The sequence below is a fragment of the Streptomyces sp. NPDC085481 genome (assembly GCF_044541845.1).
In the GTDB taxonomy this organism is placed as follows: domain Bacteria; phylum Actinomycetota; class Actinomycetes; order Streptomycetales; family Streptomycetaceae; genus Streptomyces.
This window is the reverse complement of the sequence record NZ_JBITTJ010000001.1, coordinates 337,998-393,241: the sequence shown is the minus strand read 5'-3', so window position 1 is coordinate 393,241 and position 55,244 is coordinate 337,998. Positions and strand designations below refer to the sequence as shown.

The 55,244-nt window shown below is 73.0% G+C and carries 55 protein-coding genes and 1 riboswitch (2 of these 56 cut by a window edge); of the genes, 30 read left to right on the top strand and 25 right to left on the bottom strand.

Going from position 1 to position 55,244, the window contains the following annotated elements; genetic code table 11:
- Together ACIGEZ_RS01860 and ACIGEZ_RS01855 are read left to right on the top strand one after the other, a co-directional pair.
- Nucleotides 1-82, top strand: the final stretch of a protein-coding gene (locus ACIGEZ_RS01860; protein WP_399824651.1) for an NlpC/P60 family protein. It extends 932 nt beyond the left edge of the window; only the last 82 of its 1,014 coding nucleotides appear in the window; its start codon lies beyond the left edge, outside the window; it ends in the stop codon at nt 80-82.
- A 25-nt stretch (nt 83-107) separates the two neighbouring features.
- Nucleotides 108-1,322 (top strand): hypothetical protein, encoded by a 1,215-nt coding sequence (locus tag ACIGEZ_RS01855; protein ID WP_399824649.1) that lies wholly within the window; start codon nt 108-110, stop codon nt 1,320-1,322.
- Here ACIGEZ_RS01855 and ACIGEZ_RS01850 read toward each other — a convergent pair.
- Complete coding sequence (locus ACIGEZ_RS01850; RefSeq protein WP_399824648.1) at nt 1,319-1,855, bottom strand: PadR family transcriptional regulator; 537 nt, start codon at nt 1,853-1,855, stop codon at nt 1,319-1,321. The genes ACIGEZ_RS01855 and ACIGEZ_RS01850 overlap by 4 nt on opposite strands.
- Before the next feature lie 92 nt (nt 1,856-1,947).
- Here ACIGEZ_RS01850 and ACIGEZ_RS01845 point away from each other — a divergent pair, with 92 nt between their 5' ends.
- Complete coding sequence (locus tag ACIGEZ_RS01845; RefSeq protein WP_399824647.1) at nt 1,948-3,297, top strand: MATE family efflux transporter; 1,350 nt, start codon at nt 1,948-1,950, stop codon at nt 3,295-3,297.
- On the opposite strand, the gene ACIGEZ_RS01840 is transcribed toward ACIGEZ_RS01845, so the two are convergent.
- On the bottom strand, nt 3,255-4,529 hold the full coding sequence (locus ACIGEZ_RS01840; protein ID WP_399824646.1) for a glycosyltransferase 87 family protein: 1,275 nt from the start codon (nt 4,527-4,529) through the stop codon (nt 3,255-3,257). The genes ACIGEZ_RS01845 and ACIGEZ_RS01840 overlap by 43 nt on opposite strands.
- An 88-nt stretch (nt 4,530-4,617) precedes the next feature.
- Between ACIGEZ_RS01840 and ACIGEZ_RS01835 the strand changes: the two genes are divergently transcribed.
- A complete protein-coding gene (locus ACIGEZ_RS01835; protein ID WP_399824645.1) occupies nt 4,618-5,760 on the top strand; it encodes a glycosyltransferase family 4 protein in 1,143 nt (380 codons plus the stop codon).
- 58 nt (nt 5,761-5,818) lie between these two features.
- Here the strand turns inward: ACIGEZ_RS01835 and ACIGEZ_RS01830 are convergent, their stop codons facing one another.
- Both ACIGEZ_RS01830 and ACIGEZ_RS01825 read right to left on the bottom strand, forming a co-directional pair.
- Nucleotides 5,819-6,340, bottom strand: coding sequence for a hypothetical protein (locus ACIGEZ_RS01830; protein ID WP_399824644.1), 522 nt, complete (start codon nt 6,338-6,340; stop codon nt 5,819-5,821).
- Nucleotides 6,341-6,467: 127 nt separating this feature from the next.
- Nucleotides 6,468-8,264: an AMP-dependent synthetase/ligase gene (locus ACIGEZ_RS01825; RefSeq protein WP_399824642.1), complete on the bottom strand. Its 1,797-nt coding sequence runs from the start codon at nt 8,262-8,264 to the stop codon at nt 6,468-6,470.
- Between the two features lie 267 nt (nt 8,265-8,531).
- Here ACIGEZ_RS01825 and ACIGEZ_RS01820 point away from each other — a divergent pair, with 267 nt between their 5' ends.
- The 6 genes from ACIGEZ_RS01820 to ACIGEZ_RS01795 all read left to right on the top strand — a co-directional run bounded on the left by ACIGEZ_RS01820 (nt 8,532) and on the right by ACIGEZ_RS01795 (nt 13,317).
- Entirely contained in the window at nt 8,532-9,287 is a 756-nt protein-coding gene (locus tag ACIGEZ_RS01820) for a metallophosphoesterase (protein WP_399826170.1), read from the top strand.
- A gap of 69 nt (nt 9,288-9,356) precedes the next feature.
- A complete protein-coding gene (locus ACIGEZ_RS01815; protein ID WP_399824641.1) occupies nt 9,357-9,800 on the top strand; it encodes an SRPBCC family protein in 444 nt (147 codons plus the stop codon).
- A 42-nt stretch (nt 9,801-9,842) separates the two neighbouring features.
- Nucleotides 9,843-10,985 carry an ArsA family ATPase gene (locus tag ACIGEZ_RS01810; protein WP_399824639.1) on the top strand — a complete coding sequence of 381 codons (1,143 nt, stop codon included), beginning with the start codon at nt 9,843-9,845 and terminating at the stop codon, nt 10,983-10,985.
- A gap of 42 nt (nt 10,986-11,027) precedes the next feature.
- Entirely contained in the window at nt 11,028-11,459 is a 432-nt protein-coding gene (locus ACIGEZ_RS01805) for a DUF5304 domain-containing protein (protein ID WP_399824637.1), read from the top strand.
- Between the two features lie 66 nt (nt 11,460-11,525).
- Entirely contained in the window at nt 11,526-12,467 is a 942-nt protein-coding gene (locus ACIGEZ_RS01800) for an ROK family glucokinase (RefSeq protein WP_399824635.1), read from the top strand.
- Between the two features lie 70 nt (nt 12,468-12,537).
- The gene (locus ACIGEZ_RS01795; protein ID WP_399824633.1) at nt 12,538-13,317 is read left to right on the top strand and encodes an endonuclease/exonuclease/phosphatase family protein; all 780 of its coding nucleotides are present in this window, start codon (nt 12,538-12,540) and stop codon (nt 13,315-13,317) included.
- Here ACIGEZ_RS01795 and ACIGEZ_RS01790 read toward each other — a convergent pair.
- Both ACIGEZ_RS01790 and ACIGEZ_RS01785 read right to left on the bottom strand, forming a co-directional pair.
- Nucleotides 13,314-14,060 (bottom strand): hypothetical protein, encoded by a 747-nt coding sequence (locus ACIGEZ_RS01790; RefSeq protein WP_399824632.1) that lies wholly within the window; start codon nt 14,058-14,060, stop codon nt 13,314-13,316. The genes ACIGEZ_RS01795 and ACIGEZ_RS01790 overlap by 4 nt on opposite strands.
- Nucleotides 14,053-14,835, bottom strand: coding sequence for an alpha/beta hydrolase (locus tag ACIGEZ_RS01785; RefSeq protein WP_399824630.1), 783 nt, complete (start codon nt 14,833-14,835; stop codon nt 14,053-14,055). The genes ACIGEZ_RS01790 and ACIGEZ_RS01785 overlap by 8 nt, the downstream gene beginning before the upstream one ends.
- A 211-nt stretch (nt 14,836-15,046) precedes the next feature.
- Here ACIGEZ_RS01785 and ACIGEZ_RS01780 point away from each other — a divergent pair, with 211 nt between their 5' ends.
- The 5 genes from ACIGEZ_RS01780 to ACIGEZ_RS01760 all read left to right on the top strand — a co-directional run bounded on the left by ACIGEZ_RS01780 (nt 15,047) and on the right by ACIGEZ_RS01760 (nt 19,865).
- Entirely contained in the window at nt 15,047-15,778 is a 732-nt protein-coding gene (locus ACIGEZ_RS01780) for a lysophospholipid acyltransferase family protein (protein ID WP_399824629.1), read from the top strand.
- A 30-nt stretch (nt 15,779-15,808) separates the two neighbouring features.
- Nucleotides 15,809-17,041: a MacS family sensor histidine kinase gene (gene macS / locus ACIGEZ_RS01775; protein ID WP_399824628.1), complete on the top strand. Its 1,233-nt coding sequence runs from the start codon at nt 15,809-15,811 to the stop codon at nt 17,039-17,041.
- Nucleotides 17,042-17,076: 35 nt separating this feature from the next.
- Entirely contained in the window at nt 17,077-17,724 is a 648-nt protein-coding gene (locus ACIGEZ_RS01770) for a response regulator (protein ID WP_399826167.1), read from the top strand.
- Nucleotides 17,725-17,826: 102 nt separating this feature from the next.
- Nucleotides 17,827-18,816, top strand: coding sequence for an ATP-dependent 6-phosphofructokinase (locus tag ACIGEZ_RS01765; RefSeq protein WP_399824627.1), 990 nt, complete (start codon nt 17,827-17,829; stop codon nt 18,814-18,816).
- 50 nt (nt 18,817-18,866) lie between these two features.
- Nucleotides 18,867-19,865: a 2-hydroxyacid dehydrogenase gene (locus ACIGEZ_RS01760; protein ID WP_399824625.1), complete on the top strand. Its 999-nt coding sequence runs from the start codon at nt 18,867-18,869 to the stop codon at nt 19,863-19,865.
- A 6-nt stretch (nt 19,866-19,871) separates the two neighbouring features.
- Here ACIGEZ_RS01760 and ACIGEZ_RS01755 read toward each other — a convergent pair whose 3' ends face one another.
- Both ACIGEZ_RS01755 and ACIGEZ_RS01750 read right to left on the bottom strand, forming a co-directional pair.
- On the bottom strand, nt 19,872-21,740 hold the full coding sequence (locus tag ACIGEZ_RS01755; protein ID WP_399824623.1) for an anthranilate synthase family protein: 1,869 nt from the start codon (nt 21,738-21,740) through the stop codon (nt 19,872-19,874).
- 98 nt (nt 21,741-21,838) lie between these two features.
- Entirely contained in the window at nt 21,839-21,895 is a 57-nt protein-coding gene (locus ACIGEZ_RS01750) for a trp operon leader peptide (protein WP_399826164.1), read from the bottom strand.
- 97 nt (nt 21,896-21,992) lie between these two features.
- On the opposite strand from ACIGEZ_RS01750, the gene ACIGEZ_RS01745 reads away from it, so the two are divergent.
- Nucleotides 21,993-23,339 (top strand): class II 3-deoxy-7-phosphoheptulonate synthase, encoded by a 1,347-nt coding sequence (locus ACIGEZ_RS01745; protein WP_399826161.1) that lies wholly within the window; start codon nt 21,993-21,995, stop codon nt 23,337-23,339.
- A 136-nt stretch (nt 23,340-23,475) separates the two neighbouring features.
- The gene (locus ACIGEZ_RS01740) at nt 23,476-23,730 is read left to right on the top strand and encodes a bacterioferritin-associated ferredoxin (protein WP_399824622.1); all 255 of its coding nucleotides are present in this window, start codon (nt 23,476-23,478) and stop codon (nt 23,728-23,730) included.
- A gap of 45 nt (nt 23,731-23,775) precedes the next feature.
- Here ACIGEZ_RS01740 and bfr read toward each other — a convergent pair whose 3' ends face one another.
- Complete coding sequence (gene bfr / locus ACIGEZ_RS01735) at nt 23,776-24,252, bottom strand: bacterioferritin (RefSeq protein ID WP_399824620.1); 477 nt, start codon at nt 24,250-24,252, stop codon at nt 23,776-23,778.
- Nucleotides 24,253-24,439: 187 nt separating this feature from the next.
- On the opposite strand from bfr, the gene ACIGEZ_RS01730 reads away from it, so the two are divergent.
- Complete coding sequence (locus ACIGEZ_RS01730; protein ID WP_399824619.1) at nt 24,440-25,072, top strand: sulfite oxidase-like oxidoreductase; 633 nt, start codon at nt 24,440-24,442, stop codon at nt 25,070-25,072.
- A gap of 16 nt (nt 25,073-25,088) precedes the next feature.
- On the opposite strand, the gene ACIGEZ_RS01725 is transcribed toward ACIGEZ_RS01730, so the two are convergent.
- From ACIGEZ_RS01725 to thiO, 6 genes are all read right to left on the bottom strand, one after another.
- Entirely contained in the window at nt 25,089-25,634 is a 546-nt protein-coding gene (locus ACIGEZ_RS01725) for a DUF4396 domain-containing protein (protein ID WP_399824618.1), read from the bottom strand.
- Nucleotides 25,635-25,701: 67 nt separating this feature from the next.
- A complete protein-coding gene (locus ACIGEZ_RS01720) occupies nt 25,702-26,550 on the bottom strand; it encodes a deoxyribonuclease IV (protein ID WP_399824616.1) in 849 nt (282 codons plus the stop codon).
- Between the two features lie 6 nt (nt 26,551-26,556).
- Nucleotides 26,557-28,458 carry a Stk1 family PASTA domain-containing Ser/Thr kinase gene (pknB, locus tag ACIGEZ_RS01715; protein ID WP_399824615.1) on the bottom strand — a complete coding sequence of 634 codons (1,902 nt, stop codon included), beginning with the start codon at nt 28,456-28,458 and terminating at the stop codon, nt 26,557-26,559.
- A gap of 211 nt (nt 28,459-28,669) precedes the next feature.
- Nucleotides 28,670-29,464, bottom strand: coding sequence for a thiazole synthase (locus ACIGEZ_RS01710; protein ID WP_399824613.1), 795 nt, complete (start codon nt 29,462-29,464; stop codon nt 28,670-28,672).
- Nucleotides 29,465-29,469: 5 nt separating this feature from the next.
- Nucleotides 29,470-29,682 carry a sulfur carrier protein ThiS gene (thiS, locus tag ACIGEZ_RS01705; protein WP_399824611.1) on the bottom strand — a complete coding sequence of 71 codons (213 nt, stop codon included), beginning with the start codon at nt 29,680-29,682 and terminating at the stop codon, nt 29,470-29,472.
- Nucleotides 29,679-30,851 (bottom strand): glycine oxidase ThiO, encoded by a 1,173-nt coding sequence (gene thiO / locus ACIGEZ_RS01700; RefSeq protein WP_399824610.1) that lies wholly within the window; start codon nt 30,849-30,851, stop codon nt 29,679-29,681. The genes thiS and thiO overlap by 4 nt, the downstream gene beginning before the upstream one ends.
- Nucleotides 30,849-30,961, bottom strand: a riboswitch (TPP riboswitch). (Overlaps the previous gene by 3 nt.)
- 213 nt (nt 30,962-31,174) lie before the next feature.
- On the opposite strand from thiO, the gene ACIGEZ_RS01695 reads away from it, so the two are divergent.
- From ACIGEZ_RS01695 to ACIGEZ_RS01675, 5 genes are all read left to right on the top strand, one after another.
- The gene (locus tag ACIGEZ_RS01695) at nt 31,175-32,410 is read left to right on the top strand and encodes an NAD(P)/FAD-dependent oxidoreductase (RefSeq protein WP_399824609.1); all 1,236 of its coding nucleotides are present in this window, start codon (nt 31,175-31,177) and stop codon (nt 32,408-32,410) included.
- A 43-nt stretch (nt 32,411-32,453) separates the two neighbouring features.
- Nucleotides 32,454-32,819 carry an Rv2175c family DNA-binding protein gene (locus tag ACIGEZ_RS01690; protein ID WP_399824608.1) on the top strand — a complete coding sequence of 122 codons (366 nt, stop codon included), beginning with the start codon at nt 32,454-32,456 and terminating at the stop codon, nt 32,817-32,819.
- A gap of 100 nt (nt 32,820-32,919) precedes the next feature.
- Complete coding sequence (gene thiE / locus ACIGEZ_RS01685) at nt 32,920-33,570, top strand: thiamine phosphate synthase (protein WP_399824607.1); 651 nt, start codon at nt 32,920-32,922, stop codon at nt 33,568-33,570.
- Nucleotides 33,571-33,722: 152 nt separating this feature from the next.
- Nucleotides 33,723-34,640, top strand: a complete 918-nt coding sequence (metF, locus tag ACIGEZ_RS01680; RefSeq protein ID WP_399824606.1) for a methylenetetrahydrofolate reductase [NAD(P)H] — start codon at nt 33,723-33,725, stop codon at nt 34,638-34,640.
- A 51-nt stretch (nt 34,641-34,691) separates the two neighbouring features.
- Complete coding sequence (locus tag ACIGEZ_RS01675) at nt 34,692-35,447, top strand: hypothetical protein (protein ID WP_399824604.1); 756 nt, start codon at nt 34,692-34,694, stop codon at nt 35,445-35,447.
- Between the two features lie 26 nt (nt 35,448-35,473).
- On the opposite strand, the gene ACIGEZ_RS01670 is transcribed toward ACIGEZ_RS01675, so the two are convergent.
- The gene (locus ACIGEZ_RS01670) at nt 35,474-36,091 is read right to left on the bottom strand and encodes a TetR/AcrR family transcriptional regulator (protein WP_399824603.1); all 618 of its coding nucleotides are present in this window, start codon (nt 36,089-36,091) and stop codon (nt 35,474-35,476) included.
- A gap of 59 nt (nt 36,092-36,150) precedes the next feature.
- Here ACIGEZ_RS01670 and ACIGEZ_RS01665 point away from each other — a divergent pair, with 59 nt between their 5' ends.
- Complete coding sequence (locus ACIGEZ_RS01665) at nt 36,151-37,731, top strand: FAD-binding oxidoreductase (protein ID WP_399824601.1); 1,581 nt, start codon at nt 36,151-36,153, stop codon at nt 37,729-37,731.
- A 39-nt stretch (nt 37,732-37,770) separates the two neighbouring features.
- Here the strand turns inward: ACIGEZ_RS01665 and ACIGEZ_RS01660 are convergent, their stop codons facing one another.
- The 5 genes from ACIGEZ_RS01660 to ACIGEZ_RS01640 form a co-directional block, all read right to left on the bottom strand.
- The gene (locus tag ACIGEZ_RS01660) at nt 37,771-39,201 is read right to left on the bottom strand and encodes a phytoene desaturase family protein (RefSeq protein ID WP_399824600.1); all 1,431 of its coding nucleotides are present in this window, start codon (nt 39,199-39,201) and stop codon (nt 37,771-37,773) included.
- Between the two features lie 31 nt (nt 39,202-39,232).
- Complete coding sequence (locus ACIGEZ_RS01655) at nt 39,233-39,862, bottom strand: DUF4126 domain-containing protein (protein WP_399824598.1); 630 nt, start codon at nt 39,860-39,862, stop codon at nt 39,233-39,235.
- A 319-nt stretch (nt 39,863-40,181) separates the two neighbouring features.
- Nucleotides 40,182-40,790 (bottom strand): TetR/AcrR family transcriptional regulator, encoded by a 609-nt coding sequence (locus ACIGEZ_RS01650; protein WP_399824596.1) that lies wholly within the window; start codon nt 40,788-40,790, stop codon nt 40,182-40,184.
- A gap of 19 nt (nt 40,791-40,809) precedes the next feature.
- Nucleotides 40,810-42,897, bottom strand: coding sequence for a YhgE/Pip family protein (locus ACIGEZ_RS01645; protein ID WP_399824595.1), 2,088 nt, complete (start codon nt 42,895-42,897; stop codon nt 40,810-40,812).
- A complete protein-coding gene (locus ACIGEZ_RS01640) occupies nt 42,869-43,795 on the bottom strand; it encodes an ATP-binding cassette domain-containing protein (protein ID WP_399824594.1) in 927 nt (308 codons plus the stop codon). The genes ACIGEZ_RS01645 and ACIGEZ_RS01640 overlap by 29 nt, the downstream gene beginning before the upstream one ends.
- Before the next feature lie 154 nt (nt 43,796-43,949).
- Between ACIGEZ_RS01640 and ACIGEZ_RS01635 the strand changes: the two genes are divergently transcribed.
- The 3 genes from ACIGEZ_RS01635 (at nt 43,950) to ACIGEZ_RS01625 (ending at nt 46,067) form a co-directional block, all read left to right on the top strand.
- Nucleotides 43,950-44,480, top strand: coding sequence for an SAV_6107 family HEPN domain-containing protein (locus tag ACIGEZ_RS01635; protein ID WP_399824592.1), 531 nt, complete (start codon nt 43,950-43,952; stop codon nt 44,478-44,480).
- A 67-nt stretch (nt 44,481-44,547) separates the two neighbouring features.
- Entirely contained in the window at nt 44,548-45,336 is a 789-nt protein-coding gene (locus ACIGEZ_RS01630) for a methyltransferase (protein ID WP_399824591.1), read from the top strand.
- A gap of 326 nt (nt 45,337-45,662) precedes the next feature.
- Nucleotides 45,663-46,067 carry a DUF3040 domain-containing protein gene (locus ACIGEZ_RS01625; protein WP_399824589.1) on the top strand — a complete coding sequence of 135 codons (405 nt, stop codon included), beginning with the start codon at nt 45,663-45,665 and terminating at the stop codon, nt 46,065-46,067.
- A gap of 240 nt (nt 46,068-46,307) precedes the next feature.
- Here the strand turns inward: ACIGEZ_RS01625 and ACIGEZ_RS01620 are convergent, their stop codons facing one another.
- The 4 genes from ACIGEZ_RS01620 to ACIGEZ_RS01605 all read right to left on the bottom strand — a co-directional run bounded on the left by ACIGEZ_RS01620 (nt 46,308) and on the right by ACIGEZ_RS01605 (nt 51,857).
- A complete protein-coding gene (locus tag ACIGEZ_RS01620; protein ID WP_399824588.1) occupies nt 46,308-48,707 on the bottom strand; it encodes a DUF3488 and DUF4129 domain-containing transglutaminase family protein in 2,400 nt (799 codons plus the stop codon).
- Nucleotides 48,704-50,074: a DUF58 domain-containing protein gene (locus ACIGEZ_RS01615; protein ID WP_399824587.1), complete on the bottom strand. Its 1,371-nt coding sequence runs from the start codon at nt 50,072-50,074 to the stop codon at nt 48,704-48,706. Before ACIGEZ_RS01615 ends, ACIGEZ_RS01620 begins: the two co-directional genes overlap by 4 nt.
- On the bottom strand, nt 50,074-51,099 hold the full coding sequence (locus ACIGEZ_RS01610; RefSeq protein WP_399824585.1) for an AAA family ATPase: 1,026 nt from the start codon (nt 51,097-51,099) through the stop codon (nt 50,074-50,076). The genes ACIGEZ_RS01615 and ACIGEZ_RS01610 overlap by 1 nt, the downstream gene beginning before the upstream one ends.
- A gap of 155 nt (nt 51,100-51,254) precedes the next feature.
- A complete protein-coding gene (locus ACIGEZ_RS01605; RefSeq protein WP_399824583.1) occupies nt 51,255-51,857 on the bottom strand; it encodes a beta-class carbonic anhydrase in 603 nt (200 codons plus the stop codon).
- Between the two features lie 329 nt (nt 51,858-52,186).
- On the opposite strand from ACIGEZ_RS01605, the gene rsmH reads away from it, so the two are divergent.
- The 3 genes in view from rsmH to ACIGEZ_RS01590 are tightly spaced (at most 4 nt apart) and all read left to right on the top strand, a layout consistent with a single transcriptional unit that may run on beyond the window.
- Nucleotides 52,187-53,146 carry a 16S rRNA (cytosine(1402)-N(4))-methyltransferase RsmH gene (rsmH, locus tag ACIGEZ_RS01600; protein ID WP_399824582.1) on the top strand — a complete coding sequence of 320 codons (960 nt, stop codon included), beginning with the start codon at nt 52,187-52,189 and terminating at the stop codon, nt 53,144-53,146.
- Complete coding sequence (locus ACIGEZ_RS01595) at nt 53,143-53,712, top strand: septum formation initiator family protein (protein ID WP_399824581.1); 570 nt, start codon at nt 53,143-53,145, stop codon at nt 53,710-53,712. The genes rsmH and ACIGEZ_RS01595 overlap by 4 nt, the downstream gene beginning before the upstream one ends.
- Nucleotides 53,713-53,716: 4 nt before the next feature.
- Nucleotides 53,717-55,244 carry the 5' portion of a peptidoglycan D,D-transpeptidase FtsI family protein gene (locus tag ACIGEZ_RS01590; protein ID WP_399824580.1) on the top strand. Its footprint extends 443 nt past the window's final position, so 1,528 of the gene's 1,971 nt are visible here — the first part of the coding sequence; the start codon lies at nt 53,717-53,719; the stop codon falls past the right edge of the window.

The following is a 55,244-nucleotide window of genomic DNA, read 5'->3' as shown; positions in this document are numbered from 1 at the left end:
CATCCACGCCCCCTACCCGGGCGCCCGGGTGCGCTACGACCCGGTGAACATGATGTCCCACGTGACCGTGACCCGGGTCTGAGGGCTTCCCCCGTACGATCGGGGGCGTGGCAGGTCAGGGCGGTCGAGCGGCGCGCGGCGCGGTCGTGTGCCTGCTGGCCGCCGTACTCGCCCTCGCCGGGTGCGCGGCCCGGGAGCCGGCCGGTCCGGATTCCGGGGAGATCCAGCGCCTGCTCGACCGGCACTCGCGGGCGCTCCTCGAACGGGACGAGGCCGGCTATCTCGCCGGACTCGACCCCGCCCTCGCACCGGCCGCGCGCACCGAGTTCGGCAGGCTCGCGAAGATCCCGCTCGGGGGCTGGGGCTACCGGGTCACCGACGTCGACCCGGCCGGTGAGGGGCGGGCCACCGCCAGGGCCGAGCTCGGCTACCGGATCAAGGGCTACGACTCGGGACCCGCCACCACCGAACGGATCCTGGACCTCGCCGAGCGGGACGGCCGCTGGTACGTCACGGGCGACCGCCCCGCCGAGGGCGCCCCGCAGCAGCTGTGGCAGCAGGGCGAGGTGCAGAGCGTCACGGGCCTGCGCAGCCTGGTCCTCGGGGTCGGCCAGAGCCCGGAGCGGCTGCGGGAGATCGCCGACGCGGCGGACCGGGCGGTGCCCGCGGTCGGGGAGGCCTGGCGCGGGAGGTGGGCCGGCCGGGTCGTGGTCCTGGTTCCCGCGTCGGTGGAGGCCATGGGCGGCCTCCTCGGCGCACCGGCCTCCTCCTACCGGGGCATAGCGGCCGTCACCACCGGAGAGATCGGCGGCGGGCCCACGGCGCCGGCGGACCGGGTGATCGTCAACCCGGAGGCGTACGCGGTGCTCGGCGACTTCGGCCGGCGGCTCGTCCTCACCCACGAGACCACCCACGTCGCCACCCGGACCCAGACCACCCGCGCCACCCCGGTCTGGCTCTCCGAGGGCTTCGCCGACTGGGTCGCCTACCGCGGTACCGGCCGCACCGCCGCCCAGGCCGCCCCCGAACTGGCCCGCGCCGTCCGGGCGGGCGACCTGCCCGCCGCGCTGCCGGCCGACGAGGCCTTCACCTTCGGCGGCGAGGCGGACGCGATGGCCCGCGCCTACGAGGGCGGCTGGCTGGCCTGCGCCCTGATCGCCGACCGCTGGGGCGAGAGGAGGCTGACCGAGTTCTACGCGGCCGTCGGCGCCCACCCGCAGCGCGAGGGCGCCGTCGAGAAGGCCCTGAAGGACGTCCTGGGCACGACGCCCGAGGACTTCACCGCCCGCTGGCGGACGTACCTGGGCGAACGGCTCGGCTAGCCGCCGGCCTTGCGGTCGAGTTCCGCCAGGGTCTCCGCGAGCCAGGCCTTCTCCTCGGTGCCCGTCGCCCGGGCGATCCGGAGCATGCCGCGGCGGAACGGATCGGGCTCCTGCTCCGCGCGGACCGGCGCGCCCTCCGCGTAGAAGAAGCTGGCCGGGGCGGTGAGGAAGTCCTGGCGGCGGCGCAGGACGGCGGCCTGTTCCGCCGGGTCGGTGAGGTGACCCAGGAAGGCGAGCAGGGTGAAGAAGCGCTGGCCGTCGGTGATCTCGACGTCCTTGGGGGAGCGCAGGCGGGCGAACAGCTCCGCCCTGCCCTCCTCGGTGAGCGAGAGGGTGCGACGCGGGGCGGCGCTCGCGCCCGGCTCCGTACGGCTGTCGACCAGGCCGTTCTTCACCAGGCGGGTGATCGCCGGGTACAGCGCGCCGTCGCTGACCGGGCGGACGTGGCCGCTCAGGCCCTGGATGCGCTCCTTGAGCTCGTAGCCGTGCAGCGGCCGCTCGTGGAGGAAGCCGAGGATCGTCAGCTCCAGCACCGGTCTGCTCCTTCGCGCTTGTCGGGGACGCGCCGTCCATGCTACCTCTTTTCGAGGTGCCTCGAATCGAGGTATCTCGCAAAGGGGGATCCATGAACGCCACCGCACACCGCCGCACGCTCGTCCGGCTCGCCGGACCCGTCTACCTCGAACTGCTCGCCTCGGTGGCCGCCGGCATCATCAACATGGTCTGGGTCGCCCGGCTCGGCGGGGAGGCCGTCGCCGCCGTCGCGGTCGCCACCAACGTCGAGAACCTGCTCCTCGGCGTCGTCCTCATGGCCGCCTCCGGCACCACCGTCCTCGTCGCCCGGGCCAGAGGCGCCGGCGACCCCGGCGCCCTGCGCTCCGCCGTCCGCGGCGGCGTCGCCCTCGGCGCCCTGCTCGTGCCGCCCGTCGCGATCGGCGGCTACCTGCTGCGCGACCCGCTCGCCGCGCTCCTGCTCGGCGGCTCGGGGCACCCCGCCCACACCCTCGCGACCGCCTACTTCGCGATCTCACTCCCCGGCACGGCGGTCTTCTTCGCCACCACCGTCCTCGACGGCGTCCTCAAGGGCGCCGGCGACACCCGCACGCCCATGCGGCTCGCCTTCCTCGCCAACGGACTGATCCTCGCCCTCGACCCCCTGCTCGTGCACGCCCACGGAGTGGAGGGCGCCGCCGTGTCCACCGTCGCCGGACGCACCGCCGCCCTCGCCCTCGGCCTGCTCGCCCTGCGCCGCAGCACCCTCCTGAAGACCGCCCGCGCGGCCCGCCCGGCCCTCGGCACGGCGGCCGCCCTGCGCCGCACCGCCGCGACCGGTCTGCCGATGTCCGTCGACTTCGTCGCCCGGATGGCAGGCGCGCTCGCCCTCGTCTCCGTCGTCGCCCGGCTCGGCGTCACCGAGATCGCCGCCTACGGCATCGCCACCAAGGCCATGTACGTCGCCACCATGGCCTTCTACGCCCTACGGCAGGCCGCGGCCATCCACACCGCCCATCTCCTCGGCGCCGGGAGCGACCGGCGCAGGGCCGTCGGCCGGGAGGCGCTCGTGCTCGGCGGGCTGCTCGGCGCCGGCGCGGGCGTGCTGCTGCTCCTCGCCGCGGGGCCCGTGATGCGCGGCTTCGGCGCGGACCCCGCCGTCGCCGGCGCCGGGGCGCTGTTCCTGCGCTGCCTGGGGCCGTATCTGCTGCTGATGGCCGGGTTCATCGCCCTGGCCGGGGTCTTCGAGGGCAGCGGCGGCTCCTCACGGCTCGCCCGGATCACCGTCGCCGGCGTCCTGGTCCAGCTGCCCCTCGCGTACGTCCTCTCAGCGGCCCTCGGTCTCGCCGGCGTCCCAGTGGCCATGGCGCTGGCGATGGCGGCCCAGTGCGCCGCGCTGGGCCTGCTGCACCGCCGTACACCGCCCGGCGCGGGCCCCGCTCAGGAGGAGAGCGACACCGGGGTCCGCTCGCGGTCGGCCTGAGCGGGAATCCGCACCCGCGTCGTCGCCGTCAGGCGCGGCTCCGTCACCGTCTGGTGCCACAGGATCCGGCAGGCGCAGACCGTGGCCGCGACGAGCATGCCGTTCCGTACGAGGAGCAGCGCGATGCCCAGGGGGTCGCTGTCGCCGACGTGCGAGAACCAGACCGGGAACTCGAACTGCGTCACCGCCGTCGCCCACAGCACCAGATACGCGGGCCGCTGCATCCGGCTCGCCCGGTACACCAGGCACACCGCGGCCAGGCCCACCAGCCAGATCATGTACTGCGGGCTGATCACCCGGCTCGTCGTGGTGAACAGCAGCACCGCCACGAACGCGGCGTCCGCCGTCGTGGTCGTCGAGAAGGAGCGGGCCCGCAGCCGCCACACGAGCAGCCAGCCGAAGGCGGCGATGGTCAGCAGCATCGCCGCGTTGGACACCAGCGAGACCCCGGGGCCGAGGAACTCGATGGAGCCGTAGTTCATCCGCGCCTCACCCTCCCAGCCGAAGTGGACGGCCACGTGGAAGACGAGCGCACCCAGCGACTCGACCTCGGTGCCCCGGTCCCGCTGGAAGGAGAGGAAGGCGAGCGCACCGGGCGCCGCGAGCACGCACAGGGCGAGCACACCGGCCGCCGTGCCCACCGCCGCCGGCCACGAGCGCAGGGTGGCCCGGCCCCTCGCGGTGCCCGCCAGCAGCAGCACCGGCCAGACCTTCAGCATCGCCCCGAACCCGGCGAGCGCCCCGAGCACCGCGGGCCGCCGCACCGCCGCGAGGAGGCCCGCCACCGCCACGGCCGTCACCATCAGGTCGTAACGGGCGTACGCCGTCGGCCCGAGCAGCGCCACACCCGCTATCCACAGCCACGCCCCCCGCAGCGAGCGGCCCTTGCGCCGGCCCGCGTACACCAGGAGACCGAAGACGACCGCGTCGCACAGCAGGGCGAGCACGAAGAACGCGGCGGAGTAGCCGAGGAAGGGCAGCAGGCCGGGGGAGAGGATCGCGAGTGCCGCCGCCGGCGGGTACTGCCAGGTGACGTCGTCCAGCGGGTACGTGCCGGTCTTCAGGACCTCGTACCAGCCCTGGTAGATCTCCTCGATGTCGCTGGTCACATCGGGACCGGGTATGACCACGATCTTGAAGACGCACAGCAGCAGCAGGATGCGCGTGAGCGCCCATATGCCCATCGGAAGCCGCAGACCGTCGCGCGGGAACCTGCCCTCTGCGCCCGTCATACCTGTCCTCGTCCTGTCATCTCGGTCCGCCGGGGGCGGAGGGTGGTGGTGCCGGGCTGAAGGCGCGACCACGGTACTGTCGGCCACGATGCACAAGACCCTGATCGTAACGAACGACTTCCCGCCTCGCCCCGGCGGAATCCAGGCCTTCCTGCACAACATGGCGCTGCGCCTGGATCCCGAGCGGATCGTGGTCTACGCCTCCACGTGGAAGCGCAGCCGTGAGGGGATCGAGGCGACCGCCGCGTTCGACGCCGAACAGCCTTTCACGGTCGTCCGCGACCGCACCACCATGCTGCTGCCCACACCCCGGGTCACCGCCCGGGCCACCGCGCTGCTGCGCGAGCACGGCTGCGAGTCGGTGTGGTTCGGGGCGGCCGCCCCGCTCGGCCTGATGGCCCCGGCGCTGCGGCGCGCGGGGGCCCGGCGTCTGGTCGCCACCACGCACGGCCACGAGGCCGGCTGGGCGCAGCTGCCCGCCTCCCGGCAGCTGCTGCGGCGGATCGGCGAGGGCACGGACACGATCACCTACCTCGGCGAGTACACCCGCTCCCGGATCGCCGCGGCCCTCACGCCGGCCGCCGCCGGGCGGATGGTGCAGCTCCCGCCGGGCGTCGACGAGAAGACCTTCCACCCCGACTCGGGCGGCGCCGAGGTGCGCGAGCGGCTCGGGCTCAGCGACCGTCCGGTGGTCGTGTGCGTCTCGCGGCTCGTGCCGCGCAAGGGCCAGGACACCCTGATCCTCGCCATGCCGGAGATCCTGCGGCGGGTGCCCGACGCGGTCCTGCTGATCGTGGGCGGCGGCCCGTACGAGCAGGACCTGCGCAGGCTCGCGGCCCGTACCGGCGTGGCCGCGTCCGTACGCTTCACCGGCGCCGTGCCGTGGTCGGAGCTGCCCGCGCACTACGGGGCGGGCGACGTCTTCGCGATGCCGTGCCGCACCCGGCGCGGCGGCCTCGACGTCGAGGGCCTGGGCATCGTCTACCTGGAGGCCTCCGCCACCGGGCTTCCGGTCGTCGCCGGCGACTCGGGCGGCGCCCCGGACGCCGTCCTCGACGGCGAGACCGGCTGGGTGGTCCGCGGCGGCGTCCCCGAGGAGTCCGCCGACCGCATCGCGACGCTCCTGCTCGACCCCGAGCTGCGCGCCCGCATGGGCGAGCGCGGCCGGAGCTGGGTCGAGGAGCGCTGGCGCTGGGACCTGCTGGCGCAGAGGCTCAGGGAGCTGCTCTGATCAGGGCTCGGGGCGTGCCCGGAGGGGCCGGCGGACCGTCGGCCCCCGGCCCCCTCACTCAGCCCGGCAGGTAGTCCGTCAGCGCGCAGCCGTCGACGAGGAGCTTCTCGTTGCGGTAGCCGTCGGGCACCTTGAAGTCCTTCTCGCAGGTGAACAGCAGCATCTCGGACTTGAGCAGCGCCTTCGCGGTCTGCTCGTCGCCCGGGACGAGCGCGAAGTTCTGTCCGAGGAGCACCCGGACGCCCTTGCCCCTGGCCGCGGCGTCCTTGTTCGCCTCCTGGAACTTCTCCATGTCGGAGACGGACAGCAGCGTGACGGTGTCCTTGCTGTCGTCGCCGCACACCCCCCGCTGGGAGATCGCCCAGGCCGGGTCCTTCGCCTCCGCGCTCATGGCGCCGCCGCCGGAGCCCGTGCGCAGGTCGCTGCACATCGTGTGCTCGCCCACGAGCTTCTCTATCGCCGCCATGTCGCCGGCCGCGGGCAGACCGGCGTCCTCTCCCCAGGCGCTGCTGCACCCGGTGAGGGTGACCAGCGCGGTGAGGGCCGTGCCCAGGACGGCGGCGGTGCGCTTGAGCCGCATGACTCCCTGCTTCCCTTTCGTAGCGGTGTGGTGGTTCGTGCCGGAATGATCCGGTCCGGTCCTGACGCGCGCGAACGCCCCCGGCCGGCCCGCGACACGGGCCCACCAGGGGCGTTCCGAGCGGCCGTCAGCCCCGGTAGATCGCCTCGATCTCGTCGGCGAACTCCTTCGCCACCACGTTCCGCTTCAGCTTCAGCGACGGGGTGATGTGCCCCGCCTCCTCGGTGAACTGCGCGGACAGGATACGGAACTTCCGCACCGACTCCGCCTTCGAGACCGCCGCGTTACCATCGTCGACCGCGCGCTGGACCTCGGCGATCAGCTCCGGGTCGTCCCGCAGCGCCGCCGCCGTGGAGCCGGCCGGCTTGCCGTGCTCGGCCGCCCAACGGCCCAGGAACTCCTCGTCGATGGTGACGAGCGCGCCCACGAACGGCCGCCCGTCGCCGACCACCATGCACTCGGCGACCAGCGCGTGCGCCCGGATCCGGTCCTCGATGACCGCCGGGGCGACGTTCTTGCCGCCCGCCGTCACGAGGATCTCCTTCTTGCGGCCGGTGATCGCGAGGTAGCCGTCCTCGTCGAGGGTGCCGATGTCACCGGTGTGGAACCAGCCGTCCGCCAGCGCCTCGGCCGTCGCGGCCTCGTTGTTCCAGTAGCCGGAGAAGATGTGCTCGCCGTGCAGCAGCACCTCGCCGTCGTCGGCGATCCGCACCACCGAACCCGGCAGCGGCTGCCCGACCGTGCCGATCTTCTGCCGGTCCCACGGGTTGAACGCGGTCGCCGCGCAGGACTCCGTCAGGCCGTAGCCCTCCAGGACCGTGAAGCCGATGCCGCGGAAGAAGTGGCCGAGCCGTTCGCCCAGCGGGGCGCCGCCGGAGATCGCGTACTCGCCGCGCCCGCCGAGCACCGCGCGCAGCTTGGAGAAGACCAGCTTGTCGAAGACCTTGTGCTTCAGCTTCAGGCCGAACGACGGGCCCTGCGGGGTGCTGAGCGCCCGGCTGTAGGCGATGGCGGTGTGCGCGGCCTTGTCGAAGATCTTGCCCTTGCCGTCGGCCTGCGCCTTGGCCCGGGCCGAGTTGTAGACCTTCTCGAAGACCCGCGGCACACCGAGGATCAGCGTCGGCCGGAAGGAGGCCAGCTCGTCGGTGAGGTTCTTGATGTCGGGCAGACAGCCCAGCTTGATCGGCGCCATCACGGAGGCCACCTCGACCAGGCGGCCGAAGACGTGCGCGGCCGGCAGGAAGAGCAGCACCGAGCACTCGCCCGTACGGAACAGCGGCTTCAGCCGCTCGACCACGTTGCCGCACTCGGCGAAGAACGCGCGGTGGGTCAGCACACAGCCCTTGGGGCGGCCCGTGGTGCCGGAGGTGTAGACGATCGTCGCCGGGTCGTCCGCGTGCGCGATCGACATCCGGCGGTCGAGCTCCTCGTCGGAGACGTCCTCGCCGGTCGCCGTCAGCCGCCGGATCGCGTCGTCGTCGATCTGCCAGACGCCCTTGAGGGCCGGCAGGCCGCCCTGCACCGACGTGACGGCGTCCTGGTGCGCCTGGGTCTCGACGAGGGCGAGCGAGGCGCCCGAGTCGCCGAGGATCCACTGGATCTGCTCCGGCGAGCTGGTCTCGTACACCGGCACGGTGACCGCGCCGGCGCTCCAGATCGCGAAGTCCAGCAGGACCCACTCGTAGCGGGTGCGGGACAGCAGGGCGACCCGGTCGCCCGGCTCGACGCCGGCGGCGATCAGGCCCTTGGCCGCGCCGCGCACCTCGGCCAGGAACTGCTTGGCGGTGACGTCCGCCCAGCCGCCGGCGACCTTTCGTCCCATGACGGCGACATCTGGGTGCTGTGCGGCGTTGCGGCGGATGAGATCCGTCAGGTTGCCGTCCGTGGGGACCTCGTACAGGGCCGGAAGGCTGAACTCGCGCAAGACTGCTGCTCCTCATCGGGCGCCGGCGCCACGGCTCTGTGTGATGCACCGGTGAAGTCCAAGATCGGGCAGGTGCTCAGTGGGGGTGAGCACGACTGGACTGCCCGGACGTTACCCATCAGTACGCGGTTCCCGATAGGGGGTCCTGGTCAGATGTTCCGTGCGTCACACATCTATGGCGTTGCTTGCCGCACAGTAGTCCACCGCTTTCCCGACTCCCAAGTAACCGCAGGTCGAACCACCTAGGCTGACCTCATGAGGATCAACGTGGTCAGCGACGTGCACGGAAACGCGGGCGCCCTCGCCGAGGCGGGAGAGGGCGCCGACGCCCTGATATGCCTCGGCGACCTGGTGCTCTTCCTCGACTACGCCGACCACAGCCGCGGCATCTTCCCCGACCTCTTCGGCGTCGAGAACGCCGACCTCATCGTCGAGCTGCGCACCGCCCGCCGCTTCGACGAGGCACGCGACCTCGGCCGCCGGCTCTGGGCCGAGCTCGGCGTCGACCGCGCCGGCGCCATCGAGTCCGCCGTCCGCCGCCAGTACGCCGAGATGTTCGCCGCCCTGCCCACCCCCACGTACGCCACCTACGGCAATGTCGACATCCCCACACTCTGGCCCGAGTACGCCGGCCCCGGCACCACCGTCCTCGACGGCGAGCGGATCGAGCTAGACGGCCTGGTCTTCGGCTTCGTCGGCGGCGGCCTGCACAGCCCCATGCGCACTCCGTACGAGATCTCCGAGGAGGAGTACGCGGCCAAGGTCGAGGCCCTCGGCGAGGTCGACGTCCTGTGCTCCCACATCCCGCCGGACGTCCCCGAGCTCACCTACGACACCGTCGCCCGCCGCTTCGAACGCGGCAGCCGCGCCCTGCTCGACGCCATCCGCCGGGTCCGCCCCCGCTACGCCCTCTTTGGCCACGTCCACCAGCCGCTCGCCCGCCGGATGCGCGTCGGCCGCACCGAATGCGTCAACGTCGGCCACTTCGCCGCGACAGGGCGGCCGTGGACGCTGGAGTGGTGACGGGCATCCGATGACGGCGCGATAGCCTGCACGCAGACACGACTCGCGTCCATACGAGGAGCCACCGCGATGGCGGAACACACCAGCTCGAGCATCACCATCGAGGCGGCCCCGGCCGAGGTCATGGGCGTCATCGCCGACTTCACGCGCTACCCCGAGTGGACGGGCGAGGTGAAGGAGGCCGAGGTCCTGGAGACGGACGCGGCCGGCCGCGCGGAGAAGGTCCGCCTGCTTCTCGACGCGGGCGCGATCAAGGACGACCACACCCTCGCCTACACCTGGACCGGCGACAACGAGGTCAGCTGGACCCTCGTCAAGTCCCAGATGCTCCGCGCCCTCGACGGCTCCTACCGCCTCACCCCGGCGGCCGGCGGCGCGCGCACCGAGGTCACCTACCAGCTGACCGTCGACGTCAAGATCCCCATGCTCGGCATGATCAAGCGCAAGGCCGAGAAGGTCATCATCGACCGCGCCCTCGCCGGCCTCAAGAAGCGCGTCGAGACCGAGAAGTAGGCGGTACGGGGGCCGGCCCCGGCGCGCCGGTACCGTCGGCGCATGCGGATCATTCTTGTCACCGGGACCGGCGGTGCCGGACGGACCTCCGTGGCCGCGGGCAGCGCGCTCGCCGAGGCACGGGCCGGACGCCGGGTTCTGCTGGTGTCGGGGGAGGCCGGGGCCGACATCGCCGCGGCCGGCACCGGGACCGGCAGCCTGCACCTGACCAGGCCCGACCCGGCCGCCGACTTCCGGCGCGAGTTCCTGGCGCTCCAGGGCCGCCTCGGCACCGCACTCGACCTGCTCGGGGCCGCGCCCTTCGAGGACGCCGAACTCACCGAGCTGCCCGGCAGCGGGCACTTCGCCCTCCTCAGGGCCGTACGCGACGCCGCCGCCACGGACCGCGACCTCGTCGTCGTCGACCTGCCCCCGCTGCGCGAGGCCCTCGCCCTGCTCGCCCTGCCCGAGCAGCTGCGCCGCTACCTGCGCCGCCTCCTGCCGTCCGAGCGGCAGGCCGCCCGCGCCCTGCGCCCGATGCTCGCCCAGCTCGCCGGGGTACCGCTGCCCGCGCAGTGGCTGTACGAGGCCACCGCCCGCTGGGAGGACGAGCTCGCCGCCGTACAGGAGCTCGTCGACTCCCCGCACACCAGCGTCCGGCTCGTCGTCGAACCCGGCCCCGCCGCCACCGACGCCCTGCGCACCGCCCGCCTCGGCCTCGCCCTCCAGGGCCTCGCCCTCGACACCGTCGTCGCCAACCGGGTGCTGCCCCCCGACTCGGCCGACCCCTGGTTCGCCGGCCTCGCCGCCGAACAGCACCACCACCTCGCCGCCCTGCGCGAGGCCCACGCGACCGTGCACGAGCTGGCGCACCTCGGCCGCGCGCCCCGCGGCCCCGAGGACCTCGCCCTGCTCGCCGTGGAGGACCGGGCCGCCCCCGCCGCCGGGCCCGCCTGGACCGTCGAGGACCGCCGCGACGGGGACGGCATCCTCGTCTGGCACATCCCGCTGCCCGGCGCCGTCAAGGACGGGCTCTCCCTCGTCCGCCGCGGCGACGAACTCCTCCTCGCCGTCGGCCCGTTCCGTCGCAACATCGCCCTGCCGCCGGTACTGCGCCGCTGCACCGTCACCGGCGCAGGACTCGTCGACGGACACCTCAGGGTCCGCTTCACGCCGGACCCCGGTCTGTGGCCCAGGACCCCCTGACGGGCGTGTACCGTCGACCGTAGGAGACCCGAGGAGTACGCCATGAGCGATCCGGACGCATGGGCCAAGGCCTGCGCCGAGGACCTGGAGGCCGAGAAGGCCCGCCGTCGCGCCGAACGCGGGGACGAGACCGGCTCCCCCGCGGAGGAGTTCCGCAAGCTCTTCGAGGCCGTCGCCGACAAGCTGTCCGGCACCCTCGGCGGCCCCCTCCTCGGCGGGCAGGCCGCCGGCACCGTCCAGCAGGTCGTCAACCAGGCGAAGGCCTTCGTCGAGCCCGTCATCGAACGCAACCCGCAGGTCTTCGACCACCTCGCCGCCGCGGGCAACGAGCTGCTCGCCGCCTACCGCTCCGCCGTCCAGGCCCAGGAGACCCGCTGGACCCGCGGCGACACCAGCCGCACCGAGCCGGGCGACCCCCGCGACGAGGGGCCCGAGGAGGGCCCCGGGACCGGTCAGCACATCGACCTTGACTGATCAGTAGGGCCGTCCCCCTCGGGTACGGTTGGCCTTAGCGGGGCTCGACCGAAAACTGAGGGACACATGGGACTCACCATCGGCGTCGACATCGGCGGCACGAAGATCGCGGCCGGCGTGGTCGACGAGGAGGGCAACATCCTCGACACGCACACCGTGCCCACCCCGCCGACCCCCGAAGGCATCGTCGACGCCATCTGCGCCGCGGTCTCCGAGGCCGGCAAGGGGCACCAGATCGAGGCCGTCGGCATCGGAGCCGCGGGCTACGTCGACGACAAGCGCGCCACCGTCCTCTTCGCGCCGAACATCGACTGGCGGCACGAGCCGCTGAAGGACAAGGTCGAGCAGCGGGTCGGCCTGCCCGTCGTGGTCGAGAACGACGCCAACGCGGCCGCCTGGGGCGAGTACCGCTTCGGCGCGGGCCAGGGCCACGAGGACGTCATCTGCATCACGCTCGGCACGGGCCTGGGCGGCGGCATCATCATCGGCAACAAGCTGCGCCGCGGCCGCTTCGGCGTCGCCGCCGAGTTCGGTCACATCCGGGTCGTCCCCGATGGCCTGCTGTGCGGCTGCGGCAGCCAGGGCTGCTGGGAGCAGTACGCCTCCGGCCGCGCCCTCGTGCGGTACGCCAAGCAGCGCGCCCTCGCCACCCCCGAGCAGGCCGAGGTCCTGCTCGGCCTCGGCGACGGCACCCCCGCCGGCATCCAGGGCAAGCACATCAGCGAGGCCGCCCGGGCCGGCGACAAGGTCGCCGTCGACTCCTTCCGCGAGCTCGCCCGCTGGGCGGGCGCCGGCCTCGCGGACCTGGCCTCGCTCTTCGACCCCTCCGCCTTCATCGTCGGCGGCGGCGTCTCCGACGAGGGCGAGCTGGTCCTCGACCCGATCCGCAAGTCCTTCCGGCGCTGGCTGATCGGCGGGCAATGGCGCCCGCACGCCCAGGTCCTCGCCGCGCAGCTCGGCAACAAGGCCGGTCTGGTCGGTGCCGCCGACCTCGCCCGCCAGGGCTGAGCCCCCCGTTCGCGTCCGTGCCCGTCGTGCCCTCTGGGGCGCGGCGGGCACGGCGCCTATGTTGGGGTCCATGGCGATCAGCGCGATCAGTGAGCTTCCCAACTCCCGTACCGAGCCGGATGGTTCGGCCGTCGTCCGGGTCCTGTCCTACAACGTCCGCTCCCTGCGCGACGACGAGGACGCCCTCGCCCGGGTGATCCGGGCCTGTGACCCCGACCTGGTCTTCGTCCAGGAAGCGCCCCGCTTCTTCCGCTGGCGCAAGCACGCGGCCCGGCTCGCCGCCAAGAGCGAGCTGGTCGTCCTGAGCGGCGGCGCCACCGCCGCCGGGCCGCTGCTCCTGTGCTCGCTGCGGGCCACCGTGGAACGCACCGAGGACGTGCTCCTCCCGCTCACCCCCGGCCTGCACCGGCGCGGCCTCGCCACCGCCGTGGTCCGCTTCGGCGGCGCCCGGGTCGGGCTGATCAGCTGCCACCTGAGCCTGCGCGACGACGAGCGCTACGCCCAGGCCGGGCTGCTCCTCGACCGCGTCGCCGCACTCGGCACCCCGCACACGATCGTGGCCGGCGACCTCAACGAGCGCCCCGGCGGCCGCAGTTTCACCCGCCTGACGAAGGAACTCCAGGACGGCTGGGAGACCGCCCCCTGGGGCACCGCCGCCACCTGGTCCGCCACCGCCCCGGACCGCCGCATCGACGCGATCCTGGCCACGGCGGGCATCGAGTTCCTGGCCTGCGGCGTCCCGACCGACCTCGACCGGAGGGACCTGCAGACGGCGACGGACCACCTGCCTGTACTGGCGGTGGTCCGTATCCCGGCTCCGGACGGGCCCCAGGGGCAGTCTCCTGCCTAGACGACCGCGCCGCGGCCCGGGTCGTCGAAGCCGTCGTCGTCCTCGTCGTCGTGCTTCATCCGGGCCACCAGGGTCGCGAAGCCGCCCAGGAAGCCGCCCACGCACAGGGTGGTCAGCCACCAGGTCATGTCCCACTGGAGCAGGACCGCGAGCAGCATCAGGACCGGGCCGCCGACGACCGCGAGCCACGCGAACCTCGTCGTCGTGTCGGCCTCCGGCAGCGGCGGCGGCTCCGGCGGCACGAAGTGGCCCTCGTCGTGGGCCGCCGAGCCCTCGGGGGCCTCGTCCGGCTCGGCCAGGGAGTAGTCGCGCGGTCCGCCGACGGCCGGACCCACGCCGGGGGCGAAGACGATCGAGGAGCCCAGCGCAGGCTTCTCCGGCTCCGGGCTCTCCGAGGGCTCGGAGGCCTCCGGAGTGCCCGCGGTCTCCGAGGGCCCGGAAGCCTCCCCGGGCTCGGCGGATTCCGCCGGCTCCGCGGGCCTCGCGAACTTGTCCGGCTTCTCCGGAGCCTCCGGTCTCGCCGCCTCCTCTGGCTTCCTCCGCACCTCCGGCATCACCGGCCCGGCGCCCTCGCCCTCGTCCTCCTCGGGCATCTCCGGCAGCGCCAGATTCTCCACCGACCGGAAGGGGCGCGCCCCCGGAGGGTCGGCCGGCTCCTCCCCGTAGCCCGCGACGATCGCGGCCCAGGCCGCCTCTTCGTCGATGGGCTGGGGATCGCGCTCCCCGTCCTGCTGCTCAGCCACCGCTCGCGATTCCCTTCTCGCCGACGAGTTCCGGAGCCAGCCGGGTCACGAACGCCCAGCTCTCCGCGAAGATCCGCTCCGCGTCGTGGTCCAACGTCGCCACGTGGTAGCTCTGTTCCAGCAGGATCTCCTTCACGTCCGTCGACGAGACCCGGCTCAGGATGCGCGCCGAGTCGGCCGGCGGCACCACATGGTCCTGGGGGCTGTGCAGCAGCACCATCGGCTGCGTGACCTGCGGCAGCTCCGCGTCCACCACCTGGAAGAAGCGCCGCAGCGTGTGCGCCGCGTGCAGCGGCACCCGGTCGTAGCCGATCTCCGCCGCGCCCTCCTTGGCGATGTCGCTGGCGATGCCCTTCGTGGACGGCACGAAGTGACGCACGACCGGCAGCGCCTTCGCGGCCAGACCGTGCACCTTGTTGCCCGGGTTGACCAGCACGATGCCGCTGACCGCCTCGCCGTGCCTGGCCGCGAGCCGCAGGGTCAGCGCCCCGCCCATCGACAGGCCCATGACGAAGACCCGCTCGCAGCGCGCGGTCAGCTCCCGCAGGGCCAGGTCGACCTCCGCGTACCAGTCCTGCCAGGTGGTGACCTGCATGTCCTGCCAGCGGGTGCCGTGCCCGGGCAGCAGCGGCAGCGACACCGTGAGCCCGCGCTCGGCGAGGTACTCGGCCCAGGGGCGCAGCGACTGCGGGGAACCGGTGAATCCGTGACAGAGAAGGACGCCGACCTCGCCGCCTTCGTGGCGGTACGGCTCGGCTCCAGGGAGGACCGGCACGGGGTCTCCTGTTCGGGTTCGACTTCGGACCTCGCCGAAGCGGCGACGGAAGGGGAAGGCTTTCACCGTACGCGACCGGACCGACACCGACCAGGGCCGTTCGCACGAAGGGGAACGAAGCCGCGACGCCTGCGGCGGCCGTGCCGGTCCCGTACGGGATAAGGTCATGCCGACGGCACACGGAAGGCTTGGCGAGTTGATCTACGGCGCAATGAAGTTCTCCCTCGGAGGGTCCCTGAAGCTCGCCTTCAGGCCCTGGGTGGAGGGCCTCGAGAACATCCCCGCGGAGGGGCCGGCGATCCTCGCGAGCAACCACCTCTCCTTCTCGGACTCCTTCTTCCTGCCCGCGGTCCTCGACCGCAAGGTCACCTTCATCGCCAAGGCCGAGTACTTCACCAGCCCCGGCGTCAAGGGCAAGCTGACGGCCGCCTTCTTCAAGGGCGTCGGCCAGCTCCCCGTGGACCGCTCCGGCGCCCGCGGCGCGGGCGAGGCGGCGATCAAGGCCGGCATCGAGGTCATCGAGAAGGGCGGCCTGTTCGGGATCTACCCCGAGGGCACCCGCTCACCCGACGGCCGGCTCTACCGCGGCAAGCCCGGCGGCCTCGCCCGCGTGGCGCTCGCCACCGGCGCGCCCGTGATCCCGGTCGCCATGATCGACACGGAGAAGATCCAGCCGCCCGGCAAGGTCGTCCCCAAGCTGATGCGCCCGGGCATCCGGATCGGCAAGCCGCTCGACTTCAGCCGCTACCAGGGCATGGACGGCGACCGCTTCATCCTCCGCTCGGTCACCGACGAGGTCATGTACGAGATCATGAAGCTGTCCGGCCAGGAGTACGTCGACATCTACGCGACCGCCGCCAAGCGGCAGATCGCCGATGCCGAGAAGGCCGCCAAGGAGGCCGTCAAGGCCGAGATCGCGGCGCGGGAAGAGTCCGGCGCCTGACCCTTCGTGGGGCGCCCGGGGGTGGGGGAGATGGCCAGGCGCGAACGGGTCGTGCGGATGTCGGTCGAGCAGCCGCTGTGGCGTGCGCTCACCGCGTACCGCGTTCTGACCATGGGCTACGCGGTGCTGCTCGGCTTCTTCGGCCGTGACCGCTACGAACGGCCCTGGGTCGCCGTCGCGTTCCTCGCCGTCCTGTGCGTGTGGACCCTGGCGACCCTCCCCAAGGTGGCGAACGCGGCCAGCTGCACCAGGCGCTTCCTCCTCACCGACCTCACCCTCGCCCTCGCCGGCATCCTGCTCACCCCGCTCGCCGACCACCAGGCCCAGTCGATCGACGGCCCCACCCTGCCCACGATATGGACCGCGGGCGCCGTCCTCGCGTACGCGATCAAGGGCGGCTGGCGCTGGGCCGGTTTCGCCTCCTCGCTCGTCGCCGTCGCCAACATCATCGAGCGCGGTCACCCCAGCCGGGACACCGTGCACAACGTGCTGCTCGTCTGGGTCGCCTCCATCGCCATCGGTTACGTGGTCGAGGTCGCCCGTGCATCCGAGCGCACCCTCGCCCGGGCCCTGGAGATCGAGGCCGCGACCCGCGAACGGGAGCGGCTCGCCCGCGACATCCACGACAGCGTCCTGCAGGTCCTCGCCATGGTGCAGCGGCGTGGCACCGCGCTCGGCGGCGAGGCGGCGGAGCTCGGCCGGATGGCCGGCGAACAGGAGGTCGCCCTGCGCACCCTGGTCGCGGGCGGCCTGACCCGTACCTCCTACGTCTCCGAGGACGAGTCCGAGGGCGCCGTCGTCCGGGTCGTCGAGGAACCGGACGACTCCGCCGCCGCCGGCGCCGACGTCGACCTGCGCACCCTGCTCGCCCCGCGCGCCGGGTCCAGGGTCACCGTCTCCGACCCGGGCACCCCGGTCCCGCTGCCGCCCGCCGCCGCCCGGGAGCTGGCCGCCGCCGTCGGCGCCGCCCTGGACAATGTGCGGGTGCACGCCGGCGACGGCGCACGGGCCTGGATCCTGGTCGAGGACTGGGGCGACGAGGTGATCGTGACGGTACGGGACGACGGCCCCGGCATCCCCGAGGGCCGGCTCGCCCAGGCCGAGGGCGAGGGCCGGATGGGCGTCGCCCTGTCCATCCGGGGCAGACTGCGCGACCTGGGCGGCAGTGCCGAGCTGATCTCGGTCCCCGGCCAGGGCACCGAAGTGGAATTGAAGGTCCCGCGCACGCCGCGGGAGCGGCGGGGGAAGGCAGGAGCGAAGTGAGCGAGCAGCAGGTCGACCAGCAGCGGATCAAGGTGATGGTCGTCGACGACCACCCGATGTGGCGGGACGCGGTCGCCCGCGACCTCGCCGAGGCGGGCCTCGACGTGGTCGCCTCGGCCGGCGACGGCGAACAGGCCGTGCGCCGCGCCGCCGCGGCCGACCCGGACGTCCTCGTCCTCGACCTGAACCTGCCGCTCAAGCCGGGCGTCCAGGTCTGCAAGGAGCTCGTCGGCGCCAACCCCCGGCTGCGGGTGCTGGTGCTGTCCGCGAGCGGCGAGCACGCCGACGTCCTGGAGGCGGTGAAGTCCGGTGCCACCGGCTACCTGCTGAAGTCGGCCAGTACCGAGGAGCTGATCGACGCGGTGCGCCGCACGGCCGTCGGCGACCCCGTCTTCACCCCGGGCCTCGCCGGCCTGGTCCTCGGCGAGTACCGGCGGCTCGCCTCCGAGCCCGCCCCGGCGGCCGGCGCCGACGAGCCGAAGGCGCCGCAGCTGACCGAGCGCGAGACCGAGGTGCTGCGCCTGGTCGCCAAGGGCCTGAGCTACAAGCAGATCGCCGAGCGCCTGGTCATCTCGCACCGCACGGTGCAGAACCACGTCCAGAACACCCTGGGCAAGCTCCAGCTGCACAACCGGGTCGAGCTCGTCCGCTACGCCATCGAGCGCGGTCTCGACGACGCCTGATCCCTCGTACGGGGTGGTCGATTCACTCTCTTCGCCGTGTCGGGGTGACCCACGTCACTACTAGCGTGGGTGCCATCCCCCACGTACGGCGAAGGAGTGCTCATGCACGTCGGTGTGCTGACCGGCGGCGGCGACTGCCCCGGCCTCAACGCGGTGATCCGCGCGGTCGTCCGCAAGGGCGTCCAGGAGTACGGCTGGAGCTTCACCGGATTCCGGGACGGCTGGCGCGGTGTCGTCGAAGGCGACACGGCCCCGCTCGACATCCGGGCCGTCCGCGGCATCCTGCCGCGCGGCGGCACCGTGCTCGGCTCGTCGCGCACCGACCCGTTCGCCCTCCCGGACGGAGTCCGCCGGGTCCGCGAGAACCTGGCCAAGCACCGCACCGACGCCCTGATCGCCATCGGCGGCCGCGGCACCCTCGGCATCGCCGCCCGGCTGCACGCCGAACACGGCGTGCCCTGCGTCGGCGTCCCCAAGACCATCGACAACGACCTGTCGGCCACCGACTGGACCTTCGGCTTCGACACCGCCGTCGGCATCGCCACCGAGGCCATCGACCGGCTGCACACCACCGCCGACTCGCACCGGCGGGTCCTGGTGGTGGAGGTCATGGGCCGGCACACCGGCTGGATCGCGCTGCACGCCGGGCTCGCCGGCGGCGCCAACGTCATCCTCGTCCCCGAGCAGCGCTTCGACCTCGACCAGGTCTGCGGCTGGGTCACCTCCCGCTTCGAGGCCACCTACGCCCCGATCCTCGTCGTCGCCGAGGGCGCGCTGCCCCGCGGTGGCGGACCGCTGCCGGCCTCGGTGGGGGAGTGGCTGGCCGCCGAGATCGAGCGGCGCACCGGCAAGGAGGCCCGCACCACCGTCCTCGGCCACGTCCAGCGCGGCGGCAGCCCGAGCGCCTTCGACCGCTGGCTGGCCACCCGCTTCGGGCTCCACGCCGTGGACGCGGTACGGGACCGGGCGCACGGCACGATGGTCGCGCTGCGCGGCACGGACGTGGTCCGCGTCCCGCTGGCGGCCGCCACGGCCCGGCTCAAGACGGTCGACCCCGCGCTGTACGCGGAGGCGGGGGTGTTCTTCGGCTGAGCGTTATATTCACCCCGTAACCAGCTGAATCAGGCATTCCGGAGGGGTTCGTGGAGATCCTGGCGTTCGGTGTGCAGGCCGACGAGAAGCCGCTGATCGAGAAGGCCTTCGAGGGTCACCACGAGGTCCGCTGCCTGGAGGTCTTCCTCACCGGGGACACCGCCCCCATCGCCGCCGGCTACGAGATCGTCTCGACCAGCGTCAACGCCGACCTCGACAACCGGGTGCTGCAGACCCTCGCGGCCGGCGGGACCCAGATGATCGCCCAGCGCTCCACCGGCTTCAACAACATCGACCTGGGCGTGGCCGAGCGCCTCGGCCTCACCGTCGCCCGTGTCTCGTCCTACTCGCCGTACTCCGTCGCCGAGTTCGCCTGGACCCTCGCCATGGCCGTCAACCGGCGGATCGTCCGCGCCTCCAACCGCACCCGGGACTTCGACTTCCGCCTCGACGGGCTGATGGGCCGCGACCTGCGCGGCCGCACCGCCGGCGTCCTCGGCACCGGCAAGATCGGCGAGGCGTTCACCCGCATCGCGCACGGCTTCGGCATGAACCTGCTCGGCTGGGACGTCGCCGAGAACCCCGCCTGCGTCGGACTCGGCATGAAGTACGTCGAGAAGGACCGCCTCCTCGCCGAGGCCGACCTCATCAGCCTGCACGTCCCGCTGCTCCCGGCCACCCACCACCTCATCGACGCCGCCGCCCTGCGCACCATGAAGGACGACGCGATCCTGGTGAACTCCAGCCGTGGCGGCCTCGTCGACACCGAGGCCCTGGTCGGCGAACTGCGCGCGGGCCGCTTCACCGGGGTAGGGCTCGACGTGTACGAGGCGGAGGCCGGGCTCTTCTTCCTCGACAAGTCCCTGGAGGCCGTCGAGGACGACACCCTGGCCCGCCTGGTGACCTTCCCCAACGTGGTGGTCACCTCCCACCAGGCGTACTACACGGTCGACGCGGTCGGCCAGATCATCGACACCACGGTCCGGAACGTCCTCGACTACACCGCGGGGCGGCGAAGCGAGAACGTCCTGGTACCGCGCGCCTCCTAGGCTCCTTCAGACCAGCACGCCGGCGAGCAGCGAGGCGGTCAGCGCGGCCCCCTGCATCGTCAGCACCGACTCCGGGTGGAACTGGACCCCCGCGAAGCCCGGCCCGCGCAGCGCGTGCACCTCGTGCGCCTCCTCGTCCCGGCTCACCTCGATCCGGTGCAGCGCCAGCTCGGTCGCCGCCCGGTCGTCGCAGCGGGCGGTGAAGCTGTTGTAGAAGCCGACCGTCTGCGCCTGCCCGAACAGGTCGATCCGCAGCTGCGCCCCCTGGAACGGGGTCCGCTTGCGGACGATCTCCAGGCCCAGCTCGGCCGCGATCAGCTCATGGCCCAGGCACACGCCGAGCAGACCGTGGCGGTGGCCGCGCAGCAGCTCCGCGGTCAGCCCGCGCAGGAAGCGCATCTTCGGATCGGCCGCGTCCGACGGGTCGCCCGGCCCGGGACCGAGCACCACCGGCCCCTCGTGGGCGAGCGCCAGCTCACGCAGCCCCGGCTCGTCGTAACGCAGCACCGAGACCTCCAGGCCCGAGGAACGCAGCAGGTGCGCCAGCATCGCGGTGAAGGTGTCCTCCGCGTCGATCACCAGGGCGTGCCCCGACAGCTCCGCCGTCGTCTCCTGCATCCGCAGCCAGAACGGCGCCAGGTCCGCCCGCCGCGCGTCGAGCGCCGCCCGCACCCGCGGGTCCTCGGCCAGCCGCGGCGGTACCGCGCCCTCGTCGCGCGGCCGCCCCTCCCGTACCCCCAGGGCGCTCAGGACCCCCGCCGCCTTGGCGTGGGTCTCGGCCACCTCGCCCGCCGGATCGGAGTGCCGGACCAGCGTCGCTCCGACCGGGACGCGCAGCCCGCCCTCGGCCGAGATGTCGGCGGTACGGATCAGGATGGGGGAGTCGAGGGTCTGCGCCCCGTTCTCGTCGGTGCCGAGCAGCGCGAGCGCGCCCGCGTAGTAGCCGCGACCGCCCACCTCGTGGCGCTCGATCACCCGGCACGCGTTCTGCAGCGGTGACCCGGTGACCGTCGCCGCGAACATCGTCTCGCGCAGCACCTCGCGCACGTCGAGCGAGGAACGGCCGCGCAGCTCGTACTCCGTATGGGCGAGATGTGCCATCTCCTTCAGCCGGGGGCCGATCACCACCCCGCCCCGGTCGCCGACCGTGCACATCATCTTCAGCTCCTCGTCGACCACCATCGACAGCTCCTCGGTCTCCTTGCGGTCGGCGAGGAAGCAGAGCAGGTCCTCGGGGGTCGGCGCGGTGCCCGACGGGTAGCGGTAGGTGCCGCTGATCGGGTTCATCACGACCGTCCCGCCGGACATCCGCACGTGCACCTCCGGACTCGCGCCCACCAGCGTGCGGTCCCCGGTGTGCACCACGAAGGTCCAGTACGCGCCCCGCTCGCCCGCCAGCAGCCGCCGGAACAGCGCGAGCGCGTCGGCCCGCCCGAAGCCCGGGATCGCGCCGGTGTACGTGCGCCGGATGACGAAGTTCGCGCCCTCGCCGCGCCCGATCTCCTCGTCGACGACCCGCCGCACGATCCGCCCGTACTCCTCGTCGGACACGTCGAACCCGCCGTCCTCGACGCGCACGTCATGGGCCGGGAGCTGTGCGAGGGCGTCGGCGAGCGGCAGTTCGTACGACTCGTCGGCGACCAGGACGGCCAGCGGGGTGCCGTCGTCGCGGACGTCGAAGCCGCGCTCGCGGATCTGCCGGAACGGCACCAGCGCGAGCGCCGGCCGCTCGCCCACCGGCAGCTCGGCGAGCCGTCCGGCCTCGTGCACGGCGCCGATCAGCACCTCGACGGTGTCGTGGGAACGGCCCGGCGTGCGTCTGCGCAGCAGCGCGAAGGGCGGGCAGGAGTCGTCGAGGAGGCGGGAGAGGTCCATGGTGGTCGTTCCTTCCGGTGATGCGGAGAGGAACGGCCCCCGGGTACGAGAAAGGCCGCCCCTCGGGCGGCCTTCGCGTGCGTTTCGTGTACGCGCAGTCAGTGGGCCGCCGGATGAGCGGTCCACCACCAGTTCTTCGTCGTCTGCGCGAACATGGCGCCGATCGTAACGCATGACGCGGATCACGTCCGTCTCATCCATCGGTCATTGGCGTGGGCGTGGCCCTTCGCCACGTACTGTTGTTGCGTGACCGTGAACGCTGATACCCACGCCGTCGCCAAGGCGACCTGGCGAGACCTGCCCGCGGCGCAGCAGCCCGAGTACCCCGATGCCGAGGCTCTGCGCGATGTGATCGCGGACCTCGAGTCGTATCCTCCGCTGGTTTTCGCCGGCGAGTGCGACCAGCTGCGCGCCCGGATGGGAGCCGTCGCCCGTGGCGAGGCGTTCCTCCTCCAGGGCGGCGACTGCGCCGAGGCCTTCGACGCCGTGTCCGCCGACCACATCCGGGCCAAGCTGAAGACGCTCCTCCAGATGAGCGCCGTCCTGACGTACGCGGCCTCCGTGCCCGTCGTCAAGGTCGGCCGCATCGCCGGGCAGTACTCCAAGCCCCGCTCGAAGGGGACCGAGACCCGCGACGGCGTGACCCTGCCGACGTACCGCGGCGACTCGGTCAACGGCTTCGACTTCAACGAGAAGGCCCGCGTCCCGGACCCCGAGCGCCTGAAGCGGATGTACAACGCCTCCGCCTCGACGCTCAATCTGGTCCGCGCCTTCACCACCGGTGGCTACGCCGACCTGCGCCAGGTGCACGCCTGGAACCAGGACTTCGTGAAGTCCTCCCCGTCGGGCCAGCGCTACGAGCAGCTGGCGCGCGAGATCGACAACGCGCTGAACTTCATGAAGGCCTGCGGCACCGACCCGGCCGAGTTCCGCGCGGTGGAGTTCTACGCCTCGCACGAGGCGCTGCTCCTCGACTACGAGGGCGCGCTGACGCGTACCGACTCGCGCACCGGCAAGCTGTACGACACCTCCGGCCACATGGTCTGGATCGGTGAGCGCACCCGCCAGCTCGACCACGCCCACATCGAGTTCGCCTCGCAGATCGCGAACCCGATCGGCATCAAGCTGGGTCCGACGACCACGGCCGAGGACGCGCTGACGTACATCGACCGTCTGGACCCGGACCGCGAGCCGGGCCGGCTGACCTTCATCGTCCGCATGGGCGCCGACAAGGTCCGCGACAAGCTCCCCGAGCTGGTCGAGAAGGTCACCGCCTCCGGTGCCACCGTCGCCTGGGTCACCGACCCGATGCACGGCAACACCTTCGAGGCGGCCTCGGGCCACAAGACCCGCCGCTTCGACGACGTGCTCGACGAGGTCAAGGGCTTCTTCGAGGTCCACAAGGAGCTGGGCACCCACCCGGGCGGCATCCACGTCGAGCTCACCGGTGACGACGTCACGGAGTGCGTGGGCGGCGGCGACGAGATCTTCGTCGACGACCTGCACCAGCGCTACGAGACGGCCTGCGACCCGCGGCTCAACCGCAGCCAGTCGCTGGACCTGGCGTTCCTGGTGGCGGAAATGTACCGCGACCAGTGAGCCGTGATCAGTAGGTAGCTTCGTACGAGGATGGGGCGCGGATCCATGTGATCCGCGCCCCATCCTCGTATCAAGCACTTTTGCGACCCGCGACCGCCGGGTAAGGTTAGGTTAGCCTAATCGATCTCGACGGGAGGTGAACCGCGTGTACGTCTGCTCATGTTTCGCAGTCACGGAGAAGCAGGTCAAGCAGCACGCGGAAGCCGGTGCCTGCACGCCCCGCCAGATCGCCTCGGCTTGCAAGGCGGGCACGGACTGCGGCTCGTGCGTACGGCGTATTCAGGCCATTCTCGGGCGCGGCAACTGCCCCCGGCGTGAGCTGCTCGACCAGGGCATGCCGGCCCTCGCGGCGGACATGGACCCCGCCGAGGAACTCTCCGAGGCCGCGTAGGCCGCGCGGGTCGCGCGGTGTCGACCGAGTCGCCCCGGCTGGCTGCTAGCTGGGCTGCTCGATGAGCGTCGAGCAGTAGAGCGCCTCGCCGAGGGACTCGATCAGCTCCAGCTGCGTGTCGAGGTAGTCGATGTGGTGCTCCTCGTCGGCCAGGATCTCCTCGAAGAGGTTGGCCGAGGTGATGTCACCCTTGGCCCGCATGACCTCGATCCCGCGCTTCAGGCGGTCGATCGCCTCGACCTCGACCTGACGGTCGGCCTCGAACATCTCCTTGACCGTCTGGCCCACCCGGACGTGGAAGAGCCGCTGGTAGTTGGGCAGACCGTCGAGCATGAGGATGCGCTCGGTCAGCTTGTCCGCGTGCTTCATCTCGTCGATGGATTCTTCGCGGGTGTACTTGGCGAGCTTCGTCCAGCCCTTGTTGTCCTGGATGCGGTAGTGCAGCCAGTACTGGTTGATCGCGGTCAGCTCGCCGGTCAGCTGCTCGTTGAGGAACTCGAGGACCTCGGGGTCGCCCTGCATCGCTTGGAATCCTTCCACGCATGTCGGTGCCGCCCACTGGGCAGGATGGCCGCATCCTCGCAGCACGAATGGGTGGCGTCCAGTAAGTGGAGGCTTACTCGGAGTTGTCCCAAAGGTCAGGATATCCCGGGGATGGCGGGGCATGACTGGTCATGACCACCCCTTGCCGTCTGTCACCATGGATGACATGGGTCAGCCGGAGGGCGGAGTTCGCCAGGAAGCAGGAGTGCCGGATCTTCCGCCGGGACAGCGCCTTCAGCGCGGCTGGCCGGTCACCCATTACGGCCCCGTCCCCCGTTTCAAGCCGGAGCGCTGGGAGTTCCGGGTGTTCGGGGCGACCGCGGACGGTGACAAGCGCTGCTGGAACCACGAGGAGTTCTCGGCGCTGCCCTTCGCCACGGTCGAGGCCGATCTGCACTGCGTCACGAAATTCAGCATGCTCGGGGCCGAATGGGGTGGAGTGCCCGCCCGGACGATCCTGGAGCTCGCCCCTCCCGCGCCCGGCGTCACGCATGTGATGGTCTGGGCCGAGTACGGCTACAGCGCGAACATGCGGCTCGCCGACTTCGCCTCGGAGCGCTCGATCTTCGCCACCCACAAGGACGGTGAGCTGCTCACCGCCGAGCACGGCTTCCCGCTGCGTCTCGTGGTGCCGCACCTCTACGCCTGGAAGGGCCCGAAGTGGGTGCGGGGCGTGGAGTACATGGCCGCCGACCGGCGTGGCTTCTGGGAGGAGCGCGGTTACCACAACATCGGTGACCCGTGGACGGAGCAGCGCTACTCGTACCAGGAGGAGCCGGGCGACGGCCCCGAGCTCTGACCTCTGGTCCCTGCCGTCAGTGGTGGTACTGGTGGACGACGGCGTGGCCCTTGCCGCGGCCGATCATCCACTTGTTGACCGGCGTGGTCAGGACGAAGGCGATCGCGAGCGAGAGCGCCAGGACGATCCAGAACAGCGCGTCGGACAGATGCGCGTCCATGGCGCCGGGCCAGAGGGCGATGACGCCGTTGTCGATCAGCTCCATGACCGCGATGGACAGGGTGTCGGCGGCGAGCGCCACCTTGAAGGCGGTTCGGAAGTCGACGCCGGCCTTGAGGATGCCGCGCAGGGTGAGCGCGTAGCCGAAGAAGAACGCCAGGACGATCGCGAGCACCATGGTCGGCAGGTTGCCCCAGCCGAGCGCGGTGCCGATGATCATGCCGAGCACTTCGCCGATGGCGCACCCGGTGAGGCAGTGCAGGGTGGCCTGGGCGGCCATGGCCCAGGAGACCTTCCCGTGGCCGTGGCCGTCGGCCTGGTGGTGCTGATGGGCCTCGTGGTGCTCGGGTCCGTGCTGCTCGTGGTGCTCGTGCTCGTGATGGACGTGCGCTTCGTGCTGCATGGGTGCCCCCAAGCTCGGGTAGCGGTTCCTGCCTCTCCCTGAAACGTATACCCCCCCAGGGTATTCCTCAACGCAGTTTCTTCAGCAGCTCCACGTCCGCCTTGTGCCCCTGGGGCCCGCCCGGCGTCTCGATGATCAGCGGTACGCCGTCGGTGGCGGGGTGCCGCAGCAGCGCACCGAACGCGTCCTGGCCGATATGACCGGCGCCGATGTTGGCGTGCCGGTCCTTGTGCGCGCCCACGACGTCCTTCGAGTCGTTGGCGTGGATCAGCTTCAGCCGGCCCTCGCCGACCTCCGCGACCAGCGCGTCCAGGGTCTGGGCCGCGCCGTACGGGCCGGTCAGATCGTGCCCGGCGGCGAAGATGTGACAGGTGTCGAGGCAGATGCCCAGCTTCGGGTGGCGGTCGAGCGCGTCGAAGTACGGCCCGAAGTCCTCGGCCCGCGAGCAGAGCGAGAAGCCCTGCCCTGCCGTCGACTCCAGCAGCAGGAAGGGGTCGTCGTCGTGCGTCAGCTCGTCGAGCAGCGGCAGCATCCGCTCCCGTACCTGCGCGAGCGCCTCAGCGCGCCGCCGCCCGCCGGTCGCCGAGCCGGTGTGCACCACCACGCCCTTGGCGCCGATCTCGCGGCCGCGGCGCAGTGAGTGGCGCATCGACTCCACCGACCTGTCCACCGTCGCCTCGGTGTGCGAGCCGAAGTTGATCAGATACGGGGCGTGCACCCAGGCCGACAGGCCCTCGGCCTCGCAGCCGGCCCGGAACAGCTCGTCCTGGGCCGGGTTGCCGGCCGGGGTGGCCCAGCCGCGGGGGTTGGCGACGAAGACCTGCACGGTCTCGGCGCCGAGCTCGCGTGCGTAGCCGAGGCCGGTGGTGGCGAGGCCCCCGGCCACGGGGACATGGCCGCCGACGGGGTTGCGCATGAGTCCCTACAGTCCCTTGATCGTGATGGTGATGGTGGAGCCCTCGGCCGCGGTCGAGTCGCCCTCGGCGGACTGGCCCGTGACCGTGTCGCCGAGGAACGGGAAGGTCTTCTCGACCTTCACCTCGAAGCCCGCCGCCTCCAGCTCGCTCCGGGCCTCGTCGGTCTTCATGCCGACGACGTCCGGCACCTCGACCATCCGCGGCCCCTTGGAGACGGTGAGGGTGATCGTGTCGCCCTTGGCGGCGCGGCTGCCCTCGGCGAGGGACTGCGCGGCGACCGAGCCGGCCTCCTCGGGGGAGTTGATCCGCTCCGGCGCCACCGCCACCTTCAGGCCGGCCTCCTGGAGCGCGGCCGTCGCGTCGGCCACGCTCTCGCCCGTGACGCCGGGGACGTCGATCGGCACGCCCTTGCTGACGACCAGGGCGACGGCCGAGTCCGGGTTCCGTTCGGTGCCGGGCTCGGGGTCGGTGCTGATGACCGCGCCCTGCGCGACGGACCGGCTGAACGCGTACGAGACGATGCCCGGCGCCAGGCCCTCGTCGGCCAGCCGCCGCCTGGCCTCGGCGAGCGGGGTGCCCTTCAGGTTCGGGACCTTCACGATCTGCGGGCCGCGGGAGAGGGTGAGCGTCACCCTGCCGTTGCCGCGGATGCGTTCGCCGGGGGCGGGGTCGGTGGCCATGACCGTGCCCCGCTCGTACACGTCGCTGAACGCGCGCTTGGTCGTGCCCACGTCGAGGCCGGCCTCGCCCAGGCGCTCGGTGGCCTGGGCCTCGGTCTTGCCGAGGACGGCGGGGACCCGGGTGAACTGGCCGGAGTTGATGTACCAGACGCCGCTCCCGATGCCGAGGGCGAGCAGCACGACGGCGACGATCAGGAGGGGTCCGCGGGGCAGCCCGCGGCGGGACGCGGCGGGAGCGGGCACGGGCGCGGGAGCCGGCGGGGGAAGCAGGCTGGTGTGCTCCACCGGCAGGGGCTGGATCCGGGGAATGACGCTGGTCCGGTCGTCGACTCCGCCGGGCTCCTCCGCCCGGGCCCGCGGGGGCACGGCGTCCAGCTGGTCGTCACGGAGCGCGGCGCGGGACTCGCGCACCAGGGCGAGCAGCGCGACCGCGTCGTACGGGCGGACCTCGGGGTTCCGGGCGGTGGCGCTCGCCACCAGCTCGTCCAGCTCCTGGGCGAGGCCCGGGACGGCGGCGGAGGGGGCGGGGACGTCGGTGTTCAGGTGCTGGTAGAGGACCTGGGCGGGGGTGTCGCCCGAGTGCGGCTTGGCGCCGGTCAGCATCTCGTACAGGACGACGCCGCACGCGTAGACGTCGGCGCGCGTGTCGGCCGTACCGTGCTCGATCTGCTCGGGCGCGAGATAGGACACGGTGCCGAGGACGGCGCCGGTGGTGTCGGTGGCCGAACCCACGCTCCGTACGAGCCCGAAGTCGGCGACCTTCACCCGCCCGTCGTCCCCTATGAGGACGTTCTCCGGCTTCATGTCCCGGTGCACGAACCCGGCCCGGTGCGCGGCGCCGAGCGCGGCGAGCACCGGCTCCAGGATGTCGAGCGCCGCGCGCGGCTGGAGCGCGCCGCGCTCGCGCAGGACGTCGCGCAGGGTGCACCCGGCGACGTACTCCATGGCGAGATAGACGTACGCGCCGTCCGCTCCCTGGTCGAAGACGCCGACGACGTTGGGGTGCGCCAGGCGGGCGACGGACTTGGCCTCCCGCATGAACCGCTCCACGAACGCGGCGTCCGTCGCCAGGTCGGGGTGCATCACCTTGAGCGCGAGCACCCGGTCGAGCCTGGTGTCGACGGCCCGGTAGACCGTGGCCATCCCGCCGACGGCGATACGCGCGTCGACGCGGTAGCGGCCGTCGAGCAGCCGCCCGACGAGGGGGTCCTGAAGGGTCGTGTCCACGGCGACGAGTCTACGAGCCGCACCGGGACGCCCGGTCCATGCCGGCCTCACTGCAGCGCACCTGTAACGCGGGCCCGTGCGGCACGGGCCCGCAGGGGCAGCCCCCGCCCCCGCCCCCCACCGGCCCCCGGCAGGGATTCGGGAAGGGGCGGGGTGGGGCAGGGGCTGGACCGGCTGTCAGAAAGCGGGGCGGCAGGGGCTGGATCGCCTGTCAGAAGGCGGGGCGTTCCGGGTCCAGGTGGGCCCGGCCCTCGCGCGGGGAGGACGCGTCAGCGAAGTGGCGCCGGGGGATGCGGCCCGCCCGGTGGGCGAGCCGCCCCGCTTCCACCGCGTGCCGCATCGCCGCCGCCATCAGGGCCGGCTCCTGCGCCCGCGTCACCGCCGACGCCAGCATCACCGCCGCGCAGCCCAGCTCCATCGCCAGCGCCGCGTCCGAGGCCGTCCCCGCCCCCGCGTCCAGGATCACCGGCACCCCCGCCCGCTCCACGATCAGCTCGAAGTTGTGCGGGTTGCGGATGCCGAGACCGGACCCGATCGGCGAGCCCAGCGGCATGATCGCCGCGCAGCCGGCGTCCTCCAGCTTCTGCGCGAGGACGGGGTCGTCGTTCGTGTAGGGAAGGACGACGAAGCCCTCGTCCACCAGCGTCTCCGCCGCGTCCAGGAGCTCCACCCCGTCCGGCAGCAGGGTCCGCTCGTCGGCGATGACCTCCAGCTTGATCCAGTTCGTGCCGAGCGCCTCCCGGGCCAGCCGGGCGGTCAGCACCGCCTCTCCGGCCGTGTAGCAGCCTGCCGTGTTCGGCAGGACGCGGATGCCGAGCCGGTCCAGGACCGACAGGACCGAGCCGCGCACCGTCGGGTCCAGGCGGCGCATGGCGACCGTGGTCAGCTCCGTACCGCTGGCGACGAGGGAGCGTTCGAGGATGTCGAGGCTCGGCGCGCCGCCCGTGCCCATGATCAGGCGGGAGGAGAACTCCGCGTCGCCGAGGAGGAAGGTGTCGTCGGACATCGCGCTCAGCCTCCCTGCACCGCGGTGAGGACCTCGACCCGGTCGCCGTCGCAGAGGACCGTCGCGGACCACTGGCCGCGCGGCACGACAGTCTCGTTGACGGCGGCGGCCACCCCGGAGGGCGCGGTGGTGAGGGTCGCGACGAGGGCGTCGAGGGAGAGCGGGCCCGACAGGACCCGGCCTTCCCCGTTCACGGACAGGTTCACGGACGCGTTCATGCGTGCTCCAGGTGTACGGGCGAGAAGCGGCGGGCGGCGAACGGCCGTGCCTCGTCGGGCAGCGCGCCGGTGGTCAGGGCCTCCGCCATGACGTCGCCGGTGACGGGGGTCAGCAGGACCCCGTTGCGGTAGTGGCCGGTCGCGAGCTGCAGGCCGGGCAGGGCGCTGGGGCCGAGCAGCGGCGCGTTGTCGGGGGAGCCGGGGCGCAGCCCGGCGCGGGTCTCGGTGAGCGGCAGCTCGGTGATCCCCGGAACCAGTTCGTGCGCGTCGCGCAGCAGCTCGTACACCCCGCCCGCCGTGACGGTGGTGTCCCAGCCGAGCTCCTCGCTGGTCGCGCCGACGACGAGTTCGCCGTTCTCGCGCGGGACGAGGTAGACGTGGCTGCCGCGCACGACCGCGCGGACGGTGCGGGAGAGGAAGGGCGCGTACGCGGGCGGCACCTGTAGCCGCAGCACCTGCCCCTTCACGGGCCGTACGGGCGGCAGCACCTCGTCCGGTACGCCGGACAGCCGGCCGCTCAGGCTGCCCGCGGCAAGGACGACCTGGTCCGCCGCCAGCTCGACACCGCCCGCGAGGACCGCGCCGCGGGCCCGGTCCCGTACCACCGTGAGCCGCTCCACCAGCGAACGGTGGAAGACCACCCCGGCCCGCTCGCACGCGGCCACCAGCGCGTCGGCGAGCCGCCGCGGGTCGACCTGGTGGTCGCCGTCCACCCGCAGCCCGCCGCGTACGCCCGGCGCCAGCATGGGTTCGAGGCGCCGGCACTCGCGGCCGTTGAGCCACTCCGAGGTCAGCCCGCAGCGGGTCTGCAGGGCGTGCAGCTCGCGCAGGTGGGCCCGGTCGTCGGCGTCGAGCGCGACGGCGAGGGTGCCGCAGGCGCGGTAGCCGACGTCGTGGCCGGTGGTCTCGGCCAGCTCGGCGACGAATTCGGGGTAGCGGCGGGCGGAGTCGAGGTTGAGGCCGAGGAGGGTCTCCTCGCCGTAGTGGAGTTCGGTGACGGCGGCGAGCATGCCGGCCGCCACGCGAGCGGCCCCGCCGCCCGGTTCGGGGTCGGCCACGGCGGTGCGCAGGCCGCGCTGCGCGGCCCGCCAGGCCGTGACCAGGCCGATGATCCCGCCCCCGATGACGAGGACGTCGAAAGTGCTGCATGTGTTGCATGTACGCGACATGGGCGTCCAGCCCCTCCCTTCGCCGGCATGACCCGGATCAGGTTCGTACGGTCGGAGGCCGGCCAGCCTCCCTCTCAGCCCGGTGCGTCCGGGCTCCCGCGAGTGCTTTACGGCCGTCAGACTAGCCCGTGGCCCGGCCGGGCCGCAGGGCCCTCCCCGGAGCCGTCGCCTGACCCCGTCCCGGATGCGTCCCGCGTGACCCCGTCCCGGATGCGTCCCCGGACCGTCTCCGGACCCGTCCCTTGGCTCGTCCCTGATCCGTCCCGTGACCCCGTCCCGGACCCGAACTTCCTGACAGTCCGTCAGATGCGTAAGGTGGTCGGGTGAGCGAGCAGAAGCAGGTTCCCCACCGGGTCGTGATCGTCGGCGCCGGAATGGCGGGCGTCCAGACCGCCGTCGCCCTGCGCGAACAGGGCTTCACCGGCGCCGTCACCCTCATCGGCGCCGAGCCCCACCAGCCCTACGACCGGCCGCCGCTCTCCAAGGCGGTCCTCCTCGGCAAGGCCGAGGACTCCGCCTTCGACATCGACTTCGAAGACCTCGGCCTCGAGCTCCGCCTCGGCCTCGACGTCACCGGCCTGCGCCCCGCCGACCACGCGGTCGACACCGAGGCCGGCCCCGTCCCGTACGACACGCTCGTCATCGCCACCGGCGCCCACCCGCTCACCCTGCCCGGCACCGAAGGCGTCCCCGGCGTCCACCTCCTGCGCACCCTCGACGACGCGGCCCGGCTCAAGCCCGTCCTGGAACGCCGCCACGACATCGTCGTCGTCGGCGCCGGCTGGATCGGCGCGGAGTTCGCCACCGCCGCCCGCGAGGCCGGCTGCGCCGTCACCGTCGTCGAGGCCGCCGACCGCCCTCTCGCCGGCGCCCTGCCCGCCGAGGTCACCGCCCCCATGGCCGCCTGGTACGCCGAGAGCGGCGCCGCACTCCGGCTGAACGCGCGCGTGGACCGGGTCGAGGAGGGGCGGGTCGTCCTCGCCGAGGGCGCCGCGCGCTCCGGCGAGCGGCGCGAGCTGCCCGCCGACGCCGTCGTCGTCGGCATCGGCGCCCGCCCGGCCACCGGGTGGCTGGACGGCTCCGGCATCGCCCTCGACCCGAGCGGCGCCCTCACCGCCGACGACCGGCTGCGCACCTCCCTGCCCGACGTGTACGCCGTCGGCGACTGCGCCTCCTTCCCCTCCGCCCGCTACGGCGAGCGGCTCCTGGTCCACCACTGGGACAACGCCCTCCAGGGCCCGCGCACCGTCGCCGCCGACATCGTGGGCGCCGCGCCGGAGCCGTACGACCCGGTGCCCTACTTCTGGTCCGAGCAGTTCGGCCGCTTCGTCCAGTACGCCGGGCACCACGGCGCCGCCGACACGCTCCTGTGGCGCGGCGACCCGGCGGGGGAGAGCTGGACCGTCCTGTGGCTGCAGGGCGACACGCCCGTAGCCCTCCTGGCGGTCGGCCGCCCGCGGGACCTCGCCCAGGGCCGCAGGCTCATCGAGCAGCGCACACCCGTCGATCCGGCGAGGGCCGCCGACCCCTCCGTACCTCTGAAGGCGGCAGTCCGGTAGGGCCCGACTACCGACTGTCAGTCCGGGATGGCACGCTTGTCCCGTGACCGAGATTGACGCAAAGATCGATGCTCTCGTCCCTGCCTGGCTCTACCTCCCCGACATCGCCGAAATGATGGACGTCGAGGTGACGCGCGTGCGCCAGCTGGTCAAGGAGGGCCAGCTCATCGCCGTGCGCCGCGGGGCGAACAACGCGCTCCAGGTGCCCGCCGCCTTCATCCAGGGCGACAAGGTCGTCAAGGGCCTCGCCGGCACCTTGACGCTCCTGAAGGACGACGGCTTCACCGACGAAGAGATGCTGGAGTGGCTCTTCACTCCGGACCCGACCCTGCCGGGCACCCCCGCGCAGGCGCTCGGCGAGAATCGCGGCACGGAGGTGAAGCGCCGCGCCCAGGCGCTCGCCGTCTGACGCACGCCCGCTGAGCACGCAGACAGACACCACCAGCGGTGCCGGGCCGGAAGAACTCCGGCCGGCCCGGCACCGGCACCACCCGACGGGGGGACCCACCATGCCCACGCCTCGCGCACAGCTCGCCGACGCCCGCCTCTACCTGTGCACGGATGCCCGGAAGCGCCAGGGAGACCTGCCCGCCTTCCTCGACGCCGTGCTCTCCTCCGGCGTGGACATCGTGCAGCTCCGTGACAAGGGCATGGAGGCCGGCGAGGAGCTGGAGCACCTCGCCGTCTTCGCCGAGGCCTGCCGCCGCCACGGCAAGCTCCTCGCCGTCAACGACCGGGCCGACGTCGCCCACGCCATCGGCTCCGGCGTGCTCCACCTCGGCCAGGGCGACCTGCCCGTGCCCGCCGCGCGCGCGATCCTCGGCGACGAGGTGCTGATCGGCCGCTCCTGCCACGCCGAGTCCGAGGCGGCCGCGGCCGCCGCCGAGCCGGGCGTGGACTATTTCTGCACCGGTCCCTGCTGGCCCACCCCCACCAAGCCGGGGCGGTACGCACCCGGCCTCGACCTCGTGCGGTACGCGGCGGGGCTCGCCCAGGACCGGCCCTGGTTCGCCATCGGCGGCATCGACGAGACCAACCTGGACGAGGTCCTGGACGCCGGAGCCCGCCGGATCGTCGTCGTCCGCGCGATCACCGAGGCCGACGACCCGGCCGCCGCGACCGCCGCCCTCGCCAAGCGGGTCCGCGAGCGGGTCGGGTAGCCGGGCGGGTCGGGTGGCCGGGCGGGTCGGGTGGCCGGGCGGCCGGTTCGTCCCAGGAAGATCGTTTCGCCCGCGCAGCCAAGCTGACCTAAAACGTGTCCAGAACGCGGACGTGGCTTCACCCTGCTCTGGACCCCGTCTAACCTGCCCGTATGGCCCTTGGAACTGCTTCCACCCGCTCGGACCGTGCCCGCACGGTCCGGGACATCCTCGCCGACGGCGGCACCTCGTACTCCTTCGAGTTCTTCGCGCCCCGGACCGAGAAGAGCGAGCAGAGCCTCTGGAACGCCATGCGGCGCATCGAGGCGGTCGGGCCGAGCTTCGTCTCCGTGACCTACGGCGCCGGCGGCTCCACGCGCGGCGGGACGGTCAAGGCCACCCAGAAGATCGCCTCCGACACCACCCTCACCCCGGTGGCCCACCTCACCGCCGTCGACCACTCGATCGCCGAACTCCGCAACATCCTGGGCCAGTACGCCGACGCCGGCATCAGGAACATGCTCGCCGTCCGCGGCGACCCGCCGGGCGACCCCCTCGGCGACTGGGTCGCCCACCCCGAGGGCGTCCACTACGCGGCCGACCTGGTCCGGCTGATCAAGGAGTCCGGCGACTTCTGCGTGGGCGTCGCCGCCTTCCCCGAGATGCACCCGCGCTCCCTCGACTGGGACACCGACGTCCGCCACTTCGTGGACAAGTGCCGCGCCGGCGCCGACTACGCCATCACCCAGATGTTCTTCGACCCGGAGGCCTATCTGCGGCTGCGTGACAGCGCCCAGAAGGCCGGCTGCGAGACCCCGATCATCCCCGAGGTCATGCCCGTGGTGAGCGCCCGGACCCTGGAGCGACTGCCCCAGCTGAGCAACGCCGCCTTCCCCGAGGACGTGAAAGAGCGCATCCTCGCCGTCAAGGACGATCCGGCCGCTGTACGCTCCATTGGCATCGAGTTCGCAACGGAGTTCTGCGCGCGTCTGCTCTCCGAGGGTGTCCCCGGACTGCACTTCATCACGCTGAACAACTCCAGGGCGACGCTCGAGATCTACGAGAATCTCGGACTGCACCAGCAGTCGTGACCGGTCGTACCCGCCTCCTCCCGCGGCGGTGGCCGTAGGAGAGGGGCGGGCATGGGGTGGACGGTCCTCTACATCGCGTTCGGTGTCGTGGCGTTGTGGCTGCTGGGTGAGGTGCTTCTGCAGTACAAGGCGCGGCTGCGCTGGCGGCTGCTCGCCTTCAGCGGCTTCCTGGGCGTGGTCCTCGGGGTGCTGCTGCCCTCGGTGATCGTGATCATCGCCGGCGCGATCGCCTTCGCGGTCGGCCAGACCTATGTGACCCTCTCCTTCCGGCGCGGCTTCTCCACCGGCTGGGCGCTGGGCGGCAGGCCGGGCGCGAGCCGCCGCCGCAGGTCGGGCCCGCCGCCCAAGGAGGGGCCGACCCTGGAGGTCAGCGACCTCGCCTACGAGCCGGTCGACCACGCCGCGGACCCGCACGAGGTCCCGGCCGCCGAGACCACGGACGTGTACGAGCCGCAGCCGATGCCCGAGGACACCGGCCAGTACGCGGTGTACGGCACCGCCTACGACCAGCAGCAGTACGCCGACCCCTACCCGGCCGGATACGGGCAGCAGCCCGCCTACGACTACGGCAGCGCCGGCCAGCAGAGTTACGCGGCCTACTCCGACCCGTACATCGGCCAGCAGTACAACGACGGCGGGGTTCAGTACGGCGACTACCAGCAGCCGTACGCCGATCCGTACGCGCCCTCGTACACCTACGACACCCCGCCCGGCGGCGTCTGGGTCCCGCAGCAGCGGGACAACGAGCAGCCCGACCACGAGCAGTACGGCTACGGCACCGGCAACGACCAGCAGTACCGCTACTAGTCGACCTGCTCAGGCCCTGGTCGTGCTCAGGCGCCGCCGCGAACGGCCGCGATGAGCCGGTGGCAGCGGGCGCTCATGGTGTCGGCGGAGAGTTCGGGGTGGCTGATCCACCAGCCGACGAGCGCGCTGACCGTACCCGTCCACACGTGCTTGAGGGCGTCCGCGTCGAGGGCGTCGTCGTTGCCGTGGGCGTGCAGCAGGGCGGCGGTGCCCGATGCCGCGAGGCCGTCGATGGCCTCGCGGTGGCGGTGAGCCGCCTGCCACGGCTCCGAGCCGTGCTTCAGCGTGCGGTCGTAGAGCACGAACCAGGCGTGCCGCTGCCCCTCCAAGGCGCGGAAGACCGCGGTGAGCACCGCCTGGGGGAGCCGGTCACCGGCCGGCTCCGACGCCATGGCGCCGTCGACCGCGGCGAGCAGGCGGGGGCCGATGCGGTCGACGCAGGCCGTGTAGAGGCCGTCCTTGGAGCCGAAGTACGTGTAGAGCATCGGCTTCGTGACGCCCACGCGCCGGGCGATCTCGGTCATCGACGCCGTGGCGTGGCCGTTCCTGCCGAACTCCTCCAGTGCCGCGGCGATGATCTGTTCCTCCCGGCGTGCCCGCGGGACGCCCTTCGTTCCGGCCGCCGATCCCCTTGCCGTCGTCATGAGGAGACTATACGTTGCAGTAATTTACCAAGCGGTAAATTACCTGGAGGTCACATCTCATGGCCGACCACACCACGCGGCGCCGGTCCTGGTGGGGCTGGGGCACCGAGGCCGACGCGCTGTCCGCAGCCGAGTGCACCGCACTCGGGTCCCTCGTCCCGGGTGCGGCGGCGACCCCCCTGCCCGTGCCCGACGTCTCCGGCCACCTGCTGCCGAAGGTCCGCGTCGAGCCGCCCACCGCACTCGCCCCCTTCATGTCGGCCGCGCCGCTGGACCGGGCCTCGCACACCTACGGCAAGGCGTACCGCGACGTGGTCCGCGCCCTGGAGGGAGACCTCACCGCCGCCCCCGACCAGGTCGCCCGCCCCCGTACCGAACAGGAGGTGGCCGACGCCCTGGACTGGGCGGCCGACGCCGACGTGGCGGTCGTGCCGTACGGCGGGGGCAGTTCCGTCGTCGGAGGGGTCGAGTACCGCGCGGACCGCCACCGCGCCGTCGTGTCGCTCGACCTGTCCCGCCTCGACCGGGTGCTGGAGATCGACCGGGTCAGCCGGGCCGCCCGGATCCAGGCCGGCGCCCTCGGCCCCGGCCTCGAGGACCAGCTGCGGCCGCACGGTCTCACCCTCCGGCACTTCCCGCAGAGCTTCGAGTTCTCCACCCTGGGCGGCTGGCTCGCCACCCGGGCCGGGGGTCACTACGCCACGCTGTACACCCACATCGACGACCTCGTCGAGTCCTTGCGGGTGGTGACACCCGCCGGGGTCAACGCCTCCCTGCGGCTGCCCGGTTCGGGAGCGGGACCGTCCCCGGACCGGTTGTTCCTGGGCTCCGAGGGTGCCCTGGGCGTCATCACCGAGGCCTGGATGCGGCTCCAGGAACGCCCCCGCCACAAGGCCTCGGCCACGGTGCTCTTCGGCGACGTCCACACGGCCTTCGGCGCCGTACGGGCCATCGCCCAGTCGGGCCTGCACCCGGCCAACTGCCGTCTCCTCGACCCCGGGGAGGCCGCCCTGGCCGGAGTCGCGCACGGCGGCCGGAGCGTGCTCGTCCTCGGGGTGGAATCGGCGCACGTCCCCGTGGACGGCCGCCTGGCCGAACTCCTCGCCCTGGCCCGTGACCACGGCGGCTCGCCGGCGCCGACGCAGCCCGGCGCCCCGGACGCCGCCGCGGACACCTGGCGGTCGGCCTTCCTGCGGATGCCCTACCTGCGCGACGCCCTCGCCCGGATGAGCGTGGTGACCGAGACGTTCGAGACCGCGTGCACCTGGGACCGCGCGCCGCAGCTGTACGAGGCGGTGCGCGGGCGACTGGCCGATGTCGTACGGGAGGTGACGGGCGCCGAGGGCACGGTCAACTGCCGCTTCACCCATGTCTATCCGGACGGGCCCGCGCCCTACTTCACCGTCATCGCACCGGGACGGCGCGGCGCCGAGGTCGCGATGTGGGACGAGATCAAGTCCGCCGCCATGGAGGTCCTTCACGACCACGGCGCCACCGTCACGCATCACCACGCGGTCGGCCGCGACCACCGGCCCGGCTACGACCGCCAGCGCCCGGAGCCGTTCGCCCTGGCGCTGCGCGCCGCCAAGCGGGCACTGGACCCGGCTGGGATCCTCAACCCGGGCGTGCTGATCGACTGACCGTGCCCCGTGCCCGCTACCGCGACCCGCGGAAGTCCGCTACTGCGAGCCGCGGAAGTCCGCGCCCTCCACGATCAGTCCGGCGACCAGCGCGCCCGACATCCCGGCATGGGCGAGCCCGCCGCCGGGGTGGGCCCAGCCGCCGGCGAAGTAGAGGCCGGGAAGCAGGGAGGCGTTGGCCTCGGGGAGATGCCGTCCGCCCGCCCCCGCGAGCGCGGGGCCGGGCACTTCGGCGACACCCGTCTCGCGCAGGGTGTGCTCCGGGGTACGGACCTCCTGCCACAGCAACCGCTCCCGGAGCCCGGGAACGGCCGCCTCCGCCGCCGTGACCACGCGTCCGGCGACGGCACTCCAGTCCTGCCCGCCCCGCGTGCCGACGGTCGCGGTCACGGTCACCGACTCGTGGCCGTCGTCGGGCCGCAGGGCCGGGTCGTCCGGCCGCAGCACCGTCACGGTGGGCAGGTCGCCGGCGGCGTGCACGACCGTACGGTGCACGGCGCCGGGCTCCCGGGCCCCGCGCAGGGCCAGACAGACCGTCACGCGGCCGGTGTACGGCCGCTGAGCGGACGGCTCGGCACCGCGCGGGGCGAGCTCCCGGTCCTCGTCGTGATGCGAGGGCACCGGCGCCCCCGACACCACGTGGTCCGCCCCGACGGTCTCCCCGCCGGCCAGCTCGATCCCGCAGGCCCGCCCGTCCTTCTCCAGGACCCTCTCGACGTGCGCGTCGAACACGAACTCCACCCGCCGCTGCCGGCACCGCTCGTACACCGCGTCCGCGAGCGCCCGGATGCCGCCGGCCACGTACCAGCTGCCGAAGGTCTGCTCCATGTACGGCAGCACGGCCGCCGCGGCCGGGGCGCCGGCGGGGTCGAAGCCGTAGCTCCAGGCGTACGCGTCGAGGAGCGCGGCGAGCCGCGGGTCGCGCAGCTCGCGGGCGCCGATCCGGGCCAGGGTGGTCGTGGGGCGGCGCAGCAGGCCCGCCTTGAGGGCCGGGTAGGGCTCGCGGCCCAGCGGGGTGGTGTCCTTCGGCTGCGGCTCCTCCAGGAGGGGGCGCCGGGTGCGGTCCCAGGCCTCGCGGGCGCGGACCATGAAGTCGCCCCAGCGCTCGCCCGTGCCCGCGCCGAGCGCCGCGTCCAGGGCGGCGACGGTGCCGGCGCGCGAGGCGTTCGGCAGGTCGACGCGGGTGCCGTCGGCGAAGAGCTGGCGGCTCGCCGGGTCGACCTGCGTCAGCGTCACGCACTCCTCGAGCGGCTGCTTGCCGGTCTTGACGAACAGGTCGCGATAGACGGCGGGCAGGTGCAGCAGACCGGGGCCGGTGTCGAAGCCGAACCCGTCGCGCTCGAACCGGCGGACCGCACCCCCGTACGTCCCGCCGCTCTCGTACACCGTCACCCGGTGGCCCGCCACGGCGAGCCGGGCGGCGGCCGCCATGGCGCCGAGCCCCGCGCCGATCACCACAATCCGTGCCATGCCAGGGACTGTATCGACCCCCACCGACAGGTCAGAAGTCGGACCAGTCCGCGGGTGGGCGTGCCTGGGCGGTCGTCAGGCGCTTCTCCTCGCGGCGCTGCGCCCTGCGCCGCCAGAAGCGGCGGATGCGGTGGGCGAGGAAGGCGAGTATCACCAGGCCGAGGACGAGCAGCACGGCCGCGATGACCGCTGCCGCGACCGGATGGAATATGGCGAACGTGATGATCCCGGCGACGCCGAGGTCCTCCATCAGGGACACGGCGATGTTGGAGGCGGGCTCCGGCGAGGTGTTGATCGCCATCCGGGTGCCGGCCTTGACGAAGTGGCTCAGCAGAGCCGTCGTGCCGCCGACCGCGCCCGCCGCGAGCTCGGGCAGCGAGCCGGACTGCCCGGCGAGCAGGGCGGCGACCACCGCCCCGCTGACCGGCCGGATCACCGTGTGGACCGAGTCCCACACGGAGTCGACGTACGGGATCTTGTCCGCGACCGCCTCGCACAGGAACAACACCCCCGCGGCGATCAGGACGTCGGGTCGCTGCAGCGCCTGGGGCACCTCGTCGGAGATGCCGGTCGCGCCGAAGAAGCCGAGGAGCAGGACCACCGCGTACGCGTTGATCCCGCTCGCCCAGCCGCTGGTGAAGACCAGGGGGAGTACGGACACGTCCGCGATGGTAACCAGCTCTGAGTATCCGTACCTAGAGCGCGAGATGAGTAGGGATGCGGATGGGCCATGACCTGCGCGGACGAGAGAGTGGAGCACACGGAAGGGGCGCGGCTCCGGACCGCCGTCACGGGGCGGCGGAGCGGGCCGCGCGCCTGCCGGTACGGGGGTACCACGGGGGCACGGGGGTGCACGGGGGTACGTAAGGAAGCGCCGGTCCGGCGAGGCTCGGGGGGATCGAGCCTCGCAGGACCGGCGCCTTTCGTCGTACCGGCGTACGGCCACGGGTTACGGCCACCGGTGCGGAGAGGAGCGCTGCCTAGCAGCCGCCCACCCGTCCGTGCAGCAGCCGGGAGAGCGCCGCGTGGACGTCGTCCAGGGAGCGCTCGCTCTGGAAGGCCTGCCAGTCGAGCGCGGCCACCAGGACCATGCCGACCAGGGCCGCCGCCGTCAGCTGCACGTCGATCTCGTCGCTCAGCTCCCCGGCGGCCACGCCCTCCCGCAGCACGTTCTCGACCACCGCCACGGCCTCCTGACGGACCACCAGGAGCGTGGAGTTCCAGGCCCGTCCGGTGCGCCAGAGCTCGGCCACGTACAGCTGAGTGAAGGCCGGGTAGCGGTCGATGAAGACCAGGCCCGCACGGATCATCGCGTCCAGCGCCTCGACCCGGCTGCCGCCCCGCTCGGCGGTCTCCTCGGCCGCCGTCCTGAGGGAGGCGGTGAGGAGGGAGACGCCGTGCCGCAGCAGCTCTTCGAAGAGCTCGGTCTTGCTCTTGAAGTTGTAGTAGACCGTGCCCTTGGCCACCCCCGCGCGCTCCGCGATCTCGTCGACCGTGGTCGCCGAGAAGCCCTGCTCCGCGATGAGGGTGACGGCCGCCTCGTAGAGCTTGCTGCGGGTGGCCTGGCGTCTGGTGCTGCTGCTGTCCATGGGCACGATTCTCACAGGTTCAGAGCGACAGGTCGGGGTGGAGCCGGTCCAGCGTCCACACCTGCTTGCGGCGGGCGGAGACGGCGGTCAGCGCGAGCGCGCCGACGGTGAAGGCGGTGAGCACGGCGCACGCCTGCCAGACCGGTCCGATGCCGCCGCCCGAGATGAGCCGGCGCAGCGCCTCGACCACGTACGTCATCGGGAGGTAGGGGTGGATGGCGTTGAAGAAGCCGGGGCTTGTCTGCACGGGATAGGTGCCGCCCGCCGAGGTCAGCTGGAGCATCAGCACCGCGAGCACCAGGATGCGGCCCGCCGCGCCGAAGCGGGCGTTGAGCCACTGGATGATGGCGGCGAAGCAGCAGGTCACCAGGGCGAGGAAGCCGACGGTGCCGGCGGCCCTCGCCATCTGCAGGCCAAGGCCCCAGTGGAGCACGGACATCAGGGCGGCCACCTGGAGGACGCCGATCGCGGCGACCGGCAGCCAGCCCGCGAGCGCGATCCGCCAGGCGGAGGCGCCGGCGGCGAGGGCGCGGCGGTTGAGCGGCTGGATGAGCATGTACGCGACCATCGCGCCGACCCAGAGGGAGAGCGGGATGAAGTACGGGGCGAAACCGGTGCCGTAGTTGGGCGCCTTGTGCATCGACTGGGCGGCGAGCTTGACCGGGTCGGCCATCACCTCGGTGCGGCGGTCGCGGTCCTGCTTGTCGTAGTCGGGGATCTTCCTGACGCCGTCGTTCAGGCCGGTGGCCAGTTCGCCGGAGCCGTCGGCCAGCTTGAACAGGCCGCCGTCGAGTTCGCCGGCGCCCTTCTTGAGCTTGCCGACGCCGGTGTCCAGGCCGACCGAGCCGGTGCGCGCGCTGGTCAGACCGGTGTGCAGCCGGTCGGCGCCGTCGGCGACCTTCCTGGCGCCCGCGTTGAGCTCGTTGATCTTCCTGATCGCGTAGTCGACGTCCTCGTCGAGGTGCGGGGCGCGCCGGGCCAGTTCGTCGGCGTCCTTCTTCAGCTTGTCCAGCCGGGTGTTCAGGGTCTTCAGGTCGCCCTTGCTGTCCTTGGTCAGCTCGTGCAGGTCGTCGGCGATCTTCGCGACGTCGTCGGAGGTGACCGAGGCCTCCTTGAGGACCTCGCACTCCTGGGCGTTCGGCAGCGGGTTGGTCACGCACCGCTTGCGGTAGAACGCGTCCAGCTTGTCGTCCGCCTTGTGGGCGGCGCTGCGCGCGAGCGGGGCGCGCCGCACCAGGTCGTCCAGGTTGTGCTTGGTGGCGGTGGCGGCGTCGGAGACGAGCCGGGCGGTGTCGCGGATCGACTTGCCGTTGTTGGCCAGGTAGGGGCGGACCTTGTCGGCCTCGCCGTTGACCCTGTCGGCGAGCTTCTGGGTGCCGTTCGCGACCTTGCGGGAGCCGGTCTCCAGGTCCTTGGCGCCCTTGTCGAGCTTCTTCAGGCCCGAGGCCAGGTCGCCGCTGCCCTTCTTGGCGTCCTTCAGGCCGTCGGCGAGGCTCTTGGAGCCCGCCTTCGCCTTGTCGACGCCGTCCTTGAGGTCGCCGGCGCCCTTGGCGGCCTTCTCGGTCGCGTCGTGGAGGTCGGAGAAGGAGATGAAGATCTTGTCGAGGAAGGTGCGCGAGGACTTGGTGGAGGCGGCGGTGCGCACCTCGGAGAAGACCGTGCGGGAGATCTGGCCGACGATGTAGTTGTTGGCGTCGTTCGTGCGGACCTTCAGCGCGCCGGTCTCGGGGGAGTCGCCGGAACTGGAGGCGATGCGCGCACTGAAGTCGGAGGGCATGGTCAGGGACAGGTAGTACGTGCCGTCCTCGACGCCCTCGCGGGCCTCCGCGTCGCTCACCTCGTGCCACTCGAAGACGGCGCTCTTGCGCAGGTTCTCGGTGATGTCGGCGCCCGCGGTGATCTTCTGCCCGCCGGTGGTGGCGCCCTTGTCCTCGTTCACGAGGGCGACGGGGATCTTGTCGAGCCTGCTGTACGGGTCCCAGAAGGACCACAGGTACAGCGCACCGTAGAGCAGCGGCAGCAGCAGGATCGCGACGAGCGCGGCGCGCGGCAGCTTCCCCCTGCCGAACCGCTTCAGCTCAAGCGCGGCCAGTCTCGGCGAGCGCATCGGCCTCCCCCTTCTGGATGGTGTCTTCGGTGTCGTCCTGGGCGGCTTCGTCCCGGGCGGTTTCGTCCTCGGCGTCGTCGGCCGCCGCGGTCGCTTCGGCGCCTTCGGTGGTGTCGGTGGCCGCCTCGCCGTCCGCGGTGTCGGCCTCCGCGGTGTCGGCCTGCGTGGGCTCGTCCGGTGCGTCCCCGGCGGCCGGGGCCGTGGAGACCCGCAGGGCGCCTTCGGGGGCCTCGCTGCAGACGGCGAGGACGGTGGTGCCGGAGTCGGCGACGGACCGGAGCAGTGCCCAGGCCTCGGCGCGGTCGGCGTCCGAGAGTTTCAGGTCCGCGTCGTCCAGGGCGAGCAGCCGGGGCCGGCCGATGAGGGCCAGCGCGATCGACAGGCGCAGCGCCTCCAGCCGCTCCAGGTCGCGCACCGCGGTCCGCTCGCCCTTCGGGAGCGTCGTGGTGTCGAGCCCGGCGGCGGCCAGGGACTCGTCGATCCGGGTCCTGGTGGCGGCCGCGCGCTCGGCGGGCGGCCGGAGCAGGGCCTTGACGGAGCCGTCGAAGCGGCGCTGGAGCAGGGCCCGCTCGCGCAGGTGCTCGGCGACGGTGAGGGCCGGGTCGAGGTCGCTGACGCCCGGCACCGGGCCGAGCGCGCTGATCCGCCGTACCGCTGCCATCCTGCGGGGCATCCGGAGCCCGGCGACCTCGGCGTGGCCCTCGTGGGCCTTCATGCGGCCGGTGAGGGCGAGCAGCAGGCAGGTGCGGCCGGAGCCGGAGGGCCCCTCGATCGCGACCAGCGATCCGGGGGCGGCCTCGAAGCCGATCCCGCGGAAGGCCCAGCCGCGTGGACCCTTCAGCCCGTATCCGTCCGCGACGACGACGGCGCCGTGCGGTTCGTCCGGGTGCGCTTCCACCGATCCCCCCTCTTTTGCACTGACCGGTCAGTGCAAAAACTTACCGCTCGGTGGGCCGACAGGCAAAAGGCCAGGTCAACCTGATTGTCAGTGGGGCCGTGCACGATGAACACATACGGCCACAGCGCCGTCACCCGACGACAGGAGGCTCGTCATGGCCGGCCACTCCGCCGCAGCCACGCCCCGCCGCCGCACCGGCGGAAGCACTGCCCCCGCCCAGCTCGGACCCGCGTCCGACGTCCACCCGGTCCTGCGCCGCACCTCGGCACCGCCCGCCGCCCTCGACCTGCTCGCCAAGGCCAGGGCCGGACTCGACGAGGCCGCCGCGCTCGACGTGCCCAACGAGCGCTACGCGACCGCCCACCTCGCCGCCCTGCGCACCGCCGCGGCCGTGCTCGCCGCCCGCGGCCGGCCCGAGCGCGACCCCCGCAAGCGCGCCCGCATACGCAGCACCTGGGAGGTGCTGCCCGAGATAGCGCCCGAGCTCACCGAGTGGAGCGCCCTCTTCGCCTCGGGCGCCGAGCGCCGGGCCCGCGCCGAGGCCGGCATCACCGGCGCCGCGAGCTGCCGGGACGCCGACGACCTGCTGCGGGCCGCCGGGGTCTTCCTGCGCCTCGTCGAGCGGCTCCTGGTCCTCCAGCCCGTACTGCCGCGCCAGCCGGGTGCGGAGGAGGCCACGGGATGATCGGGCAAGGGGGCCCGAGGCCATAGGGTGGGGAGCGTTCGTACCCGTCACCGAGGAGTCAACAGCCGTGTCGGACCCTTCCCCTGTCTTCGGTCGAGAGGCGACCTCGCGCCCGTCGCGCGCCTCCCTGCGTACCGCCGTCGTCTGGGACGTCCTCAAAGACGCCCTCGACCGCCGGGTCAAGGCCACCGGGAAGGACACGCTCGATGTCCTCGACACGGGCGGCGGCTCGGGCAACTTCGCGGTCCCGGTGGCCCGCCTCGGTCACCGGGTCACCGTCGTCGACCCCAGCCCCAACGCGCTCTTCGCGCTGGAGCGGCGGGTCGCGGAGGCGGGCGTCGCCGACCGGGTCCAGGGGGTCCAGGGCGACATCCGCGGCCTCTTCGACGTCGTCGACCGCGAGGGCTTCGACGTGGTCCTGTGCCACGGCGTCCTGGAGTACGTGGACGACCCGGCCGAAGGCGTGCGCAACGCGGTCGCCGCGCTGCGTTCCGGCGGCGGTCTCAGCCTGCTCGCCGCCGGTCTCGGCGGCGCCGTCCTGGCCCGCGCCCTGGCCGGGCACTTCACCGAGGCGCGGCACGCGCTGACCGACCCGGCGGGCCGCTGGGGCGAGGGCGACCCGGTGCCCCGGCGCTTCACCGCCGAGCAGCTCACCGAGCTCGCGGACGCCGCCGGGCTGGACGTCGGCGCCGTGCACGGCGTCCGGGTCTTCGCCGACCTGGTCCCCGGCGCCCTCGTCGACACCGAGGCCGGCGCGGCGGACGCCCTGCTCCGGCTCGAGGCGGCGGCGGCCGAGCTGCCGGCCTTCCACGCCATCGCCACCCAGCTGCACGTCCTCGGCGAGAAGCGCGCCTGACAGCACGGCCGGACAGGCCGGCCACCCGCACGGAGGCGCCCCGGAGCTCCGGCCCCGGGGCATCGCCGTACGTGCTGAGCAGCGGCGCAGCCGCAGATGGAGTACGCCACAGCCCGCCCTTTCGGGGACATGTCCCCGTATGATCGGGGGACACCATCCGGCATGACGGGCAGGGCGCTGGGGAATCAACGCCTCAGCATCCGAACCGCATGGCGGCCCGGATTGGCGATTTGGCATTGAGGGCGGGTTTCACGGGGGCGATTCCCTGCCTATCCTGAAAGGGCCGCAAACCGGTCGCCCCCGCGACCGACGACTAGGAGGACTCCGTGCCGCTCTCGGAGCACGAGCAGCGAATGCTCGAGCAGATGGAGCGAGCGCTGTACGCCGAAGATCCCAAGTTCGCGACAGCGCTCGAGGGAAGCGGACTGCGTACGTACACCCGGCGACGGGTCTACCAGGCAGTCGCCGGCTTCCTGGTGGGTATCGCGCTCCTCATGGCCGGAATGGTCGCTCAGCAGATCTGGATCAGCGTGGTGGGGTTCCTCGTCATGCTGGGCTGCGCGGTCCTGGCGGTCACCGGATGGCGCAAGGCGCCCAAGCCGGGCGAGCAGGCGCAGGGAGCGGCGGCCGGAGGCGGCCGTCAGACCCGGCAGCGACGCTCGATGATGACCCGCATCGAAGAGCGGTGGCAGCGCCGCCGCGACGAACAGCAGGGCGGCGGCCACCACTGACGCGGCCTGCGCAGACGACGACCTGAACCCCTTGGGCCCGCACCGGACGGTGCGGGCCCAAGGGGTTCAGCCATGCCCGGTCCGGACCCGGGCGGGCCGGGGGCGCCGGCTCACTCCGGGGGGCCGGGGCGCAGGCTCACTCCGGGGTTTGGGCCGCCGGCCCACCCCAGGGGCCGGGGCGCCGCTCTCCCCGTTCCCCCGGGGCGCCGGCCCACCCCGGCCGGGGGCCCGGGCTTCGGCTCAGCCTGCCTCGCGGGGCTTGCGGCGGGACAGGGTCCGCATCGCGCTCCGGGTCCTGGCCGACCAGGAGTCCCGCAGCGCGACCCATCCCTCCTGGGCCGCCCAGACCACCCGTGCAGCGGAGCGCGGGACCAGCAGGGCGCGGAGGCGATGGGCACGGGTCGCCGAGGTGTGGAAGCCGCGGCGGATCAGGGCGGCCTGGTCCGTCAGGCCCGTGGCCGGGCGGGGGTGCGGGGCGTACAGGGCCTGTTCGACCGAGCGCGCCACCCGGTGCACCGCGTCCGCCGCGTCCGGCGGCAGCTCGCCCAGGCGGACCATCCGGGCCGCCGTCCTGCGGGGGGTCTGCGACTCGTCCGGGGCCACCCCGTAGTCCCAGGCGGTGTCGTTGATCTCCCGCCAGACGGCGAGGATCCGGGTCACCGGGTCCCCGGCAGGACCGAGCCGCCGCGCCCGCACCCGCGTGCGCCACCACAGCGGCAGCAGCGGGAGCGCGAGCACGAGCAGCACACCGAGGCAGATCAGGACCACCTGGAGCGGCGGCATCCCCCCGTCGTCCGACGAGGCACCGCCGGCCGCCTGGTCCGGGCCGCACTCACCGAGCCTGCGCAGCTGCGGCGGGCAGCTCTCCGAGGCGCTCGGCGCCACCGAGGGCTGCGCCGACGCGCTGGTCGAGGGCTGCGCCGACGGCGTCGCGTTGCCGCCCGCGGACTGCTCCCGGGTGTACTCCGGCACCGTGCCGCGCGAGGGCGTCGGCTCGAAGCGGGTCCAGCCGGCCCCCTCGAAGTACAGCTCGGGCCAGGCGTGCGCGTCCCGGATGCCGACCGAGACCGAGCCGTCGGACTGCGCGGTGCCCGGCATGAAGCCGACCGCGACCCGGGCGGGGATGCCCAGGGAGCGGGCCATCGCCGCCATCGAGAAGGAGAAGTGGACGCAGAAGCCCTCCTTGTCCTTCAGGAAGCGGGAGATCGCCTGGACCCCGGTGCCGGACTCGACGTCGACGTCGTAGCGGAAGCCGCCGTCGTGGGCGAACCAGTCCTGGAGCTTCACCGCCCGCTCGTAGTCGTTGCGCGCCCCGCGGGTCACCGACAGGGCCGTCGACTTCACGTCGGCGGGCAGCGAGGCCGGAATGCGGGTGTACTCGCGGCGCAGCTTGTCGGAGGCGGCCGGGGCCGCGGCCAGCTGGTCGGCGGTGGGCCGCACGTCCAGGCTGGTCACCGTGTAGCGGGCGCCCTTGGTGTTCTGCCCGTTGTCGCCGACGAGCATCCGGCCGGCCGGCTCGTACCGCCAGCTGCCGCCGATGGAGACCTTCTGCGCCGGGTAGGGCATCGGCAGCCACTTCTGCTCGTACGCAGGGGAGGCGACCAGGTTGGTGGTGACCTCGGTGGCCGTGACGTCCCGGGCGAGGCCGTCCGGCCAGGGCAGCGGCTCTGGCACGTCCTCGATCGGGCGGACCGAGGACTTCCACGCCGTGCCGTCGAACTGGTCGAGCGCGACCAGCCGCAGATACAGGTTCGCGGTGTCCCTGGCGTTCGTCCGGTAGCGCAGGACCTCGCGGTCCTCCGGCTGGCGCAGGTTCTCCTGGAGCGAGACGAGCGGGTTGACCGCCGAGATCGTGCCGCCCTTGCCGCCGGTGCCCTCGCCGTCGCCGGCCCCGCCGAAGAGCCCGCCGCTCAGCCCGGGCAGCACCAGCGGCACCACCAGGGCGACGCCCAGGGCGACCACGCCGATCCGCCGCCCGGTGCGCACCGGGGCGAACGCGGGCCCGCCCTCGCCGGCCGCGGAACCGGGCCGGCCCGAGCGCTGGGCCCCGCCGAAGACCCGGCCCCACTGGGAGAGCCGTTCCCGGCTCTCCGCGAGGAGCAGCAGCAGATAGCCGGCCGCGGCCAGCAGGAAGAACAGTCCGCCCGCGCCGCCGCCCGAGAGCCCCGCCGCCACCGAGTACAGCGCGAGCAGCGGCAGGCCCGCCGGGGCCGCGCTGCGGAACGTCACCGCGACCGCGTCCACGAGCAGGCCGATCACCGCCACCCCGCAGACCAGCAGCAGCCGGATGCCGGCCGTGTTCGGGGCGGGGATCGCGTACGTGCCGACGTCGTCCACGCCCGCCTGGAACAGCGAGCCGAACGCGGCGAAGGCCTGCGGTCCCGGCAGGACGCCGAGGATCGCCTGCTCCCGGACGAAGACCAGGGTCAGCACGAGCAGCGAGACCACGGACTGGGCGGCGATCGTCAGCGGCCGGGCCAGTGGCACCCGACGGGTCAGCGTGCCGACCGCGCTCTGCAGTCCGAGCAGGATCGCCGCGGTGAAGATCCAGGTCGCCGGCTTCACCAGCGGCAGCAGCGAGGCCGACGCCATCAGCGACGCGCCGAAGGCCGCAAGCGTCAGCCGCCCGCGCCCGCTCATGACCAACCTCCGTAGGTATCGGCCGCGGAGGCCTGGGTGTGTGCCCCGCCTGCCTGCTGCCACAGCTGCGACAGGCGCGTGCCCGGGGGCACGGCGATCGCCGTCCACCCCGCCTCGCGCAGCCGCCGCAGCCGGTCCTCCACCGCCCCGGTGACGGCGCCGCCGGTCAGCCAGGTCCCGGAGTCGAGCACGAACGCGATGGCGGCGCCGCCGCGCCGGGGCGTCCGGGCGGCGAGCTCCGCCTGCTCCTCGTCGAGGTCGCCGAGGAAGGCGACCAGGAGGCCCTCGTGGCCGCCGCGCAGCACGTCGTAAGCGCGCGAGAGCCCGGCCCCGTCGGAGTGGTCGACGACGGCGAGGGTGTCCATCATCAGCCCGGAGGCCTCGGCCGCGTCCTGTCCGGAGCCGGCGAACCCCTCCGCGCCCTCGCCGGGCACGGTGCTGCCGGTGTCGGTGAGCAGCCGGACCGAGTACCCGCGCTCCAGCATGTGCACGAGGACGGAGGCGGCGCCGGAGACGGCCCATTCGAAGGCCGAGTCGGGTCCGCCGCCCTCGTAGGCGATCCGCCGGGTGTCGAGCAGCACCGTGCAGCGGGCCCGCTGCGGCTGCTCCTCGCGGCGGACCATCAGCTCGCCGTAGCGGGCGGTGGAGCGCCAGTGGACCCGGCGCAGGTCGTCGCCGTGCCGGTAGGCGCGAGGGATGATGTCGTCGTCCCCGGCGAGCGCGAGGGAGCGCTGCTGTCCGTCCCCGTATCCCGCGGACTCGCCGGCGAGCTTCACCGGCGGGAGCGCCTCGGTGCGGGGGATGACGGTGAGCGTGTCGTACGCTCTGAAGGAGCGGGTCAGCTCGCACATGCCGAAGGGGTCGTTGAGCCGCAGCTGGAGCGGGCCGAGCGGGAAGCGTCCGCGCAGGTCGGAGCGGACCCGGTAGGACACCTCGCGGCGGCCGCCGGCCTCGACCCGGTCGAGCACGAAGCGGGGCCTCGGGCCCAGCATGTGCGGCACGTGGTCCTGGAGCATCAGCAGGCCGGTGGGCAGCCGGGAGACGTTGTCCATGCGCAGGTGGACCCGGGCCTCGGTGCCGGTCTCGACCCGGTGCGGGCTGAGCCGGCGGGTGCCCGCGACCCGGTAGCGGGTGCGGTGCAGCACGACGGCGCAGACCAGCGGCAGGGCGGCGAGCAACAGCCCGACGCGCAGCAGATCGGCCTGGCCGAGGACGTAGGCGCAGACGCCGGCGGCGACCCCCGCGGCGAGGAAGGACCGGCCGCGGGTGGTGAGGCCGGCCAGGGCGACCCGCAGGCCGCCCCTGTCGTCGCCGTCGTCCCCGTTCCCCGAGGGGGCGTGCCCCTGCTGGGCGGCGGCGGTGGTCATCACAGCCGCCGGGCGCCGGGCTGCTGGCCGTAGAGGGGTCCTGCGGGCGGCGCGGGGGGCGCGGCGGCCGGCACGGGGGTGCGCTGCAGGATGTCGCGGACGACCTGCTCGGAGGTGCGGCGGTTCAGCTGGGCCTGCGCGGTGGGCAGCAGACGATGGGCGAGCACCGGCGCGGCGAGCGCCTGGAGGTCGTCGGGCAGCACGTACTCCCGGCCGCTGAGCGCGGCGGAGGCCTTGGCGGCCCGCAGCAGGTGGAGCGTGGCGCGCGGGGACGCGCCGAGTCTGAGGTCCGGGTGGGTCCGGGTGGCCGCGACGATGTCCACCGCGTACCGCTTCACCGCGTCGGCGACGTGCACGCCGCGGACGGCCTCGATCAGCTTGACCACGTCGTGGGCGTGGGCGACCGGCTGGAGGTCGTCCAGCGGGGAGACCGAGCCGTGCACGTCGAGCATCTGCAGCTCGGCGTCCGGGCTCGGGTAGCCGATGGAGACCCGGGCCATGAAGCGGTCGCGCTGCGCCTCGGGCAGCGGATAGGTGCCCTCCATCTCCACCGGGTTCTGGGTGGCGACCACCATGAAGGGGCTGGGCAGCTCGTAGGTCTGGCCGTCGACCGTGACCTGGCGCTCCTCCATGGACTCCAGGAGCGCGGACTGGGTCTTGGGCGAGGCCCGGTTGATCTCGTCGCCGATCACGATCTGGGCGAAGATCGCGCCCGGCTTGAACTCGAAGTCCCGGCGCTGCTGGTCGAAGATCGACACGCCGGTGATGTCCGACGGCAGCAGGTCGGGCGTGAACTGGATCCGCCGGACCGAACAGTCGATGGACCGGGCCAGCGTCTTGGCCAGCATCGTCTTGCCCACGCCGGGTACGTCCTCGATGAGGAGGTGTCCCTCGGCGAGCAGCACGGTCAGCGCAAGCCGTACGACCTCGGGCTTGCCCTCGATCACACCTTCCACCGACCGGCGCACCCGCTCCGCTGTGGTGGTCAGATCAGTGAGGCTCGCTCGATCGTCATAGGTCGTCACCCGGCCCTCCTCGGCCCTTTCGCAGCACCGACACCTGCCCCCGGCACTCGTCCGGGGGGTGTCACCCGTGCATTGTTGTTCGCGTGACCGGGTCGTGTCACTTGCGGGCCCCCCGGCTGTGGATAACTGCGGGCGAATTGCCGGGGTTTGACACGTTACGCCGGGGAATTGGTGCCGATCGGATCGATCTCGCGCAGCAGGCCCGTGGTCACGTCGAAGACGAAACCGCGCACGTCGTCGGTGTGCAGCAGGAACGGGGAGGTGCGCACCCGCTGCATCGACTGGCGCACGTCCTGGTCGACGTCGCGGAACGCCTCCACGGCCCAGGCCGGGCGCTGGCCGACCTCGTCCTCGATCTCGTGCCGGAAGTCCTCGGTGAGCGATTCCAGGCCGCAGCCGGTGTGGTGGACCAGCATCACGCTGCGGGTGCCGAGGGCCCGCTGGCTGATCGTGAGGGAGCGGATCACGTCGTCGGTCACGACGCCGCCGGCGTTGCGGACGGTGTGGCAGTCGCCGAGCTCGAGCCCGAGCGCGGCGTGCAGGTCGAGCCGGGCGTCCATGCAGGCGACCACGGCGACGCGTAGTACGGGCCGCGCGTCCATTCCGGGGTCGGTGAAGTCGGCGGCGTAGCGCGCGTTCGCCTCGACGAGACGGTCGGTGACCGTGCTCTCGGCGTTCAGTGCGTTCGCGGCGTTCTCGGCGTTCGCGGTGGTCTGGGGGGATATCGCGCCGGCGGAGGGGTGCGCAGAGGTCGACATGTCTTCGACGGTAGTGGTCACCGATCGCCCAGGCCTGCTGTGAGAGCGGACAAAGAGCGTCAATGAACCTTGTTGTGAGCGAACCCACAGACCGCGGCGGGCCGCGGCCATCCGGGTGAGCCGTCCGGACGATCCGGCCGCCCGCTCCCGGTCGCGCGACGCGCCAGCCGGTTGGTTGACCGGCCCGTCCGGTGGACTAAAGTGGCGCGAAGTTCACGGAGACATCGAGCGATTTTCGCCGTTTCTCCCCGTAAGTGCGGCGGTACCTGCGGCTCGGCCTCCTCCCGCTCGCCGGTGGTACCCGTTTCCGCCGGATCTGAGAGGGCGCATTGAGCAACGACCGACACGTCCCGGTGATGCTCCAGCGGTGCCTGGACATGTTGGCCCCCGCCCTGGAGCGCCCCGGCGCGGTCGTCGTCGACTGCACCCTCGGCCTCGGCGGCCACAGTGAGGCCCTCCTGCAGCGCTTCCCCGAGGCCCGGCTCGTCGCCCTCGACCGCGACAAGGAGGCGCTGCGCCTCTCCGGCGAGCGGCTCGCCCCGTACGGGGAGCGCGCCACCCTCGTGCACGCGGTCTACGACGAGCTGCCCGAGGTCCTGGACCGGCTCGGCATCCCGCGCGTCGACGGAATCCTCTTCGACCTGGGCGTCTCCTCCATGCAGCTGGACGAGGCCGACCGCGGCTTCGCCTACGCGCAGGACGCTCCGCTCGACATGCGCATGGACCAGACGACCGGCATGAGCGCGGCCGAGGTCCTCAACACCTACCCGGCCGGCGAGCTGGTCCGCATCCTGCGCGCGTACGGCGAGGAGAAGCAGGCCAAGCGGATCGTCTCCGCGATCGTGCGCGAACGCGACAAGGAGCCGTTCAGCAACAGCGCCCGGCTGGTCGAGCTGATCCGCGACTCCCTGCCGCAGGCGGCCAAGCGCACCGGCGGCAACCCCGCCAAGCGCACCTTCCAGGCCCTGCGCATCGAGGTCAACGGCGAGCTGTCGGTCCTGGAGCGGGCCATCCCGGCGGCGGTGAAGGTCCTCGCCGTCGGTGGCCGGATCGCCGTCCTGTCGTACCACTCGCTGGAAGACCGGCTGGTCAAGCAGGTCTTCGCGGCGGGCGCCGCGAACACCGCCCCGCCCGGCCTCCCGGTCGTCCCGGAGCGCTACCAGCCCCGCCTGCGGCTGCTCACCCGAGGCGCCGAACTCCCCACCGAGGAAGAGGTCGCCGAGAACCGCCGCGCCGCCCCGGCCCGGCTGCGCGGCGCCCAGCGCATCAGGGAGGACGAGCAGACATGAGCCGGAAGGGGCCTCTCAAAGGGCGGGCCGCGCGGCTCGGCCGGCTGATGCCGTCCGGGCCGAGCACCGCGGCCCGCACCCCCTTCGTCCTGCTCGTCGTGCTCCTGCTCGGCGGCGGGCTGATCACCCTGCTGCTGCTCAACTCCGCCCTCAACGAGGGCTCCTTCAAGCTCAGCGAGCTGAGGAAGAAGACCACCGAACTCACCGACGAGGAGCAGGCCCTCCAGCGGGACGTGGACGACAGCGCCGCCCCCGACGCCCTGGAGCGGCGCGCCCGCGAGCTCGGCATGGTGCCCGGCGGCAGCCCCGCCTTCCTCGACCCCGACGGCAAGGTCCGTGGCGTGCCCTCCAAGGCCACGTCCCCGAAGCCCTCCCCGAAACCCGCTCCGCCCGCCGCGGCCACACCCCCGGTGCAGAGCGACGCCGGCCGGACGACCCCGCCGGGCGGCACGCCCCCCGGGACCCCGGACCCGCAGAAGGCCGGCGGCCCGCCGGGGCCGCCCGCCTCGACGCCCCCCGGCACGCCGCAGACCACCGCGACCGCCCCCACGACCTCCGGCAGGTGACCCCGTGCCCTCCAAGGAGCCCCCGCGCCGCCGCGTCCCCGGCCCCGCCCGGCCCGCACGCCCCCGCCCCGCCGCCTCCGGCCGCCCGGCACCGCGGCCCGCGCAGGCTCGGCGCCCCGCGGCCAGGCCCCCGGCCAGGGTGCGCACCATCCGGCTCGGCAGCCCCAAGCCCCGGCTGCGCCTGGTCTCCCTCGGGCTGACCCTGGTCATGGTCGCCTTCGTGGTGCGGCTCCTGCAGGTCCAGGCCGTCGACGCCAGCGCGTACGCGGCCAAGGCCGAGAAGCACCGCTACCAGGAGTACACGCTCTCCGCCGACCGAGGCGAGATCACCGACCGCTCCGGCGTCGCCCTGGCCGCGAGCGTCGACGCGTACGACATCACCGCCGACCCCAAGCTCTTCACGCCCGAGGACGCCAAGGTCGAGGACGCCCCCGAACAGGCCGCCGCGCTCCTCGCCCCGCTCCTCGGCAAGGAGCCCGCAGACCTCGCGAGGAAGCTGCGCACCCCCAAGTCCCGCTACACCCTGCTCGCCCGCAAGCAGACCCCCCAGGTCTGGAACCAGATCAAGGACCTGAAGAAGGTCTACGCGCAGAAGGCGAAGCCCGCCAACGGCGGCAACGGCGTCAGTCTGCTCGGCGGCATCCTCAGCGAGCCCAGCACCAAGCGCGTGTACCCGAACGGCGAACTCGCCGCCGGGATACTGGGGTACGTCAACGCCGAGGGCCGCGGCGCCGGCGGCGTGGAGTCCATGCTCGACAAGGACCTGGCCGGCAAGGACGGGAAGATCCGCTTCGCCCAGTCCGGCGGACGCCGGGTGCCCACCGCCGGTTCCCAGGGCACCCCGGCCGTGCCCGGCTCCGACATCGAGCTGACCATCGACCGGGACATCCAGTGGGCGGCCCAGCAGGCCATCACGGAGCAGGTGAAGAAGTCCAAGGCCGACCGCGGCTACGTGGTCGTCCAGGACACCAGGACCGGCGAGGTCCTCGCCATGGCCAACGCCCCCGGCTTCGACCCCAACGACCTCTCGCAGGCCAACGCCACCGCCATGGGCAACGCGGCGCTCCAGGACGCCTACGAGCCCGGCTCCACCAGCAAGGTCATGTCCATGGCCGCCGTCCTGGAGGAGGGCGTGGCCGCCCCCGACACCCGGGTCACCGTCCCCAACCGGCTGCACCGCGGCGACCGGCTGTTCGGGGACGACATCGACCACCCGACCTGGTATCTGACCCTCAACGGCGTCCTCGCCAAGTCCAGCAACATCGGCACCATCCTCGCCACCGGCCAGCTCGGCAAGGACCAGGCCGAGGCCAACCGGGTCCTCTACAGCTACCTGCGCAAGTTCGGCATCGGCAGCCCCACCGGCCTCGACTACCCCGGCGAGACCCCCGGCATCCTCGCCAAGCCCGAGAAGTGGTCGACCTCGCAGCAGTACACGATCCCCTTCGGCCAGGGCCTCTCCCTCAGCGCCATGCAGGCAGCCTCGGTCTACTCGACCATCGCCAACGGCGGCGTCCGCGTCGAGCCGAGCC

Coding starts and splice junctions, on each gene's coding strand:
- ACIGEZ_RS01675 (WP_399824604.1), top strand. CDS start 34,692: ATGGGGTGGACGGTCCTCTACATCGCGTTCGGTGTCGTGGCGTTGTGG.
- ACIGEZ_RS01835 (WP_399824645.1), top strand. CDS start 4,618: ATGCACAAGACCCTGATCGTAACGAACGACTTCCCGCCTCGCCCCGGC.
- ACIGEZ_RS01830 (WP_399824644.1), bottom strand. CDS start 6,340: ATGCGGCTCAAGCGCACCGCCGCCGTCCTGGGCACGGCCCTCACCGCG.
- bfr (WP_399824620.1), bottom strand. CDS start 24,252: ATGCAGGGCGACCCCGAGGTCCTCGAGTTCCTCAACGAGCAGCTGACC.
- ACIGEZ_RS01635 (WP_399824592.1), top strand. CDS start 43,950: ATGGCCGGCCACTCCGCCGCAGCCACGCCCCGCCGCCGCACCGGCGGA.
- metF (WP_399824606.1), top strand. CDS start 33,723: ATGGCCCTTGGAACTGCTTCCACCCGCTCGGACCGTGCCCGCACGGTC.
- ACIGEZ_RS01815 (WP_399824641.1), top strand. CDS start 9,357: ATGGCGGAACACACCAGCTCGAGCATCACCATCGAGGCGGCCCCGGCC.
- ACIGEZ_RS01770 (WP_399826167.1), top strand. CDS start 17,077: ATGGTCGTCGACGACCACCCGATGTGGCGGGACGCGGTCGCCCGCGAC.
- ACIGEZ_RS01670 (WP_399824603.1), bottom strand. CDS start 36,091: ATGACGACGGCAAGGGGATCGGCGGCCGGAACGAAGGGCGTCCCGCGG.
- thiE (WP_399824607.1), top strand. CDS start 32,920: ATGCCCACGCCTCGCGCACAGCTCGCCGACGCCCGCCTCTACCTGTGC.
- ACIGEZ_RS01755 (WP_399824623.1), bottom strand. CDS start 21,740: ATGGACCTCTCCCGCCTCCTCGACGACTCCTGCCCGCCCTTCGCGCTG.
- ACIGEZ_RS01645 (WP_399824595.1), bottom strand. CDS start 42,897: ATGCGCTCGCCGAGACTGGCCGCGCTTGAGCTGAAGCGGTTCGGCAGG.
- ACIGEZ_RS01650 (WP_399824596.1), bottom strand. CDS start 40,790: ATGGACAGCAGCAGCACCAGACGCCAGGCCACCCGCAGCAAGCTCTAC.
- ACIGEZ_RS01780 (WP_399824629.1), top strand. CDS start 15,047: ATGAAGTTCTCCCTCGGAGGGTCCCTGAAGCTCGCCTTCAGGCCCTGG.
- ACIGEZ_RS01725 (WP_399824618.1), bottom strand. CDS start 25,634: ATGCAGCACGAAGCGCACGTCCATCACGAGCACGAGCACCACGAGCAG.
- ACIGEZ_RS01845 (WP_399824647.1), top strand. CDS start 1,948: ATGAACGCCACCGCACACCGCCGCACGCTCGTCCGGCTCGCCGGACCC.
- ACIGEZ_RS01615 (WP_399824587.1), bottom strand. CDS start 50,074: ATGACCACCGCCGCCGCCCAGCAGGGGCACGCCCCCTCGGGGAACGGG.
- ACIGEZ_RS01660 (WP_399824600.1), bottom strand. CDS start 39,201: ATGGCACGGATTGTGGTGATCGGCGCGGGGCTCGGCGCCATGGCGGCC.
- thiS (WP_399824611.1), bottom strand. CDS start 29,682: ATGAACGCGTCCGTGAACCTGTCCGTGAACGGGGAAGGCCGGGTCCTG.
- ACIGEZ_RS01810 (WP_399824639.1), top strand. CDS start 9,843: ATGCGGATCATTCTTGTCACCGGGACCGGCGGTGCCGGACGGACCTCC.
- ACIGEZ_RS01800 (WP_399824635.1), top strand. CDS start 11,526: ATGGGACTCACCATCGGCGTCGACATCGGCGGCACGAAGATCGCGGCC.
- ACIGEZ_RS01710 (WP_399824613.1), bottom strand. CDS start 29,464: ATGTCCGACGACACCTTCCTCCTCGGCGACGCGGAGTTCTCCTCCCGC.
- ACIGEZ_RS01840 (WP_399824646.1), bottom strand. CDS start 4,529: ATGACGGGCGCAGAGGGCAGGTTCCCGCGCGACGGTCTGCGGCTTCCG.
- ACIGEZ_RS01605 (WP_399824583.1), bottom strand. CDS start 51,857: ATGTCGACCTCTGCGCACCCCTCCGCCGGCGCGATATCCCCCCAGACC.
- ACIGEZ_RS01665 (WP_399824601.1), top strand. CDS start 36,151: ATGGCCGACCACACCACGCGGCGCCGGTCCTGGTGGGGCTGGGGCACC.
- ACIGEZ_RS01620 (WP_399824588.1), bottom strand. CDS start 48,707: ATGAGCGGGCGCGGGCGGCTGACGCTTGCGGCCTTCGGCGCGTCGCTG.
- ACIGEZ_RS01795 (WP_399824633.1), top strand. CDS start 12,538: ATGGCGATCAGCGCGATCAGTGAGCTTCCCAACTCCCGTACCGAGCCG.
- macS (WP_399824628.1), top strand. CDS start 15,809: ATGGCCAGGCGCGAACGGGTCGTGCGGATGTCGGTCGAGCAGCCGCTG.
- thiO (WP_399824610.1), bottom strand. CDS start 30,851: ATGTCGCGTACATGCAACACATGCAGCACTTTCGACGTCCTCGTCATC.
- ACIGEZ_RS01720 (WP_399824616.1), bottom strand. CDS start 26,550: ATGCGCAACCCCGTCGGCGGCCATGTCCCCGTGGCCGGGGGCCTCGCC.
- ACIGEZ_RS01595 (WP_399824581.1), top strand. CDS start 53,143: ATGAGCCGGAAGGGGCCTCTCAAAGGGCGGGCCGCGCGGCTCGGCCGG.
- ACIGEZ_RS01765 (WP_399824627.1), top strand. CDS start 17,827: ATGCACGTCGGTGTGCTGACCGGCGGCGGCGACTGCCCCGGCCTCAAC.
- ACIGEZ_RS01805 (WP_399824637.1), top strand. CDS start 11,028: ATGAGCGATCCGGACGCATGGGCCAAGGCCTGCGCCGAGGACCTGGAG.
- ACIGEZ_RS01730 (WP_399824619.1), top strand. CDS start 24,440: ATGGGTCAGCCGGAGGGCGGAGTTCGCCAGGAAGCAGGAGTGCCGGAT.